This window comes from Curtobacterium sp. MCBD17_003 (assembly GCF_003234885.2).
Taxonomy (GTDB): domain Bacteria; phylum Actinomycetota; class Actinomycetes; order Actinomycetales; family Microbacteriaceae; genus Curtobacterium.
This window is the reverse complement of the sequence record NZ_CP126275.1, coordinates 3,240,340-3,297,056: the sequence shown is the minus strand read 5'-3', so window position 1 is coordinate 3,297,056 and position 56,717 is coordinate 3,240,340. Positions and strand designations below refer to the sequence as shown.

Annotated in this window: 56 protein-coding genes (2 of these 56 only partly in view); 47 read left to right on the top strand and 9 right to left on the bottom strand. The window is 72.3% G+C overall.

From position 1 onward, the window contains the following. The 4 genes from DEI88_RS15675 to DEI88_RS15660 form a co-directional block, all read left to right on the top strand. A protein-coding gene (locus DEI88_RS15675) for an ABC transporter ATP-binding protein (protein ID WP_111037402.1) crosses the window boundary here: on the top strand, window positions 1–829 show its 3' portion. 56 nt of this gene lie to the left of the window's left edge; the window shows 829 of its 885 coding nt (coding positions 57–885); the start codon falls outside the window, past its left edge; it ends in the stop codon at window positions 827–829. Continuing rightward, entirely contained in the window at window positions 826–1,578 is a 753-nt protein-coding gene (locus DEI88_RS15670; protein WP_111037401.1) for an ABC transporter ATP-binding protein, read from the top strand. Before DEI88_RS15675 ends, DEI88_RS15670 begins: the two co-directional genes overlap by 4 nt. Before the next feature lie 144 nt (window positions 1,579–1,722). Beyond that, window positions 1,723–3,195: a CLIPPER-2 domain-containing protein gene (locus DEI88_RS15665; protein WP_111071923.1), complete on the top strand. Its 1,473-nt coding sequence runs from the start codon at window positions 1,723–1,725 to the stop codon at window positions 3,193–3,195. Then, on the top strand, window positions 3,192–3,920 hold the full coding sequence (locus tag DEI88_RS15660; protein WP_258375020.1) for a class F sortase: 729 nt from the start codon (window positions 3,192–3,194) through the stop codon (window positions 3,918–3,920). Before DEI88_RS15665 ends, DEI88_RS15660 begins: the two co-directional genes overlap by 4 nt. A 6-nt stretch (window positions 3,921–3,926) precedes the next feature. On the opposite strand, the gene DEI88_RS15655 is transcribed toward DEI88_RS15660, so the two are convergent. Then, window positions 3,927–4,808: a glycosyltransferase family protein gene (locus tag DEI88_RS15655; RefSeq protein WP_181435237.1), complete on the bottom strand. Its 882-nt coding sequence runs from the start codon at window positions 4,806–4,808 to the stop codon at window positions 3,927–3,929. 133 nt (window positions 4,809–4,941) lie between these two features. Next, the gene (locus DEI88_RS15650; protein WP_258368775.1) at window positions 4,942–5,958 is read right to left on the bottom strand and encodes a LacI family DNA-binding transcriptional regulator; all 1,017 of its coding nucleotides are present in this window, start codon (window positions 5,956–5,958) and stop codon (window positions 4,942–4,944) included. A 264-nt stretch (window positions 5,959–6,222) separates the two neighbouring features. Here DEI88_RS15650 and DEI88_RS15645 point away from each other — a divergent pair, with 264 nt between their 5' ends. From DEI88_RS15645 to DEI88_RS15615, 7 genes are all read left to right on the top strand, one after another. After that, window positions 6,223–8,184 (top strand): glycoside hydrolase family 127 protein, encoded by a 1,962-nt coding sequence (locus tag DEI88_RS15645; protein ID WP_111049809.1) that lies wholly within the window; start codon window positions 6,223–6,225, stop codon window positions 8,182–8,184. A 3-nt stretch (window positions 8,185–8,187) separates the two neighbouring features. After that, on the top strand, window positions 8,188–9,495 hold the full coding sequence (locus DEI88_RS15640; RefSeq protein WP_111011487.1) for an ABC transporter substrate-binding protein: 1,308 nt from the start codon (window positions 8,188–8,190) through the stop codon (window positions 9,493–9,495). Window positions 9,496–9,596: 101 nt separating this feature from the next. Then, complete coding sequence (locus DEI88_RS15635) at window positions 9,597–10,538, top strand: carbohydrate ABC transporter permease (protein ID WP_111037397.1); 942 nt, start codon at window positions 9,597–9,599, stop codon at window positions 10,536–10,538. 12 nt (window positions 10,539–10,550) lie between these two features. Beyond that, window positions 10,551–11,504: a carbohydrate ABC transporter permease gene (locus tag DEI88_RS15630; RefSeq protein WP_111011489.1), complete on the top strand. Its 954-nt coding sequence runs from the start codon at window positions 10,551–10,553 to the stop codon at window positions 11,502–11,504. Window positions 11,505–11,639: 135 nt separating this feature from the next. Continuing rightward, window positions 11,640–13,856, top strand: coding sequence for an NADP-dependent isocitrate dehydrogenase (locus DEI88_RS15625; protein ID WP_111071921.1), 2,217 nt, complete (start codon window positions 11,640–11,642; stop codon window positions 13,854–13,856). 34 nt (window positions 13,857–13,890) lie between these two features. Continuing rightward, the gene (locus DEI88_RS15620; RefSeq protein ID WP_111071920.1) at window positions 13,891–14,523 is read left to right on the top strand and encodes a UdgX family uracil-DNA binding protein; all 633 of its coding nucleotides are present in this window, start codon (window positions 13,891–13,893) and stop codon (window positions 14,521–14,523) included. Window positions 14,524–14,551: 28 nt separating this feature from the next. After that, a complete protein-coding gene (locus tag DEI88_RS15615; protein WP_111071919.1) occupies window positions 14,552–15,670 on the top strand; it encodes an NAD(P)/FAD-dependent oxidoreductase in 1,119 nt (372 codons plus the stop codon). 121 nt (window positions 15,671–15,791) lie between these two features. On the opposite strand, the gene DEI88_RS15610 is transcribed toward DEI88_RS15615, so the two are convergent. Next, on the bottom strand, window positions 15,792–16,223 hold the full coding sequence (locus tag DEI88_RS15610) for a hypothetical protein (protein ID WP_111014208.1): 432 nt from the start codon (window positions 16,221–16,223) through the stop codon (window positions 15,792–15,794). Between the two features lie 115 nt (window positions 16,224–16,338). Between DEI88_RS15610 and DEI88_RS15605 the strand changes: the two genes are divergently transcribed. From DEI88_RS15605 to DEI88_RS15585, 5 genes are all read left to right on the top strand, one after another. Next, window positions 16,339–17,208: an aminoglycoside phosphotransferase family protein gene (locus DEI88_RS15605; RefSeq protein WP_111071917.1), complete on the top strand. Its 870-nt coding sequence runs from the start codon at window positions 16,339–16,341 to the stop codon at window positions 17,206–17,208. Window positions 17,209–17,353: 145 nt separating this feature from the next. Beyond that, window positions 17,354–17,977 carry a DUF6197 family protein gene (locus DEI88_RS15600; RefSeq protein ID WP_111027749.1) on the top strand — a complete coding sequence of 208 codons (624 nt, stop codon included), beginning with the start codon at window positions 17,354–17,356 and terminating at the stop codon, window positions 17,975–17,977. A 92-nt stretch (window positions 17,978–18,069) separates the two neighbouring features. Beyond that, a complete protein-coding gene (locus tag DEI88_RS15595; RefSeq protein WP_111014205.1) occupies window positions 18,070–18,765 on the top strand; it encodes an ABC transporter ATP-binding protein in 696 nt (231 codons plus the stop codon). Next, window positions 18,762–20,039 carry an ABC transporter permease gene (locus DEI88_RS15590; protein ID WP_111011497.1) on the top strand — a complete coding sequence of 426 codons (1,278 nt, stop codon included), beginning with the start codon at window positions 18,762–18,764 and terminating at the stop codon, window positions 20,037–20,039. Before DEI88_RS15595 ends, DEI88_RS15590 begins: the two co-directional genes overlap by 4 nt. Before the next feature lie 132 nt (window positions 20,040–20,171). Continuing rightward, entirely contained in the window at window positions 20,172–20,726 is a 555-nt protein-coding gene (locus tag DEI88_RS15585) for a hypothetical protein (protein ID WP_146242934.1), read from the top strand. Between the two features lie 90 nt (window positions 20,727–20,816). Here DEI88_RS15585 and DEI88_RS15580 read toward each other — a convergent pair whose 3' ends face one another. Beyond that, window positions 20,817–21,059, bottom strand: coding sequence for a DUF6458 family protein (locus tag DEI88_RS15580; protein ID WP_111011499.1), 243 nt, complete (start codon window positions 21,057–21,059; stop codon window positions 20,817–20,819). A 210-nt stretch (window positions 21,060–21,269) separates the two neighbouring features. On the opposite strand from DEI88_RS15580, the gene DEI88_RS15575 reads away from it, so the two are divergent. From DEI88_RS15575 to DEI88_RS15560, 4 genes are read left to right on the top strand one after another with little or no spacing between them, the layout of a single operon-like run. Further along, window positions 21,270–22,745 (top strand): phytoene desaturase family protein, encoded by a 1,476-nt coding sequence (locus DEI88_RS15575; RefSeq protein ID WP_258368776.1) that lies wholly within the window; start codon window positions 21,270–21,272, stop codon window positions 22,743–22,745. Between the two features lie 13 nt (window positions 22,746–22,758). Next, the gene (locus DEI88_RS15570) at window positions 22,759–23,223 is read left to right on the top strand and encodes an SRPBCC family protein (RefSeq protein WP_111011501.1); all 465 of its coding nucleotides are present in this window, start codon (window positions 22,759–22,761) and stop codon (window positions 23,221–23,223) included. Between the two features lie 53 nt (window positions 23,224–23,276). Continuing rightward, window positions 23,277–24,062, top strand: a complete 786-nt coding sequence (locus DEI88_RS15565; protein WP_181435445.1) for a helix-turn-helix transcriptional regulator — start codon at window positions 23,277–23,279, stop codon at window positions 24,060–24,062. Next, on the top strand, window positions 24,059–24,769 hold the full coding sequence (locus DEI88_RS15560; protein ID WP_111071916.1) for a GAF and ANTAR domain-containing protein: 711 nt from the start codon (window positions 24,059–24,061) through the stop codon (window positions 24,767–24,769). Before DEI88_RS15565 ends, DEI88_RS15560 begins: the two co-directional genes overlap by 4 nt. 90 nt (window positions 24,770–24,859) lie before the next feature. On the opposite strand, the gene DEI88_RS15555 is transcribed toward DEI88_RS15560, so the two are convergent. Both DEI88_RS15555 and DEI88_RS15550 read right to left on the bottom strand, forming a co-directional pair. Next, a complete protein-coding gene (locus DEI88_RS15555) occupies window positions 24,860–25,678 on the bottom strand; it encodes a shikimate 5-dehydrogenase (protein ID WP_111071915.1) in 819 nt (272 codons plus the stop codon). 42 nt (window positions 25,679–25,720) lie between these two features. Further along, the gene (locus tag DEI88_RS15550; RefSeq protein ID WP_181441215.1) at window positions 25,721–26,212 is read right to left on the bottom strand and encodes a GNAT family N-acetyltransferase; all 492 of its coding nucleotides are present in this window, start codon (window positions 26,210–26,212) and stop codon (window positions 25,721–25,723) included. Between the two features lie 159 nt (window positions 26,213–26,371). On the opposite strand from DEI88_RS15550, the gene DEI88_RS15545 reads away from it, so the two are divergent. From DEI88_RS15545 to DEI88_RS15495, 11 genes are all read left to right on the top strand, one after another. After that, window positions 26,372–27,922, top strand: a complete 1,551-nt coding sequence (locus DEI88_RS15545) for an ABC transporter substrate-binding protein (RefSeq protein ID WP_111027743.1) — start codon at window positions 26,372–26,374, stop codon at window positions 27,920–27,922. 86 nt (window positions 27,923–28,008) lie between these two features. After that, on the top strand, window positions 28,009–28,968 hold the full coding sequence (locus DEI88_RS15540; protein ID WP_111011506.1) for an ABC transporter permease: 960 nt from the start codon (window positions 28,009–28,011) through the stop codon (window positions 28,966–28,968). After that, window positions 28,965–29,849: an ABC transporter permease gene (locus DEI88_RS15535; RefSeq protein ID WP_111011507.1), complete on the top strand. Its 885-nt coding sequence runs from the start codon at window positions 28,965–28,967 to the stop codon at window positions 29,847–29,849. The genes DEI88_RS15540 and DEI88_RS15535 overlap by 4 nt, the downstream gene beginning before the upstream one ends. Window position 29,850: 1 nt before the next feature. Continuing rightward, window positions 29,851–30,906: an ABC transporter ATP-binding protein gene (locus tag DEI88_RS15530; protein WP_111071913.1), complete on the top strand. Its 1,056-nt coding sequence runs from the start codon at window positions 29,851–29,853 to the stop codon at window positions 30,904–30,906. Beyond that, the gene (locus DEI88_RS15525) at window positions 30,903–32,183 is read left to right on the top strand and encodes an ABC transporter ATP-binding protein (protein WP_220038144.1); all 1,281 of its coding nucleotides are present in this window, start codon (window positions 30,903–30,905) and stop codon (window positions 32,181–32,183) included. Before DEI88_RS15530 ends, DEI88_RS15525 begins: the two co-directional genes overlap by 4 nt. Beyond that, complete coding sequence (locus DEI88_RS15520) at window positions 32,180–33,019, top strand: M55 family metallopeptidase (RefSeq protein WP_111071912.1); 840 nt, start codon at window positions 32,180–32,182, stop codon at window positions 33,017–33,019. The genes DEI88_RS15525 and DEI88_RS15520 overlap by 4 nt, the downstream gene beginning before the upstream one ends. Further along, a complete protein-coding gene (locus DEI88_RS15515) occupies window positions 33,016–33,996 on the top strand; it encodes an isoaspartyl peptidase/L-asparaginase family protein (protein WP_111037546.1) in 981 nt (326 codons plus the stop codon). Before DEI88_RS15520 ends, DEI88_RS15515 begins: the two co-directional genes overlap by 4 nt. Before the next feature lie 36 nt (window positions 33,997–34,032). Beyond that, on the top strand, window positions 34,033–34,950 hold the full coding sequence (locus DEI88_RS15510) for a MurR/RpiR family transcriptional regulator (protein WP_111012902.1): 918 nt from the start codon (window positions 34,033–34,035) through the stop codon (window positions 34,948–34,950). After that, window positions 34,947–35,762: an SDR family NAD(P)-dependent oxidoreductase gene (locus tag DEI88_RS15505; protein ID WP_111027854.1), complete on the top strand. Its 816-nt coding sequence runs from the start codon at window positions 34,947–34,949 to the stop codon at window positions 35,760–35,762. Before DEI88_RS15510 ends, DEI88_RS15505 begins: the two co-directional genes overlap by 4 nt. A 24-nt stretch (window positions 35,763–35,786) precedes the next feature. Next, on the top strand, window positions 35,787–37,484 hold the full coding sequence (locus DEI88_RS15500; protein ID WP_111012904.1) for a DUF885 domain-containing protein: 1,698 nt from the start codon (window positions 35,787–35,789) through the stop codon (window positions 37,482–37,484). Then, window positions 37,481–38,428 (top strand): ketopantoate reductase family protein, encoded by a 948-nt coding sequence (locus tag DEI88_RS15495; protein WP_111012905.1) that lies wholly within the window; start codon window positions 37,481–37,483, stop codon window positions 38,426–38,428. Before DEI88_RS15500 ends, DEI88_RS15495 begins: the two co-directional genes overlap by 4 nt. 151 nt (window positions 38,429–38,579) lie before the next feature. On the opposite strand, the gene DEI88_RS15490 is transcribed toward DEI88_RS15495, so the two are convergent. Beyond that, on the bottom strand, window positions 38,580–39,479 hold the full coding sequence (locus DEI88_RS15490) for an NAD-dependent epimerase/dehydratase family protein (RefSeq protein ID WP_111027852.1): 900 nt from the start codon (window positions 39,477–39,479) through the stop codon (window positions 38,580–38,582). A 222-nt stretch (window positions 39,480–39,701) separates the two neighbouring features. Then, window positions 39,702–40,475: an SGNH/GDSL hydrolase family protein gene (locus DEI88_RS15485; protein ID WP_258375018.1), complete on the bottom strand. Its 774-nt coding sequence runs from the start codon at window positions 40,473–40,475 to the stop codon at window positions 39,702–39,704. A gap of 48 nt (window positions 40,476–40,523) precedes the next feature. Here DEI88_RS15485 and DEI88_RS15480 point away from each other — a divergent pair, with 48 nt between their 5' ends. Next, window positions 40,524–41,084 carry a hypothetical protein gene (locus DEI88_RS15480; RefSeq protein ID WP_111071911.1) on the top strand — a complete coding sequence of 187 codons (561 nt, stop codon included), beginning with the start codon at window positions 40,524–40,526 and terminating at the stop codon, window positions 41,082–41,084. A gap of 232 nt (window positions 41,085–41,316) precedes the next feature. After that, complete coding sequence (locus DEI88_RS15475; RefSeq protein ID WP_111071910.1) at window positions 41,317–42,006, top strand: hypothetical protein; 690 nt, start codon at window positions 41,317–41,319, stop codon at window positions 42,004–42,006. A 48-nt stretch (window positions 42,007–42,054) separates the two neighbouring features. Here DEI88_RS15475 and DEI88_RS15470 read toward each other — a convergent pair whose 3' ends face one another. Beyond that, window positions 42,055–42,222 (bottom strand): hypothetical protein, encoded by a 168-nt coding sequence (locus tag DEI88_RS15470; RefSeq protein ID WP_181441214.1) that lies wholly within the window; start codon window positions 42,220–42,222, stop codon window positions 42,055–42,057. Window positions 42,223–42,458: 236 nt separating this feature from the next. Between DEI88_RS15470 and DEI88_RS15465 the strand changes: the two genes are divergently transcribed. The 14 genes from DEI88_RS15465 to DEI88_RS15400 all read left to right on the top strand — a co-directional run. Continuing rightward, window positions 42,459–44,351: a glycoside hydrolase family 43 protein gene (locus tag DEI88_RS15465; protein WP_111071909.1), complete on the top strand. Its 1,893-nt coding sequence runs from the start codon at window positions 42,459–42,461 to the stop codon at window positions 44,349–44,351. Window positions 44,352–44,498: 147 nt separating this feature from the next. Continuing rightward, window positions 44,499–45,482 carry an NADP-dependent oxidoreductase gene (locus DEI88_RS15460; RefSeq protein WP_258375016.1) on the top strand — a complete coding sequence of 328 codons (984 nt, stop codon included), beginning with the start codon at window positions 44,499–44,501 and terminating at the stop codon, window positions 45,480–45,482. A gap of 269 nt (window positions 45,483–45,751) precedes the next feature. Then, a complete protein-coding gene (locus tag DEI88_RS15455; protein ID WP_111071908.1) occupies window positions 45,752–46,816 on the top strand; it encodes a LacI family DNA-binding transcriptional regulator in 1,065 nt (354 codons plus the stop codon). A gap of 1 nt (window position 46,817) precedes the next feature. Then, window positions 46,818–48,320: a sugar ABC transporter ATP-binding protein gene (locus DEI88_RS15450; protein ID WP_111012921.1), complete on the top strand. Its 1,503-nt coding sequence runs from the start codon at window positions 46,818–46,820 to the stop codon at window positions 48,318–48,320. Between the two features lie 106 nt (window positions 48,321–48,426). Continuing rightward, window positions 48,427–49,398 carry an ABC transporter permease gene (locus DEI88_RS15445; RefSeq protein ID WP_111011670.1) on the top strand — a complete coding sequence of 324 codons (972 nt, stop codon included), beginning with the start codon at window positions 48,427–48,429 and terminating at the stop codon, window positions 49,396–49,398. 139 nt (window positions 49,399–49,537) lie between these two features. Beyond that, a complete protein-coding gene (locus DEI88_RS15440) occupies window positions 49,538–50,479 on the top strand; it encodes a substrate-binding domain-containing protein (RefSeq protein ID WP_111011669.1) in 942 nt (313 codons plus the stop codon). Continuing rightward, window positions 50,476–51,399 (top strand): ribokinase, encoded by a 924-nt coding sequence (locus tag DEI88_RS15435; protein ID WP_111071907.1) that lies wholly within the window; start codon window positions 50,476–50,478, stop codon window positions 51,397–51,399. The genes DEI88_RS15440 and DEI88_RS15435 overlap by 4 nt, the downstream gene beginning before the upstream one ends. Further along, window positions 51,396–51,779, top strand: a complete 384-nt coding sequence (gene rbsD / locus DEI88_RS15430; RefSeq protein WP_111027864.1) for a D-ribose pyranase — start codon at window positions 51,396–51,398, stop codon at window positions 51,777–51,779. Before DEI88_RS15435 ends, rbsD begins: the two co-directional genes overlap by 4 nt. Window positions 51,780–51,894: 115 nt before the next feature. Continuing rightward, the gene (locus DEI88_RS15425) at window positions 51,895–52,368 is read left to right on the top strand and encodes a GNAT family N-acetyltransferase (RefSeq protein WP_181434723.1); all 474 of its coding nucleotides are present in this window, start codon (window positions 51,895–51,897) and stop codon (window positions 52,366–52,368) included. Between the two features lie 163 nt (window positions 52,369–52,531). Continuing rightward, window positions 52,532–52,666 (top strand): hypothetical protein, encoded by a 135-nt coding sequence (locus DEI88_RS15420; protein ID WP_258368802.1) that lies wholly within the window; start codon window positions 52,532–52,534, stop codon window positions 52,664–52,666. Continuing rightward, window positions 52,666–52,866, top strand: a complete 201-nt coding sequence (locus DEI88_RS15415) for a hypothetical protein (RefSeq protein ID WP_111011666.1) — start codon at window positions 52,666–52,668, stop codon at window positions 52,864–52,866. The genes DEI88_RS15420 and DEI88_RS15415 overlap by 1 nt, the downstream gene beginning before the upstream one ends. A 45-nt stretch (window positions 52,867–52,911) precedes the next feature. After that, window positions 52,912–53,496 carry a MarR family transcriptional regulator gene (locus tag DEI88_RS15410; RefSeq protein WP_111011665.1) on the top strand — a complete coding sequence of 195 codons (585 nt, stop codon included), beginning with the start codon at window positions 52,912–52,914 and terminating at the stop codon, window positions 53,494–53,496. Window positions 53,497–53,568: 72 nt separating this feature from the next. Then, complete coding sequence (locus tag DEI88_RS15405; RefSeq protein WP_284183576.1) at window positions 53,569–55,092, top strand: sugar porter family MFS transporter; 1,524 nt, start codon at window positions 53,569–53,571, stop codon at window positions 55,090–55,092. Between the two features lie 192 nt (window positions 55,093–55,284). Next, window positions 55,285–56,717, top strand: the 5' portion of a protein-coding gene (locus DEI88_RS15400) for a protease pro-enzyme activation domain-containing protein (RefSeq protein ID WP_111071905.1). 934 nt of this gene lie beyond the right edge of the window; 1,433 of the gene's 2,367 nt are visible here — the first part of the coding sequence; it begins with the start codon at window positions 55,285–55,287; the stop codon falls past the right edge of the window.

Genomic DNA, 56,717 nt, shown 5'->3' with positions numbered 1-56,717 from the left:
GCAGGCGCTGCAGGGCCTCGACCTCGACGTCGCGAGCGGGGAGCTCGTCGCACTCGTCGGTGCCTCGGGGTCGGGCAAGTCGACCCTGCTCGGGATCCTGTCCGGGCACGACCGACCGACCGCCGGCAGCGTCACGGTCGCCGGCACGGACCTCACGACGATGCGCGCCCGGGACCACCTGCACTACCGGCGTCGTGTCGTCGGGTTCGTGTGGCAGCAGACCGAGCGGAACCTCGTGCCGTACCTCACGGTCCGCGAGAACGTGTTCCTCGCGATGCAGCTCGGTGGGTCCCGGCAGCGCGAGCGCCGCGCGGCCGAGCTGCTCGAGCTGCTCGGCATCGGTGACCTGACGGAGCGGCTGCCGGCCGAGGTCTCGGGCGGACAGCGGCAGCGCGCGGCGATCGCGGTCGGACTGGCGAACGCACCCGCCGTGCTGCTCGCCGACGAGCCGACGGGCGAGCTCGACGAGGCCACGAGCGCCGACGTGCTCGAGACGATCCGCACGGTGAACCGGGAGCTCGGCACGACGACGCTCATCGTGACGCACGACCCGGCGGTGGCGGACCACGTCGAGCGCACCGTGCGCATCCGCGACGGGAGGACCGCGACCGAGGTCCTGCGCGGCGACCGGCTCATCGGGGCGGCGGGCGCGTCCGGTGCGCAGGAGTACACGGTGGTCGACGCGGTGGGGCGCCTGCAGCTGCCGCAGGAGTACGTCGAGACGCTGGGCCTCCGCGACCGCGTCCGGGTGCTCCTGCGCCCCGACCACGTGGGCGTCTACCGCGCCGAGGGCCCCGACGACATGACGGACGAGGGGACCCGCGCATGACGGACACGACGAGCGGGCGCCGCGCGGCGGCGACGCGGACCGAGACCCCGGTCGTCCGCGCTCGGGGTCTCACCCGCCTGTACCGCGACGGCCGGCAGCGCGTGCGGGGCTGCGAGGACGTCTCGCTCGACGTGGCGCCCGGCGAACTCGTCGTCCTGCGCGGGCGGTCGGGGGCGGGCAAGTCGACGCTCCTCCGGCTCCTCGGCGGTCTCGACCGCCCGACGTCGGGGACCGTCACGGTCGCCGGGCGCGAGCTCACCACGGCGACCGAGGACGAGCTCGTCGAGGTGCGGCGACGGGACGTCGCGTTCGTGTTCCAGGACTTCGGGCTGCTGCCGACGCTCTCGGCCGCCGAGAACGTCGAGATCCCGCTCCGGATCGACCGCACGCCCGTCGCGGAGCGCACCGCACGGGTCGCCGCGACCCTCGAGGCCGTCGGTCTCAGCCGTCACGGGCACCAGCGCCCGACGGAGCTGTCCGGTGGACAGCAGCAGCGCGTCGCGATCGCCCGCGCGATCGTGACGCCGCACCGGGTCCTGTTCGCGGACGAGCCGACCGGTCAGCTCGACAGCGTCACGGCCGACCAGGTGATGCGGCTGCTCGTGACGCTCGCCCACGAGCGCGACGTCGCGGTCGTCGTGTCGACGCACGACCCGCTCATCATGGCCCAGGCGGACCGGGTCGTGGAACTCCGGGACGGCCGGGTGGTGGGCGAGCACGCGGGCGGCGCCACCGGTGTGGAGGCCTGATTCCGGATCCCGCGTCGGCGGCGGAGTACGACATCCCGGGAATGCGACCGCCCGCGCTGCCCCGCGGTACCGTTCCGGCGCTCGGGGCGGTGAGCCCCCGGTCCGGGAGCGCACGTGGTCCCGGCACCACGACGTGGAGGGCAGATGGGGCGCCAGGCACAGCGACGACACCGGACGGTACGACGACGGACCCGGGGACGCCGACGCAGCGCGGTCGGCGCCGCGCTGCTCGTGGGCGCGATGGCCGCGATCGCGGTGCCGGACGTCGCCGCCGCAGCACCCGTGCCGCTGACACCCGCGGTCGGGATCGACGACCCGCCGCCCGTGCTGACCGCCGACGGCGTGGTCGGCGCTCGGCTGCTCACGCAGGACGGCGCCGCGGTCCCCGACCGACCGACCAGTGCGATGCCGTCGGGCCACTCCGTGTCCGAGTTCGCGTTCCGGGAGCCCGCCGCGGACCGTCGTGCGGTGCTGCCGAGCGCGGCGACCGGACGGTTCACGATGACGACCGACGGCGCTCCCGACGGGTGGAGCGCGGTCCACACCCCGGCGTCCGGCGGCGTGTTCGACGGCGGCGAGGAACAGCCGCCGACCGGGAGGGTCCACTCGGACCTCTGGGTCAGCGCCGCGAACCCGGGCACCTGGACCTGGACGCTCGACTTCTCGTCGCTGCGCGGCGGTGCCCTGCCGACCGGCACGGTGCTGTTCGTCCACGACGTCGACATCTGCGGGAGCGCTGACCGCGAGTCCGTGCGGTTCGCCGGGCCGACGGGGCGGTGGCTCCGCTACGAGGCCGACACCGGTGCGGGCGGTCCGGCGGCGGTCACCGAGGACACCGCGGCCGGCCGGTACGACGTCACGGCGACCTGCCCGACATGGCACACCGGCGTGACGCAGACGTTCCGCACGACGACCCCGGTGGACCACCTGACGGTCACGGCGACGGGTGCGGAGCCCGGCACGACCCCGAACTCGGGGCTGTTCTGGGGCATGCAGCTCCCGGTGGACGGGGCTCGGCCGGCGCTCGACGTCACGACACGCACCGAGGGGCGGGACGTCGACGCGGCGCCGGGCCCGCGGGTGCCCGAAGGGCAGCGACTCCGGCGCGAGACCGTCGTGCGGAACACCGGGAACACGGTGCTGACGGACGTCCGGGTCACGGACGAACACGTCGACCGGCAGGGGCTGGCATGCGCGGGTGGGGCGGCCACCGTCCCCGTGCTCGAACCCGGGGCGTCGGTGGCCTGCACCGGCACCGTCCGGGCCGCCGCGGGGACGACGGCGAGCGGGGTGTCGGCCACGGGGACGCCCGCCCGGACCGACCGGACGCCACTCGTCGGGGTGCTCGCGCCGACCGCCTCCGACCGGACGTGGTGGACCGGGACGACCACGGGCTCCGGCGGTGGTGACGGCGACGGCGGGTCGGGTGCCAGCACCGGCCAGGGCACGGACCCCCGGCCTCTGCCGGCCACGCGCATCGAGACGGGCGGCGCGGTCGCGGGTCAGCCCGGACGGGACCGGGTGAGCACGGCTGGCACGGCGGCGGGTGCCATGGGTCTCGCTGCCGTCCTCGTCGCGGTGACCATCGCCACCTCGGCCGTTCGACGCCGCGGATGACCGCCGGCACGGACGGGCCGCCGCCACCGCCGGTCCCGCCTCGACCGCGGACGATCCTGCCCCTCCGCGTCGTCCTGCCGACGGCATCCGTCATCGTGGCCGGTGGGTGCCTCGCGGCCCTCTTCGGGTCACCCGGCGCGGGTGCCGCAGGTCCGTCCGCATCGAGCTCGGCCTCGGATCCGGCCTCGACCGGGTCGGTCAGCGGGCGGGACCTCGACGGACGGCCGGTCCGCGTGGACCCCGGGGCCTCGCCGCTCCCGGCCGCGTCGGCCGAGGCCTCGATCGGCGTGCGGCTCCGGGTCCCCTCGGTCGGCCTCGACGTGCCCGTCGGCGCCGTGAGCGCGGTGGACGGCGTGGTCGTGCCTCCCGGCTTCCGGTCCGCCTACTGGGTGCGGGACCGGGGGAGGCCCGTCGAGGACGCCGAACGAGGGACGGTCGTGCTCGTCATGCACGCGCTCGGCGGCGGGGGTCGCGCGCCGGGCAACGCGATCGTCCGCGAGGACGGCACCGTGCGCGTGCGCGCCGGTGACGAGGTCCGTGTGGGCGACCACCGGTACCGGGTGGAGGCCTCGCGCACGGTGCGGAAGTCGGGACTCGCCGCCGATGCACTGTGGAGCGACGAGCCCGGGCGGTTGCTCGTCGTCACATGCCTGCCGAGCCCGGACGGGAGCGCCGCGACCCGCAACGTCGTCGTGGCGGCGCGGCTCGTGCCGGACGGCTCCTGACGACGCTCACACGGCGGCGATCCGTCGGAGGACCGGTCGAGACGCCCACAGCCAGCCGCGGAGCAGCAGGCGGAGGGTCCGGCGTCGGAGCCCACCGCGCACGCGAGGCGCCCGGCGGGCGTGCGGGGGCAACGCCTCCGACAGCGTCAGCTGCGCGACGGGGACCACGTGGGCGGCGCGCAGATCGGTCCGCGCCGGCGGCGTCAGGCCCCGGGTCCGGTACCAGGCGTCGTCGTCCTCTCCTTCGTGCCCGAAGACCGCCGGGTCCACGCCCGTCGAGCGGACCATCGCCCGGTGCCCGGCCTGGTGCAGCGACCGGTACTGGTAGTGGTGCAGGCGGATCCGCGCGCGTGCCGGTCGTCGGAGGTCGAGCGGCCACTCCGACCCGGCGGGCCAGGTCGTGATGGGGGTGTGCCGGACGAACCGCACCTCGGAGTGGTTGCACGTGAACCACCGGACGTCCCGCCAGGACGCCCGGGCATCGCCGTCGCGGAGGAGCCGCGCGTGGTCGTCCTCGGTCAGGTAGTGCTGGAACGACGCGCTCATCACGTGGTCGGCGGTGGGCTCGACGGCACGGAGGAACGTCCGCGGGTCGTCGACGTAGAACTCGTCGGCGTCGAGCCGGCACCACCAGTCGCCCGGCTCGGCGCGCGCCACGGCCTCGGTGTAGAGCCACTGCCGGAGCCAGTCACGGTAGGTGCCGAGGAACCGCCCCCACACGACGACGGGCTCGAGCTCGTCCGCCAGGGCGAGCACGGCCTCCCAGGTGCCGTCCGTGCTGCCGTTGTCCATGACGTGGATCGCGTCGGCCCACGTGGCTGCGGCGCGGAGGACGTCGCCGACGATGTCGACCTCGTCCTTGACGGTCATGAGGGCGATGATCTGCATGGTTCCTCCGGTGGCGCCGGGCGTCGGCCCGGTCATCCCACCGGCACCGCGGCCCGCCCGGGTCCACGCGACCACGGGCGGTGCGCCTCCTGCCGCCTCCGGTTCACCTCCGTCATCGCCCGCAGCGACGGGGTCAGCCGCCGACGGTCGACTCGCGGATCACCAGGGTCGGCTGCACGGCGAGCCGCCGTTCCGGTGTGTCACCGTCGATGAGCGCGAGGAGCGCGCGGCCGGCCTGCCGACCGAGCTCCTCGAGCCGCAGGTTGACGGTGGTCAGGGGCGGGCGGCTCGCGAGGGCCATGACGTCCCAGTCGTCGAAGCCGGTCACCGCGACATCGTGCGGCACCGAGCGTCCGAGTTCCCGGAGGCGGTCGCACACGCCGCGGGCGATCTGGTCGCTCCCGCAGGCGATCGCGTCGAGGTCGGCGCCACCGTGCACGAGCAGGTCGACGGCCTGACGGCCCCAGCGCTCGGACCACTCGCCGTAGAGCGGTTGCCCGACGAGGCGGTCCCCGAGCCGGGCCTGCGCGGACTCCGCGCGTCGGTGGGCCGCCGAGTGGTGCTGCGGGCCGGTGACGTACGCGACGCGACGGCGGCCGATCGCGACGAGGTGGTCCGCGAGCAGTGCCGCACCCGCGGCGTCGTCGAGGGTGATCGAGACGTCGTCCGGACTGGTCGAGGGCGTGAACGCGTAGACGACGGGCATGTCGACGCGGATCGGGGGTCTGGCCTCGGCGCTCCGTCCGGTGACGATGACACCGTCGACGCGGCGGGACGACAGGGACCGCACGTAGTGGTTCTCGCGGACGATGTCGTCCCGGGTGTCGCACATGAGCACGGCCATCTGCCCGGCGCTCAGGACGTCCTCGGCGCCGAGCATCACCGGGATGCTGAAGCGGCCGAACGAGTCCGTCGTGATCATGCCGACCGTGTAACTCCGGCCCGACGACAGGGCACGGCCGCGGGCGTCGACGACGAACCCGAGTTTCGCGGCGGCGGCTCGCACGCGCTCGCGGGTCTCCTGTCGGAGCTGACCGGTGTCGTTGAGCGCCTTCGAGGCCGTCCCGATCGACACCCCGGCCAGCGCGGCCACGTCGGTGATGCGCACGGTGCCGGCTCCGCTCGCGCGGCTGGTCGTCTCGCTCGTCACGGCGTCGTCCTCTCCGTCCGCACGCCGGGGTCGTCCGGTCCCCGGTCGGTCGGAGCGCTCGGCCCCGACCGGATCCTCGTCATCATAGAACCCTCACGGAAACAGGCTTGCGCAGCGCGGCACAACGGTCCTACTGTGACCGCAGAAACCGTTTTCTGGTTTTGCCGAGGCACGATCGCCGCGGTGACACCGGGAAGTTGCCCGGGGCAGCGTCGCCCTCCACGTCGGCGTCGCCTGTCCCTCCACATCGGGGAGTCACGCACCATGACCGCAACCGCACCGTCCGCCGTCGGCACCGCCGGCCAGCCGCGGACCGCCGAACCCGTCCGCCCCTCCGGGGACGCCCGGGTCGCGCTCCGCCCCCTCGCGCCCGACGCGGCGCGGATCACCGGGGGCTTCTGGGCCCTCCGCCAGGACCGCAACGGACGCGACGCGATCCGCTCCGGGTACGAGCAGCTCGAGACCGCCGGGAACTTCCGCAACCTCCGCATCGCCGCCGGCGTCGAGGAGGGCGAGGCCGTCGGACCGATCTTCATGGACTCCGACGTCTACAAGTGGCTCGAGGCCGTCGCCTGGGAGTACGGCCGGCAGCCCGCCGACGACCTCCTCGAGCTCCAGCGGCAGGTGACCGACCTGGTCGCCCGCGCGCAGGCGGAGGACGGCTACATCGACTCGGTCCAGCAGGTCCGGTACCACGACCAGGGTCGCTACCACGACCTCCCGTGGAGCCACGAGATGTACTGCGCGGGCCACCTGTTCCAGGCCGCCGTGGCGCAGTCGCGGGCGACCGGTGACACCGCCCTGCTCGACGTCGCGATCAAGCTCGCCGACCACCTCGTCCGCACGTTCGGCGAGGACAAGCGCCACGACGTCGACGGCCACCCGGTCGTCGAGATGGGCCTCGTCGAGCTCTACCGCGAGACGGGCCGCCGTGAGTACCTCGACCTGGCCCACTACTTCGTCGACGCCCGCGGCCACGGCCTCATCGAGCGCTACGGCAAGGAGCCGACGTACTTCTCGGACCGGGTGCCGGTGCGCGAGGCCGAGACGGTCGAGGGCCACGCGGTCCGCGCCGTGTACCTGGCGTCGGGTGCCGTCGACGTCGCGATCGAGACCGGTGACACCGAGCTCATCGAGGCGAGCGAGCGGCAGTTCGCCTCGATGATGGCGACGAAGGCGTACATCACGGGCGGCCTCGGGTCCCGCTGGGACATGGAGGCGTTCGGCGACCCGTACGAGCTCCCCACCGACCGCGGGTACTCCGAGACCTGCGCGGCCATCGGCGGTGTCCAGTGGGCGTGGCGGCTGCTGCTCGCGACCGGCAAGCCCGTGTACGCGGACGCCATCGAGCGCCTCCTGTACAACGCGTTCATCGCCGGGGTCTCGCTCGCCGGGACCGAGTACTTCTACGTCAACCCGCTCCAGCTCCGCGACCGGGCACACCAGGACGAGAACCGGTCCCCGGCGCACGGCCGCCGCGGCTGGTTCGACTGCGCGTGCTGCCCGCCGAACATCATGCGGACGTTCGCGAGCCTGGACGGCTACGTCGCCACCCAGAGCGGTGAGGGCCTCCAGCTGCACCAGTACGCCACGGGCGACTACGCGGGGGAGCGCGGTGCCGTCCACGTCGAGACCACCTCCCCGTGGGACGGCACGGTGACCGTCACGGTGACCGAGAGCACGGGCGAGTGGTCCCTCGACCTGCGCGTGCCGGACTGGTCCGACGCGACGACGGTCACGGTCGGCGGCGAAGCGGTCGAGGGCGTGCAGGCCGGTCAGCCGGTCCGCGTCACCCGGGAGTTCGCGGTCGGCGACGAGGTCACGGTCACGTTCGACATGTCCGTGCACCTCTACGAGGCCGACGCCCGCATCGACGCGAGCCGCGGGCAGGTCGCGATCGAGCGCGGTCCGCTCGTGTTCGCGGTCGAGCAGGCCGACCAGGACGGGTTCCGCGTGGACGACGTGCTCGTCGACGTCGATGCCGCGATCGACGCCGAGTACCGCGCCGACCTCCTCGACGGCATCACCGTCCTGCACCTGCAGGGGCAGGCCCCGGCCGAGCACGCCGAAGCCGCGTGGCCGTACCGGCGGATCGGTGGAGGCGCGACGACCGTGGCGGAGCCGGCCCCGGCCCTCCAAGCCGTCACCATCACCGCGATCCCGTACTACGCCTGGGCCAACCGCGGCGTCGACGCGATGCGCGTCTGGCTCCCCCAGGCCCGGTGACCCATGGACCGCAGGACGTTCCTGGCGGGGTCGGTGCTCGGCGGCGCGGCGTTCGCGCTCGCCGGGTGCTCCGGATCACTCCCCGCGATCAGCTCCTCGGACGCCGGCTTCGGCGGCAAGGCGACCGGCACCGTGCAGGTGTGGTGCCGTGCCGCCACCCAGGCCGGGCTCACGGCCACGGTCGCCGACTTCAACCGTGACCACCCGGACCTCCACGTCGACCTGACGCCCGTCCCCGACGCGCAGTACGTCACGAAGCTCGCCACCGCCATCCGTGGTGGCGAGCCGCCGGACGTGGTCGACGTGGACGACATCAACTCGATGCTGTTCATCTTCCGCGACGCGTTCGCCGACCTCACCTCGGCGGTCAAGGGGCTCGACTACTTCGACCAGCTCTCGACCGGGCACCTGCACCTGCTCGAGCGCGGCGGCAGGTACTACGGCCTGCCGTACCTGGCGGACAACTCGATGCTGTACCTCAACACCGAGCTGTTCGACCGGGCCGGCCTCGACCCGACCGAGAGCACGAAGGACTTCGACGGGCTCCTCGACGCGGCGAAGAAGATCCGGGCACTCGGTGACGACGTCTACGGGTGGTCGATCGCCGGGAACTCCCCGGGCATCCTCGGCTTCGTCGTCCAGCCGCACATCTGGGCGACGGGCACCGACATGATGCTCGGCGCGGTCGGCAAGCAGCACGGCCACATCACCGGGAACGACGGGCTCGAACAGACGCTCGAGTTCTACCGTCAGCTGTGGAAGGACGGCCTCATGTCCCGCAACGCGTTCTCGGACGCGGGCACGACCTGGGGTGCGGACTTCCGCGCGGGGACCGTGGGCATCATGCCGACGAACTACGGCAGCACCTGGAACGCCTCGACGAAGAGCATGCAGAAGAAGATGGCGACCGCGCTCATCCCCGGGCCGACCGGTGGCCGCGCGTTCTTCGACGGCGGTGACAACATGTGCATCCCGAACGGTGCGTCGAACCCGAACGGCGGGTGGGCGTTCATGCAGTACGCCAACTCGCTCAAGCCGCAGCAGAACCTGCCCACCGGCGGGTACTTCCCCACCCGGGGGGACGCGGCGACCGCCGAGTACCGGCGGAAGTTCCCGCTCGCCTCGCGCCCGCTCGACAACCTCGACAAGGGCTACGCGCCGCAGACCCTGGCGTACAACCTGCTCGTGAACCAGCCCTCGGCACCGTTCTTCACGATGTTCCGCACCGCGGTGTTCGGCGCCGGGGTGCAGCAGGCACTGCGGGCCGCGGCGCCCGAGTACGACCGGATCCTCGACCAGGCCCAGGCCTGACCCCGCACGCAGACACCATCCGTGACCGCCGAGCGGTCGACCCAGGACCGTACAGCGGTCGTCCGACCGCGCCGCGGTCACCAGCACAGAGAGGTGCAACGATGTCGTCACTGACAGGGACCCGACGGGTCCCGGTGTCGCAGCGGACGGAGCGACGGAGTCCCCGTCCCCGGAACTCGCTCACCCATCCACCGGCCGCCGGGCTCGCGCTCGTCACGCCCGCGATGCTGTTCGTCGGCGTGTTCGTGCTCGTCCCGCTCGTCTTCGCGGTCTACATCTCGTTGACGAACTGGCCGCTCATCGGCGCCTACCGGTTCATCGGGCTCGAGAACTACGCCAACCTGTTCCAGGACCCGGCGTTCGTCCACGCGATCGGCTACACGCTGCTGTACACCGCGATCGTGACGGTGCCGATCCTGGCGCTCGGGTACTTCCTCGCGGTGCTCATCCGGGCGCGGCGCAAGGGGTCCACCGTGCTCCGGACGATCTTCTTCCTGCCGTACGTCGTGGGCCTGACCACCCTGAGCTTCATGCTCGTCCTCGAGGCGCAGCCGAACTCGGGCGCCGTCAACCTGGTCCTCAAGGCGCTCCACGTCACCGACGGGACGACCGCCTGGCTCGTCAACGCGCCGCTCGCCACGTTGCTCATCTGCGTGCTCGTCGTCTGGGCCGTGTCCGGGCTGACGATGGTGCTCATCATGTCGGCCATGCAGGGCATCCCCGACGAGGTCTACGAGTCGGCCGCCCTCGAGGGGGCGTCCTGGTGGCAGCAGGAGCGGCTCATCACCATGCCGATGATCCGGTCCACGCTCGCGCTCAGCGTCATCATCTCGGTGATCGGCTCGCTGCTCGCGTTCAACCAGTTCTTCATCCTGACCCAGGGCGGGCCGGGCACCGCGACGACCACGATCGTCAACTACATCTACGACCGCGGGTTCGTGAACCTCCAGCTCGGCGCGGCGACCGCGGAGTCCATCGCGCTCGTCGTCGTGACGGGTGCGGTGACCGCATTCCAGTTCTGGGCGCTCCGCGAGCGCGACTGAGGAGACGACGACATGAGCACGACGAGCACCAGCCGAGCCGCGGGCCTCGCCCTCGCACCCGAGATCGCCCCGGACGTCGTCCCCGGACGCCGCGGCGGTCGACACCACCAGGGGAGCGTCGCCCACCCCCGCGACACCCGGGTGAAGCGCACGCTGTACGTCATCGCCGGGGTCGGGTCCGCCCTGGTCTTCGGGGTCCCCCTGCTGTGGGCGATCCTCCGGGCGTTCCAACCGGAGACGGTGATCACGGCCCCGCCGACGTGGTCGACCTTCTTCCACCTCGAGATGGCGAACTTCCGGACGATCCTCGGGCCGGGGTCGCACCTGCTCCAGGGCCTCGTGAACTCGCTCGTCGTCGCGATCTCGGCGTCGGTCCTGACGGCCGTGATCGCGACCCTCGCCGGCTACGGCTTCGCGCGGTTCCGGTTCCCCGGCGCCAAGTGGGTGTTCGGCCTCATCCTGCTGACGATGATGGTGCCGTTCCAGGCGATCCTCACCCCGCTGTACCTCGAGCTCAACGCCATGAAGCTCACGAACTCGCTGTTCGGGCTCGTGCTCTTCTACGTCACGGTGAACCTGCCGTTCGGCGTGTTCGTGATGCGCAACGCGTTCGAGGCGATCCCCACCGAGCTCGAGGACTCGGCGTTCGTCGACGGCGCCTCCCGGACCCGGCTCATCCTGTCGGTGCTCCGGCCGCTCCTCATGCCCGGCGCGGCGACCGCGGCGCTGTACACGTTCCTCGTCTCGTGGACCGAGTTCCTCGGTGCACTGACGTTCCTGACCAAGGACTCGCTGTACACGCTGCCGGTCGCGCTGCTCAACCTGCAGACCGGGGCGTACGGACAGGTCGACTACGGCTCGCTCGCCGCGGGTGCCGTCGTCGCGATGATCCCCTGCATCGCCCTGTACATCGGGCTGCAGCGGTTCTACGTCGCCGGCCTGTCGTCGGGCGCGATCAAGGGGTGACGCCCCGGCCGGGAGGCACCGCTCCGGTCGCCGACGTCGGTGACCGGTGGCGTGCCTCCCGGCCGCCGGACCGGGGGTACCTTGATGTCGAGACACCGCGACAGGGCGGGCACGAACGAGGGAGTCGACGCCGGCATGGCCCAGATCATCTACACGCTGACCGACGAGTCCCCGCGGATGGCGACGGCGTCGCTGCTGCCCGTCGTCCAGGCGTTCGCCGGGGTCGCGGGCATCGACGTCACGACCCGCGACATCTCCCTCGCCGGACGCATCCTCGCCCAGTTCCCGGAGCGTCTCACCGCCGAGCAGCGGGTGCCCGACGCGCTCGCCGAGCTCGGGGCCCTGGCCGACCGCCCCGAGGCGAACATCGTCAAGCTGCCGAACATCTCGGCGTCCGTCCCACAGCTCAAGGCCGCGATCCGCGAGCTCCGCGAGCAGGGCCACGACCTGCCGGAGTACCCGGACGCACCGACGACCGACGAGGAGCGCGACGTCCGCGCCCGGTACGACAAGGTCAAGGGCAGTGCCGTGAACCCCGTGCTGCGCCAGGGGAACTCCGACCGCCGGGCACCCGCGTCCGTCAAGCAGTACGCCCGCAACCACCCGCACAGCATGGGAGCCTGGAGCCCCGAGTCCGCCACCGAGGTCGCGACGATGTCCAGCGGGGACTTCCGGTCGAACGAGCAGAGCGTCGTCGTGCCCGCGGCCGACAGCCTCCGCATCGTGTTCACCGGGGACGACGGCTCCGAGCAGGTCCTGCGGGACGCCGTGCGCGTCACCCCGGGCGAGGTCGTCGACGCCACGGTCATGCACGTCGCGGACCTCCGGGCGTTCCTCGCCGACCAGGTGGCCCGAGCGCAGGAGGCAGGGGTCCTGTTCTCCGTGCACCTCAAGGCGACCATGATGAAGGTCTCGGACCCCATCGTCTTCGGCGAGGTCGTCCGGGTGTTCTTCGCCGACGTGTTCGACCGGTACGGCGACGCGCTCGCGGCCGCGGGCCTCCGCGCCGACGACGGCCTGGCGGCGCTGTTCGCCGGGCTCGAGCAGCTGTCGGACGGCGCGGAGATCCGCGCCGCGTTCGACGCCGCGCTCGCCGCGGGGCCGGCGCTCGCCATGGTCGACAGCGCCAAGGGCGTCACGAACCTGCACGTGCCGAGCGACGTCATCGTCGACGCCTCGATGCCTGCGATGATCCGTGCGTCGGGCCACATGTGGGGTCCGGACGGCGAGCCCCACGACACCCTCGCGGTGATCCCCGACTCGAGCTACGCGGGTGTCTACGCGGCGACCATCGAGGACTGCAAGACGAACGGCGCGCTCGACCCCGCGATCATGGGGTCGGTGCCGAACGTCGGGCTCATGGCGATGGCGGCCGAGGAGTACGGGTCCCACGACAAGACGTTCCGGATCCCGACCCACGGTGTCGTGCGGGTCCTCGACGGCTCGGGCGCGACGCTGCTCGAACACCCGGTCGGGGCCGGGGACATCTGGCGGGCCTGCCAGACGAAGGACGCCGCGATCCGTGACTGGGTCGGTCTCGCCGTCACCCGCGCGCGAGCGACCGGCACCCCGGCGGTCTTCTGGCTCGACGACACCCGCGCGCACGACCGCGTCCTCATCGACCTCGTCCACCGGTACCTCGCCGACCACGACACCGAGGGGCTGCGGATCGAGGTGATGTCCCCGGTCGACGCCACCCGGTTCTCGCTCGAGCGCATCCGCCGCGGCGAGGACACGATCTCGGTCACCGGCAACGTGCTCCGCGACTACCTGACGGACCTGTTCCCGATCCTCGAGGTCGGCACCTCCGCCAAGATGCTGTCGGTCGTGCCCCTGCTCGCGGGTGGTGGCCTGTTCGAGACGGGTGCCGGCGGCTCCGCCCCCAAGCTCCTGCAGCAGCTCCTGACCGAGGGGTTCCTGAGCTGGGACAGCCTCGGCGAGTTCCTGGCGCTCGCGGTCGCCTTCGAGCAGTTCGCAGCCGTCGCCCAGGAGCCCCGCGCGCAGGTCCTCGCGGACACGCTCGACCGCGCCACCGGCCGGTTCCTCGAGGAGAACCGATCGCCCGGACAGGTCGTGGGCGAGCTCGACACCCGGGGCAGCCACTTCTACCTCGCGGCGTACTGGGCGGACGAGCTCGCGCGGCAGACCGACGATCCCGCCCTCGCCGAGGCGTTCACCGCCCTCGCCGCGACCCTCCGGGACCAGGAGTCCGTGATCGTGGCGGAGCTCGCCGCGGTGCAGGGCCGACCGTCGGACCTCGGCGGGTACTACCGGCCCGACCCGGACGCCGCCGCCGCGGTCATGCGCCCGTCGGCGACGTTCACCGCCGCCGTCGACGCGCTCGTCGGCTGACCGACACGCTGCGCGGCGGGTGCAGGCTCGGACCATGACCGACGTCGAACGTCCCGGCGCCCAGGAGTGGGTGCCCGAGCACCCCGACCTGACCGCGCTCCGTGCGGCCGCCCCCGCATGCCACGGATGTGAGCTCCATCGGGAGGGCACACAGGTGGTGTTCTCCGCAGGGAGTGCGGAAGCCCGGATCATGCTGGTCGGGGAGCAGCCCGGCGACCAGGAGGACCGCGCGGGGGAACCGTTCGTCGGGCCGGCCGGGCGCTTGCTCGCGAGTGCGGTCGAGCGCGCCGGGATCGACCGGAGCACCGTGTACGTCACGAACGCGGTGAAGCACTTCCACCACGAGCAGCGGGGGAAGCGCCGGATCCACCAGAAGCCGTCGGTGGCGCACGTCGTCGCGTGTCACCCGTGGCTCGAGGCCGAACTCGCCGTGGTGCGCCCCGAGGTCGTCGTCGCACTCGGGGCGACCGCTGCGCGATCCGTGCTCGGCCGCAGCGTGACCATCGGACGCGAGCGCGGACGCCTCCAGGAACTCGACGACGGCTCGCGCCTCCTCGTGACCACCCATCCGTCGGCCCTGCTCCGCATGCCCGACGAGGACGCCCGCCACGCTGCGTTCGACGAGCTCGTCGCCGACCTCCGGACCGCTGCAGGGGCGCTGCGGTGAGCGCGCCGTCGCTCCCCGGGATGCCGTGATGCGTGCCACGTCCGTGGTCGTGGTCGGCGGCGGGGTGCTCGGCGCCTCGACGGCCGCGCACCTCGTCCGCCTCGGCGCCGCCGTCACGCTCGTCACGGAGGCCGGTCCCGCGTCCGGCGCGTCCGGTCGCTCCCTGTCCTGGCTCAACTCGGCGGGAGCGCGGAGCGACGCGTACCACCGGCTGCGCACGATCGGGATCGACCGCTACCGCACCGTCCAGCAGCGGCTGGACCGCCACGACGTCGTGCGGTTCGACGGCGGCCTGACCTGGGCCGCTCCCGGAGAGTCGTACCGGGAGCGTCACGAGCACGAGCTCCGCATCGGTTACGACTCCGTGTGGATGTCGCGCGAGGACGTCGCCCGGCACGTGCCCGGAGTTGATCCGGCGGCCGTGCATCCGGAAGGCGCCGTCCTCAACCCCGGCGAGGGGTGGGTCGACCTCGCGCTCCTCGTCGACCACCTGCTCGCCGAGGTCGTGGCCGCGGGCGGAACGGTGCGCACCGGAGCCGGACGGAGCCTCCCGACCGTCCGCGACGGCCGGGTGACCGGCGTCACCACGGCGAGTGGAGAGCACCTCCCGACCGACGCCGTCGTGCTCGCGACCGGTCCCTCCGTGCCGCGGGACCTCGCCACGCTCGGCGTCACCATGCCCGACCAGACCCCGATCGCACTCCTCGTCCGGAGCGAACCCGTCGCGACGCCGCTCCGCGTGGTGCTCAACACACCCCGGGTCGCGGTGCGCCCGGCACCCGGCGGCTCCCTCGTGTTCGACGCCGGCTGGAGTGAGCGCGAGGTCCGCGTGCTCGATGACGGCCGGTACGACGTGCGGGACTCGACCGTCGCGGGGTTGGTGGCCGAGGCGCGCGCCGTCCTGGCCGGGCATCCCGTGCTCACCGTCGCTGGCGTCGGGGTGGGCCCCAAGCCGATCCCTGCCGACGGCGACCCGGTGGCTGGTGCCGTCGACGGCATCACGGGCCTGCACGTGCTCTTCACCCACAGCGGCGCCACGCTCGGCCTCGTGCTCGGTGAACTCACCGCCTGGGAGGTCGTGCACGACGCCGCGCATCCGTTGCTCGCGGACTTCCGCCCCTCGCGGTTCGTGACCGCTGGGGGATGACGGGCGTCGGTGCCGTGGGTGTCATCGGTGGCGGTGGCGGTGGCGGTGGCGGTGGCGGTGGCGGTGGCGGTGGCGGCGAGGCCCGCGTGGCCGCCGGCGACGAGTTCTGCGTGGCCGCGGGTCAGCGGCGCGGGCGGGGCGTCCCCAGCAGCGCCGTGAGGAGCAGCCACACGAGCAGGCCCGCGCCCGTGAGCACCGCGCCGAGGGCCACGAGCGTCCAGTAGCCGCTGAGCACCGTCTGCGGCTGCGTGATCGCCGACGGCCACCAGTCGCTCAGACCCGCGATCTGCGCGGGGAACGGGTCGAGGCCGAACAGCGCCAGACCGGCGAGCAGCAGCAGCACGCCGACCAGGGCGACGGCACCCCGTCGGTACGTCCGGAAGCCCCGGATCGTGGCGGCGACCACCCCGAGGATCCCGACGACGGCGAGCCCGAACGCGATCTGCGGGACGGGCGTCACGGCGAGGGTGAACCATGCGACGACGGCGTACGGCACGACGAGCAGCCCGCCCGCACGCGCCCACTGCTTCGGACGGCGCCATTCCTCGTACACCCGGGGCACCGTAGCGGGCGTGCCAGGACGGTCGCTGGGACCGTGCCCGCAGGGTGCTGCCGGTGCTGCCGGTGCTCCCGATGCCCGGGAACCGGAGCGCGGCTAGCATCGTCCGGTGCACGTGCCAGACGCCGAGATCGACGTCGACGAGGCACTGGTGCGACGACTCCTGCTCGACCAGCACCCCGATCTCGCCGGCCTGCCGCTGCGACCCCTCGCCGAGGGTTGGGACAACGTCGTGCTGCGGCTCGGCGACGAGCTGCTCGTCCGGGTGCCGCGGCGCGAGGCCGCCGCGCACCTCGTCGAGCACGAGCAGCGGTGGCTCCCCGGCATCGCCGCGCGCGTCCGACACGTCGTCGCCGTGCCCGAGCCCGTGCGCATCGGTCGGCCGTCCGCGGTGTTCCCCTGGTCGTGGACGGTCACCCGGTGGGTCGCCGGTCGCCCGGCTGGAGCATCGACGGACCTCCCCCGCGACGCACCGGAGACGCTCGCCGCGTTCCTCCGAGCCCTGCACGTCACCGCGCCGGAGGACGCGCTGCACAACCCAGTGCGCGGTGGCCCGCTCAACGGACGCACGACGGCGGTGGCGCGACGACTGCGGTCGGGACGCATCCCGCGCACCGCCGACCTGGAGCGCTCGTGGACGCAGGTCGCCGCCGCCCCCGCCTGGCAGGGGCCGGCGCTCTGGCTCCACGGCGATCTGCACCCGTTCAACATCGTGGTCGACGACCATGCGCTCGTCGCGGTGGTGGACTTCGGTGACCTGACCGCAGGGGATCCGGCCACCGACCTCGCGACGGCATGGCTCACGTTCGGCCGGGAGGCCCGGCAGCGATTCCGCGCTGCCCTCGCGCCCGACGACGACACGTGGACGCGCGCCCGCGGGTGGGCGATGTCGATCGCGACCGCGCTCGCCGCCTCGCCCGACGGCTCGGACCAACGGGCCGCAGGGCTCCGTGCGCTCGAGGCCGTGCTCGACGACTGACGCCGTGCCGGACCCTCGCGAGCCCGGGCCGGACCGACCCGGAGCCGTGCCGGAGCACCGCGGGAAACGGGGGTATCGCCCTCCGAGGAGAACGGGACTACCGTGACCCCACACCGTTCCGTGCCACCGATCCGGAGGGACCGTCATGACCCTCGAGTTCCGCGTCCAGCACGACGTCGACAGCGACGCCTCTCCTGTCCGGGAGACCACCACGCCCCGCCGCTCGGGACTCTTCGGTTGGGTCGATCGACACCACGAACGGCGTGCGGCCGCCCGGGGCCGTCGCGTGGCCGCCCAGCTCGCGGAACTCGCGTCGCTCGAGCACCTGTTGTCCGACGCTCGTGACGTCGTGGACCACGGCTGGATCCAGCATGCGTGGTTCGCGTACCTGGACGACCGGGGCCGCACGCGCAAGGCGTCGAGCGCCGCGGCGCTCGACGTCGCCGGTCGACCGCTCGTCGGGGCGTGCCTCGTGGGCGCGGTCGTGTACGCCGCCGGCGGGCCGCACGCCGTCCACTCGCAGCCGGTCCAACGTGCGCTCGACCTCGTCTGGCACGCGCTCGCCGTCGAGGAGGGCGCCCCCGTCATGTGGTGCCCCGCCCCCGACGTCCGGATGGGCCGCGTCCGCGACCTGACGAGCTGGAACGACGCGCCGTCACGCACTGCCACCGATGTCGCCTCCTTGCTGTTGACCGCCGAGCGGGTCGCCGTCCATGAGTCCGATCGGATCGTGGCACGGGCCGCAGCGCGCGAGGCGGTCCCGGCCTGACGCTGGGGAGGACAGCGCGCGTCCACATGCCGTTGACATCGCACCCAGCAGGTTCGCACCAGGGCCGGGCAGGGCGCCGCTAGCGTTGCGGCATGCCCACTCCCGTGCTCGAGGCCCGCGGCCTCACCCGCACCTACGGCCGCGGTGACGCCCGCTTCGACGCGCTCAAGGGGGTGTCGCTCGCGGTGGACCGGGGTGAGAGCCTCGCGATCGTCGGCAAGAGCGGCTCCGGCAAGTCGACCCTCATGCACCTGCTCGCCCTGCTCGACCGGCCGACGAGCGGTCAGGTGCTCCTCGACGGTCAGGACGCGGCGCGCCTGTCCGCGCGCCAGGTGAACCGGACGCGCAACGACACCTTCGGGTTCGTGTTCCAGCAGTTCTTCCTGACACCCCGGACGAGCGTCCTCGACAACGTCGTGCTGCCGCTGACGATCGCCGGGGTGTCGTCGCGCGATCGCCGCCGCCGCGGGATGGAGGCGCTCGACGCGCTGGGTCTCGCCGACAAGGCACGGAACGACGCCAACGACCTGTCGGGCGGGCAGAAGCAGCGGGTCGTCATCGCCCGCGCGCTGGTCAACGAACCCGCGGTGATCTTCGCGGACGAGCCCACGGGCAACCTCGACACCACGACCGGTGAGCTCGTCGAGGCCATGCTGTTCGGACTGCAGCGGGAACGGGGGATCACGCTCGTCGTCGTCACCCACGACCCCGAACTCGCCGCGCGGTGCGATCGCAGCGTGAACGTCCGCGACGGTCTGATCGTCGACACCACGGAGGCCGCCGCGTGAACCTCGTCGACCTCCTGCGCACCGCGATCGGGAACACGTTCCGGTCCAAGCTCCGCACCACCCTCACGGTGATCGCGATCTTCATCGGCGCGTTCACGATCACCCTGACCTCGGCGATCGGCACGGGGGTGTCGTCCTACATCGACACGCAGGTCGCATCGATCGGCACCACCGACTCGCTCACCGTCACCAAGGCCGCGACGACGTCGAGCTCGGACGACGGGCCGGCCAAGTACGACCCGTCCGAGTCGGGACAGACCTCGCAGCGCGGCCCGGCGTCCGTGTCGTACCTCAGCCCGACGGACATCAGCGCGATCCGGCGGACCACGGGCATCGCGTCGGTGCAGCCGGCCGTGGCGCTGTCACCGAAGTGGCTCGAGTACGGCGACCACGGCAAGTACGTCGTCGGCATCGCCGGCGACGCGGACGCGATCCACGCCGACCTCGCCGCAGGACGCCAGCTGTCGTCGACGTCGTCCGAGCGTCAGCTCCTGCTCCCGACGAACGACCTCAAGGCCCTCGGCCTGGGGAGCGCGCGCAACGCGGTCGGCACGACCGTCACGATCGGCATCGACGACTACCTCGGGCAGGAGCACCAGGTCCGGGCGACGGTCGTCGGTGTGCAGAACGAGTCGCTCTTCGGCGGTGGTGCGGGTGCGAACGCGGCGTTGACCGAGGCGCTCCGCACCGCCCAGGAGACCGCGAAGCCGACCGCGGTCTCGACGGGCTACGCCTCCGCCACGGCGACGGTGGCGTCGGGCGCCGATGTCGCGAAGGTCAAGTCCCGCCTGTCGGCGGCGGGCTACACGGGACAGACCATCGCCGACCAGCTCGGGCAGTTCGAGACGGTCATCAACGGCATCGTCGGCGTCCTCAACGCCTTCGCCGTGATCGCGCTCATCGCCGCCGGGTTCGGGATCATCAACACGCTGCTCATGAGCGTGCAGGAGCGCACCCGCGAGATCGGCCTCATGAAGGCCATGGGCATGGGTGGCGGTCGGGTGTACACGCTGTTCAGCCTCGAGGCCGTGTTCATCGGGTTCCTCGGCAGCGCGATCGGCGCGGGGGTCGCGATCCTGCTCGGCACCGGGATCTCGAACCTCCTGGCCCGCACGGTGCTCAAGGACCTCCCCGGCCTGCACCTGTTGCAGTTCGCGCCCGGCTCGGTCGCGACGATCATCATCGTCGTGATGCTCATCGCGTTCCTCGCGGGCACGTTGCCGGCCCGTCGGGCTGCTCGGCAGAATCCCATCGAGGCCCTGCGATACGAGTGACGAGCAGCCGCGGTCGAGCGCCCTCCCGACCGCGGCTCGGTATCGTCGAGGACGGTCGCTCCGCGCGGGCGACTACGACGGGGCGGGAGGACGATGGTGGCGGTCTTCGGGAAGCGACCGAAGCACGAGGACGTGCGTGAACGGCCGGTCGACCCCGACGAGCTGCGCCGGTCGGTCGACGAGGGCATGCTCATCGCCCGGTCCGCGATCGTCATCGCCGTCGCGAACCGCATCATCCTCAGCGCACTGCAGCAACACGAGTCGTTCGACGCCCGCGTGGTCGCCGAGGCCGCGCGCGAGGAACTCCGTCGGTTCGCCGCGGAGCAGCGCGAGGACGCCGAGCGGATGCGCGAGATCCGAGCGGTCGCGCAGAACGCGCGGGGGCGGTCCCGCCACCAACACGACTACAAGCGCGGGGACGACCTGAAACTCCGCACACGCGAGGCGACCTACACCGAGCTGGCGGAGCGGCTCGAGGCGAGCAGCGAGGATCCGTCCTTCGTGGACGCCATCGTCATCGCCGCGCGGCAGCGGGCCTGGGACGACATCGGTTCGACCGTCGTCGGGCGGCTCGGATGGGCGGCGGGTCCTGCTGACGACTACGAGGTCGGGCTCGAGGACCGCCTGCAGGAGCTCGCGGCGGACATCGATGCACTCCGGCCCGGACACCCGCCCGCGTCGGACTGACCGGGCCCGGGCCGATCCGGCGACGCGGTTGGACCGATCCGGTGGCGCGGTTCGACGGCGGACCGCTGCCGCGCTTCCGGTGCCCCGGCGTCAGGCGCGGTAGTCGTCCCGGCGCTCGATGCGGTTGCCGTCGGCGTCGTAGCCGGTGCGGGTCGTCGAGGTCGAGCTCGATCCGCGCAGGCCGACGACCAGACTGATCACGAGCAGGATCACGCCGGCCACCATGAGGATGTAACCGATCATGCTCAGGTTGAACCAGGCGACCTGCACGTTGACGGCGAACGCGAGGATCGCGCCGATCACGAGCAGTGCGATGGCGGTGCCGATGCGCATGGGGTGCTCTGCCTTCCTCGAGGGGCGCCGACGGTTCCGGCCGGCTCCCGGGACGCTACACCGATGGCTCCCGTGCCGCCCGCGACCGGCAGGGCCGGCCGACCAGCCGTCGAGTCGACACAGGTCGAGTCGACGCAGTTCGACCTGTGGAGGGGGACGCCATCCACGACGTCGCCTCGCTGTGGGCGCGCGACGAGCCGGACCCGTAGCGTGGGGGTCCAGACGAAGGGAGCGCTCGTGGTCGATGCGGTCGTGGTCGGTGCCGGACCGAACGGGCTGGCCGCAGCCGTGACCCTCGCGCGCGCCGGACTCGCCGTCACCGTGTACGAGCGGAACGACACGATCGGCGGGGGTGCGCGGACCAAGGAGCTCACCGAGCCGGGGTTCCTCCACGACGTCTGCTCGGCCGTGCACCCGATGGCGCTCCAGTCCGAGTTCTTCCGTCGATTCGGCATGGAGGACCGGATCGAGCTCCGCCTGCCCGAGGTCCAGTTCGGACATCCCCTCGACGCCGGTCGTGCCGGGCTCGCGTACCGGGACATCGACCGGACGGCTGACGGACTCGGGATCGACGGCCGCGCGTACCGCGACCTCATGGGTCCGCTCGCGCGTCACGCCGACGAGGTCTCCGACTTCGCGACCAACGCGCTGCTGCACGTGCCGCGCCACCCGGTGACGGTCCTGCGCTTCGGGCTGCGTGCCCTCGAGCAGGGCACTGCACTGTGGAACCGCCGGTTCCAGGACATCGTGGCGCCCGCGATGATCACCGGCGTCGCCTCGCACTCGATCCAGCGGATGCCGTCGCTCGCCACGGCCGCGGCCGCGTTGTCGCTCGGTGTCTACGCGCACGCCAGGGGGTGGCCGGTACCGATCGGGGGGAGCCAGGCGATCGTGGACGCGCTGGCGGCCGACCTCGTCGCGCATGGCGGGACGATCGAGGTCGACACCGAGGTCCAGCGCATCGAGGACCTCCCCGACGCCCGCGCGGTGCTGTTCGACACGAGCGCGCAGGGCATGCGTCGGATCGCCGGGTCGCGCCTCCCGTCCTCCTACCAGCGAGCGCTGCGGCGCTTCCGGTTCGGCAACGCGGCCGCCAAGGTCGACTTCGCACTGTCCGACCCCGTGCCGTGGACGAACCCCGGCCTCCGGAAGGCGGGCACCGTCCACATCGGCGGAACCCGCGCCGAGATCGCCGCCGCCGAGCGCGCGGTGTCCCAAGGCCGCCGCCACGACCACCCGTACGTGCTCGGGTCGGAACCGACGGTGGTCGACCCGAGTCGCGCGCCCGAGGGCAAGCACGTGTTCTGGGCCTACGCGCACGTGCCGGCGGGTTCCCAGCACGACGAGACCGAGGCCATCATCCGGCAGATCGAGCGCTTCGCCCCGGGGTTCCGGGACACGATCATCGCCAGCTCCAGCCGGACGGCGGTCGAGATGGAGCAGTACAACCCGAACTACGTCGGCGGCGACATCGCCGCGGGTGCGGCCACCTTCGGGCAACTCGTCCGGCGCCCCACGCTGTCGCCCGATCCCTGGCGCACACCGGCCGACGGCGTGTACCTGTGTTCCGAGTCCGCCGCTCCCGGTCCCGGCGTCCACGGCATGGCCGGCTGGCACGCCGCACGGAGCGCCCTGCGGCACACGTTCCACCTGTCCGAGGACGTCGATCTGTCCCCTCGGCCCTGAGAAGGAGGTCCCCATGGCCCGCAACGTCCGAGTCTTCGAATGCCCGCCGGAGGCCGTGTTCGACGTGTTCCGCGACGGCTGGTTGTTCCCCGTCTGGGTGGTGGGGGCCTCCCGGATGCGTGCGCTCGACCGCAGCTGGCCGGCGGAGGGTGCCCGGATCCACCACTCGTTCGGCTCCTGGCCGTTCCTCATCGACGACACGACGTCCATGCTCGAGTGGGATCCGCCGTACCGCATGCGCATCCAGGCGCGCGGTTGGCCGCTCGGGGAGGCCCAGGTCGAATTGACCGTCGAACCGCACCGCCGCGGGTGCAAGGTGACGATCCGCGAGAACCCGAGCAAGGGTCCCGGCACCCTCGTACCGGGCTTCGTGATGCAGCCGATGCTGTTCCTCCGGAACATCGAGACCCTGCGTCGGCTCGGTCTCGTGGCGGTCGGCCGATGGGCGCTTCGGACCGGCGCTGAGCCCGGGGCCTGAGTGCGGCGGCCAACCCGAGTGTCCGCACCGGACGCACGCAATACGGTTGCACGATGGGGTCGAACAGCGAGGATCTCGGATCGGGATCCGGTTCGGTCGTGCTGTCGCGCCCGGTCCGTGCAGCGATCCGGTTCATCCGCGAGAACGCGCGCTCGCACATCCGCCTGCAGGACATCGCCGCAGCGTCGGTCCTGACCCCGCGCGGCCTGCAGGCAGCGTTCCAGCGCGAGGTCGACGTGTCGCCGATGGAGTACCTGCGCAGCGTCCGGCTCGAGGGCGTGCACCGTGACCTCCGGAACGCCGAGCCGGGTCAGCGGTTGACCGTCGCCGAGGTCGCCCGGCGCTGGCGGTTCAGCAACGTGGGCCGCATGGCGACCGCGTACCGCTCGGTGTACGGCATCGCGCCGAGCACGACGCTCCGCTTCCTGTCCGGCGAGGACATGGACGGCCGTACCGCTCCCGTGGACGTGGCCGGTGTCGCGCGTGAGGACCGACCCCATTTCCGTCTCGTGCTCGACTGCGAGGTCGAGATCGACGACGCCGACGTGATGCGCGCCAGCATCGACGAACAGGTCGACCAGGGCCAGCGCGCATGGCCGGGCTACCGGCCCTCGGGCGGCGTCGACGACCTGGTCGCGTTCGTGCTCGGCCGTGCGCTCCGCCGAGCGGCCTCCGACGTCGAGGGCATCACGTTACGTTCCGTGAACCCCATGGTCCGTGTTCCCGACCCGCAGGGTGACTACCCGTCGGCGGAGCTCCCCTCGTGGGCCGGCGCGGCTCCCGACGAGCACCTCGACGGCGACCACGAGGCGAGCGACCCGCTGGAGGAGACCGCATGAGTGGCGAGTTCGAGCGAACCCTCAGCGCACTCCGGTCCGGGCGTGTACGGGACGCGGACCTCAGCGTCCCGTTCGTGCGGCTGCTCCCCGTCCGAGGGTGCTCCGTCTCGTCGTTCGGGGTCCCGTTCGGCAACGAGACCATCTCGGCGTCGGACATCACGGCGTCCCGGATCGACGAGATCCAGTTCGACCTGCACGAGGGCCCCTGCTGGGAGGCGATCCGGCGTGCGCAGCCGGTCCTCGAGGACGACATCCGACACCGCGCCTCGCGGTCGTGGCCAGCGTTCACCGAAGCAGTCCGGCACGAGGCCGTCGGCGCGCTGTTCGCGTTCCCCGTCATGTTCGGACCGCTCCGACTCGGTGCGGTGGACCTGTACGCGCCGGAGCCGACCCCCCTCGAGCCGGAGCAGGTCGAGCAGGCGAGCCTGCTCTCCACCGCGGTGGGCCGGCGGATCCTCCAGCGGTCCATCGCGTCGATCGGCGTCGGCGGGGCGGTGCTCGACCGCGCGCCGTCCTCGCGCCGGATGGTCCACCAGGCGACGGGCGTCGTGCTGGCGCAGCTCGACATCACCGCGGAGGACGCCTACCTGCTCCTCCAGGGGCACGCCTTCGCGCGACGCCGACCGACGCGCGAGATCGCCGAGGACGTCCTCAGCGGGAAACTCCGCTTCGAGCGCCGCGGCGGACTCATCGAGCAGTCGGAGTGAACGCGGATCAGCGCCGGGGCGTGGCGGACTCCGCGCGGCACCGCGCGGTGGCGTCGCCCCGCGTCCGCTGGGACGGGCCTCCGCCGGCGGTCACTCCGCGCGGCTGAAGGCCGACGCGCGCGCCACCTGGTCCGCGGTCACGGCGACGCCCGTGTACCGCTCGAACTGCCGGGCGGCCTGGAGCGCGATCACCTCGGCGCCCGTGATGAGGTGCCTCCCGGCGACACGGGCGGCGGTGACGAGTGGTGTCTCCGCCGGGAAGGCCACGACGTCGACCACCGTGTGCGCGTCGGCGATGCGCTCCTCGGGGAACGCGAGCTCGCCGGCGGCGTCGCCGTGCATGCCGATCGGCGTGACGTTCACGAGGACGTCGGCGTGTCCGGCCCCGGCGCCGTCGGCGAGCCATCGGTAGCCGTACCGCTCCGCCAGTGCGGTGCCCGTGTCCCGGTTCCGTGCCACGACGGTGAGGTCGTCGAACCCCCTGCCGCGGAACGCCGCGACGACCGCCTTCGCCATCCCACCGGACCCGCGGAGCAGGACCGAGGAGCGGGGGTCCACGCCGTGGTCGGCGAGCAGGGCGGCGACCGCCTCGTGGTCGGTGTTCGACGCCGTCAGCACGCCGTCGTCGTTGACGACGGTGTTGACGGAGTCGATCGCGGCCGCGGACGGTTCGAGCGTGTCGACGAGCGGGATGATCGCCTCCTTGTACGGCATGGACACCGAGCACCCGCGGATGCCGAGCGCGCGGATGCCGCGGACCGCGCCCTCGAGATCGGTCGTCGTGAACGCCTTGTACACGAAGTCGAGGCCGAGCTCGTCGTAGAGGAAGTTGTGGAAGCGGGTCCCGATGTTGCTCGGGCGACCGGCGAGCGACATGCACACCTGCATGTCCTTGTGGAGGATCGGCATGGCCCCAGCATGCCCGGCGCGGAACGAGGGCGCGGGGACCGGTCAGGAAGCCAGGGTGCGGGCCAGGCGCAGGTACTCCGGGTGCTCCGGATCGCGCTCGGTGGGGCGGAAGCCGACGCGCGCGTAGGCCCGCAGCGCGGGTTCGTTGCCCGGGACGACGAACAGGGCGACCTCCTCCATGCCGATCGACCGGGCCGCGTCGAGGGCGAGCTCGAGCATCGGGGTCGACAGGCCCCGGCCGCGCTGCCCGGGTGCCAGAGCGATCCGAGTCAGGCGCCCCGTGGTCGGGGTGACGAGCGCGGTCTCGACGTGGCCGAGCACGGCGTCGGGGGCCTCGACGGCGGTGACGGTCCATGCCTGGCGACTCGGATCGTCGATCGACGCGAGCAGCGCAGCCGCGGTGTACGGCCAGGGCGCACCCGTCCCGGCGAACGCGCAGGCCTGCTCCGGGGTCGTGAACCAGGTCACGACGACGGCGGCGTCGGCGGGCGTGAACGGGCGGAGCGCGAGGACGGGTTGCGGCGGTGCGGTCATCTCGGACATCGTCTTACAAACGTAACAAATCGGAAAAGAACTGCCCTTACTGTAATCATCACTACGGATCGCGCCGCCTCCGGACGGCACCGGTCCTCCCCGCACCGCTCCCGAGTCCGAAGACCGGCGTCGTCCGACGTCGGGGAAGTGAAGAGGCACATGAAGCAACGCACCCGCGTCGCGGTCGCCGCCGTCGCCGCCGCAGCGGCGGTCGTCGTCGCCGTCGGCACCGGCGGCGCCACCGCGTCCGCAGCCACCACGAAGGGCGGCACGCTGACGATCGCCCGGTCCGCCGACATCATCTCGATGGACAACACGACCACGTTCGACAACAACTCCATCCACGTGCAGCAGCAGATCATGGAGCCGCTGTTCAACGTCAGCGCGAACGGCAAGAAGCTCACCCCGTGGCTCGCCAAGAGCTACTCGATCTCGTCGGACAAGCTCGACTACACGATCCACCTCCGCAAGGGCGTCGAGTTCTCGAACGGTGACCCGGTCACGGCCAAGGACGTCAAGTTCTCGCTCGACGCGGACACCGCCACGGGCTCGAGCGGCTGGGGGTACATCAACGCCGCGATCGACAACGTCACGGCCGTCGACGACGCGACCATCGACATCCACCTCAAGCACGCATGGGCCCCGCTCATCGCCGACCTGTCGCTGTTCAGCAACGCGATCGTCCCCGACAACTACGGCGGCGAGACGAAGGCGGAGTTCTACACGCACCCGGTCGGCACCGGCCCGTACAAGTGGAGCTCGTGGAAGAAGGGCCAGTCGCTGACCCTCGTCAAGAACACGCACTACTGGCAGAAGGGCAAGCCGCACCTGAACAAGATCGTGTTCACGGTGGTCCCCGACGCGAACACCCGGAAGCTGCAGCTGCAGGGCGGTCAGATCGACATCGACGACACGCCGGACTGGTCGAGCCTGTCCTCGCTCGCGAGCGCGTCGGGCGTGACCGCCAAGACGTTCAAGTCGACGCAGATCGACTACATCGCCTTCAACGAGAAGCGCAAGCCGTTCGACGACGTGCACATCCGGCGCGCCATCGCCTACGCCATCGACCGCAAGGCCATGGTCAAGGCGATCCTGTTCGGGCACGGGTCGGTCGCGAACTCGCTGCTCTCCCCGGGGACGCCGTACTACGACAAGAACGCCCACGGCCCGACGTACAACGTGAAGAAGGCCAAGGCCGAGCTCAAGCAGTCGTCGCAGCCGAGTGGCTTCACGACGACGCTGCTCATCCGCTCCGGTGACCCGAACGAGACGTCGATCGCGCAGATCATGCAGTCCGAGCTCAAGAAGATCGGCATCACCATGAAGATCAAGCAGCTCGACCCGACCGCGAACAAGCAGGCTCGGCTCGCGGGCGACTTCGACATGGCGTGGTCCGCGTGGACGATGGACATCCCGGACCCCGACGAGTGGACCTCGTTCGCGGTCGACCCCAACGGTGGCTCGAACTCGGCGTTCACGAACTACGACAACGCCGCGGTGGTCAAGCTCAACAGCCAGGCCCAGCAGTCGGTCGTGTCGAGCAAGCGCAAGGCGCTGTACGCCCAGCTGCAGCAGCAGACCGGCGACGACGCGTTCCTCGCGTACCTGTACTACTCGCCGTACGTCTACGGGATCTCGGACAAGGTGTCCGGATTCCACGTGACGCCCCTCGGGAACTTCCAGCTCGAGAACGTCAAGAAGCAGTCCTGACGGACTGACCGACGGCCGGGAGGGACGGGTCGTGCCCGACCCGTCCCTCCCATCCATCACCACCCGCCCCCTGCGGAAGGCACCCCATGCTCCACCGCCTGCGCTTCATCCCCGGACGCCTCATCCAGGCGATCCCGGTCGCGTTCGGCGTGACGATCATCGTCTTCTTCCTGTCGCACCTCCTGCCCGGGAACGCCGCACTCGCGCTCCTCGGCGAGCGCGCGACGAAGGCGAGCGTCGCCGCCCTGACCCAGCAGCTCGGCCTCGACCAGCCGCTGTGGAAGCAGTACTTCCTGTTCCTCGGGCAGATCCTGCACGGGAACCTCGGCTCGAGCCTCACCTACCAGCTCCCCGTCACGCAGCTCGTCATGCAGGCCGTGCCCGTGACGCTCTCGCTGCTCGGCCTCGCACTCCTCATGGCGCTCGCGATCAGCATCCCGCTCGCGTCGCTGGCGGCCTCGCGGCCCAACGGCGGCCGTGACCTCGCCGCCCGCGCGGTCACCCTGCTCGGGCAGGGCATGCCGCAGTTCTGGGTCGGCATCATGCTCATCCTGCTGCTCGCGGTCGACGTCAAGGCGTTCCCGGTGGGTGGCTACGGCAACGGCGCCGGCGGTCACCTGTACTCCCTGTTCCTCCCCGCGCTGACGCTCGCGATCGCGATGTCGCCGACGATCATCCGGAGCCTCCGCTCGTCGATGATCGGCGTGCTCGAGTCGGAGTACGTCGGCACCGCCAAGTCGAAGGGCGCGTACGGGGTCCCGCTCTTCCGCGACCACGTGATCCGCAACGCGGCGATCCCGACGGTGTCGATCATCGGCGTCAACCTCGGGTACCTCGTCGGCGGGTCGCTCGTCATCGAGAAGGTGTTCGCGCTCCCCGGCCTCGGGTCGCTCATGGTGAACGCGATCTTCGCCCGTGACTTCCCGACGATCCAGGGCGTCACGCTCTTCGTCGCCATCTTCGTCGTCGTGGTCGGGATCCTGACCGACGTCGTCTACACGATGCTCGACCCGCGGGTCGACCTGGCCGGAGGGAACGCCGCATGACCACCCCCACGGCGACGTTGGTCGGCTTCAAGAACCGGCGCCGCGCCTCCCGGACACGCTCGCTCAAGGCCTGGTACCGGAACGGCTCGCTCATGGCGGGCATCGTCATCGTCGGGCTGCTCGTGGTGGTGGCGGTCGCCGCGCCCGTCATCGCGCCCTACGACCCCGTCAAGCAGCACCTGGAGGCGGCGCTCGAGTCGCCGAGTTCGGCGCACTGGCTCGGGACCGACAAGTACGGCCGCGACGTCCTGTCCCGCCTCATCTGGGGCGCGCGGGTCGACCTGCGGGTCGGGTTCCTCGCGGTGCTCATCCCGTTCGTCGTCGGCAGCGTCGTCGGCGCGATCGCCGGGTACGTGGGCGGCATCGTCGACACGATCCTCATGCGCATCGTCGACGTGTTCTTCGCGTTCCCCTTCTACGTCATGGTCATCGTGCTGGTGTTCGTCCTCGGGGCGGGCGAGGCGAGCATCTACCTGGCGATCGCCGCCGTGTCGTGGGTGTCCTACGCCAAGATCGTCCGCGGCGAGGTCCTGGTGGCCAAGCAGCAGGACTACGTCGTCGCGGCCCGACTCGGGGGCATGTCCCACGTGCGGCTGCTCGTCCGGCACATCGCCCCGAACGTCATGACGCAGGCGATCATCTACGCGATGAGCGACATCGTCATGGACATCATGGCGATCGTCACGCTCGGGTACCTCGGCCTCGGCATCGAACCGCCGACCGCCGAGTGGGGCTCGATGATCGTCGACGGCCAGGAGTTCATCACGACCCAGTGGCAGCAGACGACGATCCCCGGGCTCGTCGTGGTCGTCACGAGCCTCGGCCTGTCCTGGCTCGGCGACGGCATCAGCGACCTGCTCAGCCCGGACCGGAGGCGCTGACATGGAGGGACGACACGACATGCCGACGACGGCCACCACCGCGGCGACGACCGCGAGCGCCACGACGACCGCGCCGCTGCTCGAGGTCGAGGGCCTCACCATCGGCATCCGACGCCGGGGGCGCCCCGACGTCCGGATCGTCGAGGACCTGGGGTTCAGCATCGCCGAGGGCGAGCGGTTCGGGATCGTCGGCGAGTCCGGCTCGGGCAAGTCCCTGACGCTCCGGGCGATCGCCGGGCTGCTGCCGAAGGGCGTCACGGTCCTCTCGGGTGCGATCCGCTACCGCGGGCGAGACCTCGCGGGCCTCGGCGCGAAGGAACGCCGCCGCCTCATGGGCCCCGAGATCGCCATGGTGTTCCAGGAGCCGATGACCGCGCTCAACCCGGTGCTCCGCGTGGGCGACCAGATCGCCGAGGGGCCGCGTCGGTACCTCGGGCTCTCGCGCGCCGCAGCCCACGACCTGGCCGTCGAGATGATGCGCCGGACGGGCATCCCGGATCCCGAGCGCCGCGCCGCGGCCTACCCGCACGAGCTGTCGGGCGGGCTCCGGCAGCGCGTCATGATCGCGATGGCGCTGTCGTGCTCACCGAAGCTCGTGCTCTGCGACGAGCCGACCACCGCGCTCGACGTGACGGTCCAGCACCAGGTGCTCCAGCTGCTCGAGGAGCTCTGCGACGCCACGGGTGCCGCGCTCGCGTTCGTCACGCACGACCTCGCCGTCGTCAACCAGACGTGCAGCCGGGTCGCGGTGATGTACGCCGGCCACCGGGTGGAGACGGGCCCGGTCAAGGCCGTGTTCGCCGACCCGCGGCACCCGTACACGAAGGGTCTGCTCGACTCGGCGCCGGACTTCGACGACCCCGACCGAGCACTCGTGCCGATCCCCGGGTTCCCGCCGAACCTGGCCGCCCGGCCGTCCGGCTGCCCGTTCGCGCCGCGCTGCCCGTTCGTCGTCGAGGCGTGCACGACCGCCATGCCGCCGCAGGAGGACGTCGGGCCCGGCCGCACCGCCGCCTGCATCCGCACGCACGAGGTGTTCGAGGGAGTCCCCGCATGACCACGATCGCACCCACGGCGCCCGACACCGGCGCCGTCCTCAGCGCCACGGGCGTCACGAAGCGGTACGCCCTGCCCGTGACCGTCGTCGACCGCGTCCGACGCACCGAGCGTCCGGCGCTCAAGGCCCTCGACGGCATCGACCTCGACCTCCGGCGCGGCGAGGTCCTCGCGCTCGTCGGCGAGTCCGGATCGGGCAAGTCGACGCTCGCCAAGATCCTCGTCGGCAGCGTCACCGCGACGACGGGTCGGGTCGACGCCGACGGTGCCCCGCTGCCGGTCCACCGCGACCGCGAGGCCTCACGCCGCATCCAGATGGTGTTCCAGGACCCGTACTCGTCGCTCAACCCGCGGATGAGCGTCGGCTCGATGCTCCGCGAGCTCCTGCTCCTGCACCGCATCGTGCCGCGGAACGAGGTGCGGGCCGAGAGCATCCGGGTCCTCGGGCTCGTCGGCCTGGACGAGGACGCGCTCGACGCCTACCCGAGCCAGTTCTCGGGCGGCCAGCGGCAGCGCATCGCGATCGCCCGCGCCATCGCCGTGCGGCCGGACGTGCTCATCGCCGACGAGCCGGTGTCAGCGCTCGACGTGTCGGTGCAGGCGACGATCCTCGAACTGTTCGCCCGCCTCCAGCGCGAGCTCGGCCTGAGCATCCTGTTCGTCGCCCACAACCTCGCGGTCGTGCAGCACCTGAGCCAGCGCGTCGCGGTCATGTACCTCGGCCGCATCGTCGAGGTCGCCGACACCGCCGAGCTGTTCCGGAACCCCCGGCACCCGTACACGCGGGCGCTCATCGACTCGATCCCGCGCATGGGCACCGAGGACGCCATGAGCCGCCTCGCGCTGCAGGGCGACCCGCCCAGCCCGTTCGACGTCCCGAGCGGCTGCCGGTTCCACCCCCGCTGCCCGTACGCGGTCGACGCCTGCCGCACCGTCGACCCCGCGCTCGAGCCGGTGCCGGTCGTCATCGGCGCACGTCCGACGTCCGCCGGCGGCCTGCCGGGAGGCGACGCAACGTCCGCCGCGCACGTCGCCGCCTGCATCCGGTCGGCCGAGCTCGGCGACGTCGACCCGCTCCGCGAACCGGCGATCGAACTCGACGACCCCGCACTCACGGAACCCGAGGTCCTGCTCGACCCCGACGCGCTCGTCGAGGGCGATCCCGTCGACCGCCGCCAGACGGCCACCCCGGCCCACCCCGCCCAGCACCGCACCGCACCGCACCACCCGGCCGAGCCCCACCAGCCGACCGCGCCCCATGAAGGAAGGCCCGCATGAAGATCTGGATCTCGTACGACATGGAGGGCGTCGCCGGCATCGTCGACTGGGACCAGTGCCGTCCCGGTGCGCCCGGCTACGCCCTGGGATGCGACCTCCTGCTGGCCGAGGTGAACGCCGCGATCGAGGGCGCGGTCGCCGGCGGCGCCACCGAGGTGCTCCTCAACGACTCGCACAGCCGCATGGCGAACCTCGACCCGCGGGCGATCGCGCAGCCCGAGGTGGTCCGGATGATCACGGGCCGCCACAAGCCGATGTACATGGTGCAGGGGCTCGATGCCTCGGTCGACGCGGCGTTCCTCGTCGGCTACCACGGCAGCATCTCCGGCGCGCCGTCCACGCTGTCCCACACGTACAACCCCGAGGTGTTCACCGGGGCCCGGGTGAACGGCGCCTGGGTCGGCGAGAGCGGCATCAACGCCCTCGTCGCGGCGCACCACGACGTCCCGATCGCGCTCGTCACCGGCGACGAGGTCACCTGGACCGAGACGGTGCCGTTCGCTCCCGACGCCGAGCACGTCGTCACGAAGACGTCGATCACCCGCGCGAGCGCCGACGCCCTGCACCCCGCCGTGTCGTGCGCACGGATCCGGGCCGCCGCGACCGCGGCCGTCGCGAAGGTGACCGCGGGCGGCATGCGCGCCCCGGACCTCCCGGCCGACACGACGCTGGAGCTCGACGTGCTGACGTCCGACATGGCGGACGTCGCCACCTGGGTCGGCGGCGTCGACCGGGTGTCCGAGCGCACCATCGCGATCAGCGGCGGCGACCTGCTGTCGGTGTTCACGCGCTTCGTCGCCGTCAACTACATCACCCGGCAGGCGGGCGGCCGATGACCGGGGCTGCGGCTGAGCAGGCGGGCCGTCGCGACGAGGAGGCCATCGCGCGCCCGCAGGGCACCCGGATCTGGGACATCGCGCCGACGCGCGGCTGGTCCCTCGCCCTGCACGGCGGCGCGGGCGGTCGGATCGCGGAACTCGCCGACGAGGACCGGCAGCGGTTCGAGGCCGGGCTCGCGGCCGCGTACGCGGCCGGGTCGGCGGTCCTGGGCGCCGGTGGTCCCGCGCTCGACGCCGTGTGTGCGGCCGTCGAGCAGCTCGAGGACGATCCCCTGTTCAACGCCGGACGCGGGGCAGCGCTCACCGCCGAGGGCGAGGCACAGCTCGACGCGTCCGTCATGGACGGCGCGACCGGCCTGGCGGGCGCGGTCGCGGCCTCCCGGCACGCACGGAATCCGGTGCTGCTCGCCCGCGCCGTCATGGAGCGGTCCGCGCACCTGTTCATCGTCGACCCCTCCGAGGACCTCGTCGCCGGCTGGGGGCTCGAGACGGCCGCGCAGGAGTACTTCATCACCGAGGCGCGCCAGCAGCAGCTCGCCCGGATCCTCGCCGACCGGCTCGTCGCACCGCGGCACGGCACGGTCGGTGCGGTCGCCCGGGACACCTCGGGCACGGTCGCCGCAGCGACCTCGACCGGGGGCATGTCGGCACAGGAGGACGGCCGCGTCGGCGACTCGCCCGTCATCGGCGCCGGCACCTACGCGCGGAACGGCCAGGCCGCGGTGTCCTGCACCGGCGAGGGTGAGGCGTTCATCCGCGGAGTCGTGTCCCACGACATCGTCGCCCGCATGCGGTACGGCGGGGCCAGCCTGCCCGACGCGGTCCGTGCCACGATCGACGAGGAACTCACCGCGCGCCACGCCAGCGGCGGCCTCGTGTCCGTCGACGCGGACGGCCGGGTCGTCGTGGCGCACAACTCGCCGACGATGTTCGCGGCGTTCCACGACGGCGATCGGCTCGTGCTCCGCACCTGAGGCCGTCGGCCCGGGACCGGACACACCAGGAGGGACATGCCGATCAACGACGAGATCTTCGCCCGGATGGACGAACTCAGCCCCGCCGAGAAGAAGGTGGCGCGCACCCTGCTCGCCGCGTGGCCGAGTGCGGGACTCGACAGCGCGGCGAGCCTCGCGCGCTCCGCCGGCACGAGCACGCCGACGGTGCTCCGGCTGGTCGCGCGGCTCGGGTTCGGCACGTACCCCGCGTTCCAGGCGAAGCTCCGCGACGAGGTCGCCCACCACATGGGCAGCCCCGTCCAGCGCACCCAGGAGGGCATCGCCCACGACGGCGGCAGCGGGACCTTCGCCCGGGCCATCGCCGAGCGGGTCGGGCTCATCGAGGCGCTCCGGACGTGCGTGCCGCCGAGCGAGTTCGACCGCGCCGTCGCCGTGCTCGGGGAGCGGCCGAAGCACGTGGCCGTCATCGGGGGGTACTTCAGCCGCTACTTCGGCATGGTGTTCGCCGCGCAGCTCGACCAGATCCTGCCCGACGTCGCGTTCCTCGCCGAGCCGCTCGGGCACGATGTCGGGCGCTTCCTGCGGCTGCGCCGGGGTGCGGTCGTCGTCGTCATCGACTTCCGGCGCCACGAACTCGCCGCGCAGGAGGCCGCCGCCGCCGCGAAGGAGCAGGGCGCCACGGTCGTCGTCATCACCGACACCACGCTGTCCCCGGCAGTCGAGAGCGCCGACGTCGTGCTGCCGGTCACGGTGGACGGGATCCCGTTCGACTCGATGGCACCGCTGCTCGTGCTCATCGAGGCGCTCGTCGAGGGCGTGCTCCGCGCGAGCGGTCGCCGCGGCCTCGCACGCATGAAGGAGTGGGAGGACTCGGTCCGGATCTCCCGCGCACACCGAGGGGAGCCGACGACCGGCCCCCGGGCCGTCGGCGCCGGCAACCTCGGCGCCATCGAACTCGAGGAGGAACGATGAGCGACGAGTTGTCCACCACGACCGGACAGTGGCCCCTGGCCGCCTCGGCGCGTACCGCCGCGCGGAGGCCGGACGGCACGCCCGCCCCGGCGCCGGAGCCCGTGCCGTCGGCCACGGGACCGCTCGCCGGCCAGGTGGCCGTGGTCACCGGGACCGCGCAGGGCATCGGACGGCGCACGGCTGACGACCTCGAGGCCGCCGGCGCCGTCGTCCACCGGCTCGACCGCGACGACCTCGACCTCGCCGACAGCGCCGCGGTCGACGCCTGGTTCGCCGCGCTCGACCGCTGCGACGTGCTCGTCAACGTCGCGGGCGGCGTCGTGGGCCAGACCCACACACCCATCGAGGACCTCACCGACGCCGCCTGGGACGCCGTCTGGGCGGCGAACGTCCTGACCGCCCGCAACTGCACCCGCGCCGCCGCCCGCCTCATGAAGCCCGCCGGCTACGGGCGGATCGTCATCGTGTCGTCCGGTGCCGGCCGCAGCGTGAGCCTCACCGGCATCCAGGCGTACACGACGTCGAAGGCCGCGCAGATCGGGTTCACCCGACAGATGGCGCACGAGCTCGGCCCGCACGGCATCACCGTCAACTGCATCGCGCCCGGGTTCGTCCTGTCGAACCCGACGACCCAGGCGCAGTGGGACTCCTACGGCCCCGACGGGCAGCGCGCCCTCGTCGAGCGGATCGCGGTCCGCCGCACCGGCACCCCCGAGGACATCGCCCGCGGGGTCGCGTTCTTCGTCGCACCCGACGCCGGATGGGTCAGCGGCCAGACGCTGTCCATCGACGGCGGACACCAGCTCTTCTGAGCCACCCGTTCCCGAGAGGACAGCATGACCACCACCCCACCGGACACCGACGTCCACGCGCAGCTCGCCGACCTCGGCGAACGGTACTTCGCCACCGAGCACACCTACGACCCCTACAACGCGACCCTCCTCGGCATCGCGGAGTTCGACCACCTGCCCGGTGACCCGAGCGAGGACGCGAGCGAGCGTGCCGCCGCGGACCTGGCGGCGATCGCGGAGGCCGCCGCGGGCCTCCCGGTCGACCGGCTCGACGACGCGGGCCGGGTCGACCACGGCGTGCTCACCGCACTCGTCCGTGGTGCGCAGCAGGACGCCGAGCACAGCCTGTGGGCGGCGAACGCGAGCGCCAAGGGGTACGTCAGTCGGCAGGGCCTCGTGTTCCAGGCCGTCCCCGCGATGACCGTCGCCGACCAGGCCGCTGCGGACCGGTACCTGGCCCGGATCGGCGGCCTCGGCGGGACCTTCGCCGCGCTCGCCGACCGGTACCTGCTCGAGGCGTCGCGCGGGCGCGTGCCCACCGCCATGGGCGTGCGCCACTCGATCGAGCAGCTCGAGGGCTACCTCGCGCTCCCGCTCGACGACGACGCCCTGCTCACCGCTGTGCGCGGGACGCCGTGGTTCGACGCCGCCCGGGCACTCGTCGACGAGCGGGTGCGCCCCGCGATGTCGGCGCTCGCCGAACGGCTCCGGGTCGAGCTGCACCCGCTCGCGCGGCCGGACGACCGCGTCGGGATCTCGACGATCCCCGGCGGGGCCGAGGGCTACGCCGCCGCGGTCGCCCGGCACACGACGACCGCCCTGACGCCGGACGAGATCCACCGCATCGGCCTCGACGAACTCGAGCTGCTCCGGGAACAGTGGGCGACGATCGGACAGCGCGCGCTCGGGCTCACCGAGCCGGTCGAGATCGCCGCGCGACTGCGCACGGACCCGGCGCTGCGGTTCCGGACCACGGACGAGATCATCGGGTACGCGCAGGCCGCGCTCGACCGGGCGGAGGCAGCGCGCCCCGCGGCCTTCCCCGCGTACGACATCACCGCGTGCACCCTCGAGCCGATCAACCCGATCGACGCGGGCAGCAGCGCCCTCGGCTACTACCGGCCCCCGGCGGTCGACGGCAGCCGCCCCGGCGCCTTCTGCCTGCTCGCCGACGAGCCCGAGCAGCGCTACCGGTACGAGTACGAGGCCCTGACGTTCCACGAGTCGGTGCCCGGCCATCACATGCAGCTCGCGATGGCGCAGCAGCTCGACGTGCCCCGCTACCGCCGGTACCTCGACGTCGAGGCGTGCAGCTTCAACGAGGGATGGGGCCTGTACTCCGAGGAGCTCGCCGACGAACTCGGGCTGTACTCGGACGACGTCGCCCGCCTCGGGATGCTCTCGATGCGCGCGCTCCGGGCCTGCCGACTCGTCGTCGACACGGGCATCCACCACCTCGGGTGGTCCCGGGAGCAGGCCGTGCAGTTCATGCTCGCGAACACCGCCGCCACCGAGGAGCACGTCCGCAGCGAGGTCGACCGCTACATCGCCTGGCCCGGGCAGGCCCTGGCCTACATGATCGGACGCCGCGAGATCCTCCGGCTCCGGGCAGCCGCGCAGGGTGCGCTCGGGGACCGGTTCGACCTGATCGGGTTCCACGACACGGTGCTCGGCAACGGCGCGGTGCCGCTCACCGTGCTCGGCGGAGTCGTCACGCAGTGGCAAGAGAGGACAGCAGCATGAAGGTCACCATCATCGGCGCCGGCGCGATCGGCGGCACCATCGGGGCTCGGATGCACCGCGCCGGACACGACGTCCTGCTCTGCGACGCCGACGCGGCACACGTCGCCGCGATCAACGACGACGGCCTGCACATCGAGGGGCCGGTCGAGGAGTTCACCGCGCACGTTCCGGCCGTCACACCCGACGACCTGCCCGACACGATCGAGCACGCGATCGTCGCGGTGAAGAGCCTGCACACGGCGTCCGCCGCGGCGCTCCTGGAGGGACGGCTCGCCTCCGACGGGTTCGTCCTGACCGTGCAGAACGGCCTGACCGCCGACACCCTGCAGGCCGCCGTCGGCGCGGACCGGGTCGTGTCGAGCTTCGTCAACTTCGGTGCCGACTACCTCGGCCCGGGCCGCATCCTGCAGGGCAACGTCGCGACGTTCCGGATCGGCGAGATCGGCGGCGGACCGATCACGCCACGGGTCGGCCTGCTCGCGGACAGCCTGCCGTACGCACTGCCGACCGAGAACGTGCTCGGTTACCTGTGGGGCAAGGAGGCCTACGGCGCGATGCTCTGGGCCGGCGCGGTGTCCGACCTGACGATCGCGGACTCCCTGTCGCTGCCGCCGTACCGGGCGCTCATGACGGCCGTGGCGCAGGAGGCCATCGACCAGGCACCCGTCCCCGTCGAGTCGTTCGACGGCTTCGTGCCCGACGACCTCGACGGGTCGCTCGACCGGCTCGCCGCGTTCAACCGCAAGAGCGCCAAGGCCCGCAGCGGCATCTACCGCGACCTCATGGTGCGCAAGCGCAAGACCGAGGTCGACGAGGTGCACAAGGACATCCAGGGGCCGGTGTTCGACCGGATCGTCGCGATGATCCACGACATCGAGGAGGGCCGCCGCACGTGCGAGGTCGCGAACCTGGAGGAGTTGGCGGAGTTCGCGGCCTCCCGCTGACCACGGCGGCGGGATCGAACCGCTCTCGTCCGTTCGCACCGCGCGCTCCGGGTGTTCCACCGGAAGCGCGCGGTGTGACCGCGGACGAGCACGCGGCCCTGCCGCAGCGCGCGCGGTGCCGTCTCCGCTCAGACGGAACCGCTGAGGGAGGTCAGGGTCGCGACGTCGGCATTGCTCGCGCGTGCCCCTGCTCGTCGAGGTGGTCGCGCCACGAGCGCTTCGGGCTCCAGCCGAGGAGCCGCCGCGCCTTCTCGATCGAGATCCCCGACGCGTCGACGCGGTCGAGTTCGCGGAGCTCGATCGCGTCGCCGTGGTGCTCGCGCACGACGGCGGCGAAGTCGTGCCCCCCGGCGTTGTCGGCCGCAGCGATGTAGAACACCTCGTGCCCGGGCAGGTCGGACTCGGCCGCGAGCACCAGGGCGTCGGCCAGGTCCTCGGCGTCGATGTAGCTGCCGAAGTTCGCGCTCGTCCGGGACGGCTCGCGCACCTGCGGACCGAGGTTCGACTCGTAGTTGTCCTCGTTGTGGACGGTGCTCGGCCGGATCGAGATCGCACGGATGTCGGAACGACGCACCGCGGCGTCCATGAGCTGCTCGCCGAACGCCTTCGACAGCGCGTACGGGTCCTGCGGGTACTGCGGGTGGTCCTCGTCGACCGGCAGGTAGTCGGGCAGGAACGGCCGTTCGGGGAAGAAGTTCCCCACGATGCTCTCGCTCGACACGTTGACGAACCGGCGGACGCCGAACTGCACCGCGGCCTCGATCAGGTTGAACGTCGACATCAGGTTCGTCTGGAACACCACGTGTGGCGGGTTGCCGGTCGGCTGCGGGATCGCGGCGACGTGCACGACGACGTCCGCACCGGCGACCACGGCGTACGCGGAGCCCGCGTCGGTGAGGTCGGCCTGCACGTACCGTCCGGGGACGACGACCCCGGCGTCGAACACCGGGCGGACGAGGTCGACGCCGAGCACCTCGTGCCCCGCGTCGACGAACGCCTGGACGGTGGGGCGTCCGACCTTGCCCCGGGAACCAGTGACGACGACCTTCATGGTGTGTTCCTCCTGCGCGGGCGGCCCGCGGTCCGTCCGACCGGGAGGGCCGGAACCAGTCCGAACGTACGCGGTGCGTGGTCGTGGCCTGACCCCCGGCCCCGGCCCCGGCCCCGGCCCCCGGCCTCCCCTTCCGCGAGATCGCACTCGTTGCCGTTCTGGGCGCCTCCACAACGGCGACGAGTGCGATCTGGAGCGACCGCCCGACGCAGCCGTGCTCCGTCACGGCGTGCGGGAGCTCCAGGGGAGGTCCACCGGCTGGAGGGTCGCCCGCTTGGGCTCCCGGCCGTCGCCCGACGAGCGGCCGGTGAGACGACGGCCGATCCAGGGCAGCACGTGTTCGCGCCAGTAGGCGGCGCGCGACTGCCGGACCACCTCCGGTGGGAGCTCCTCCGGGAACGGGGGGAGGGGAACCTCCAGTGCGGCCAGCACGTTGCCCGCCACCCGCCGGTGCCCGAGGGCGTTGAGGTGCAGTTTGTCCGGTGACCAGTAGCGCGGCTCCATCAGTTCCTCGTCCGACCAGTTGTCCACCACGGTCACGTGGTCCTTGCTGGCCCACTGCCGGATCGCGCTCGCGAACTGGTTGCCGCGCCCCTCGACGAGGCGCCCGGCCGGCAGGTTCCGCGTCATGTTCGCCACCGTGACGAACACGACCTCGGCGCCGGAGGCCACCGCACGGTCGATCGCGGCCTCGAGCCGGGCGGTGACCGCAGCAACCGAGACGCGGGCGCGGATGAGGTCGTTGTTCCCGCCGCTGATGCTCAGCAGGTCGGGACGGAGTGCGATGGCCGGCTCGAGCTGCTCGTCGAGCAGGGGCGCGAGCAGCCGGCCGCGGATGGCGAGGTTGGCGTACGTGGCAGGACCGGCCGCCGCCGCCGCGATCCCCTGGGCGACGAGGTCCGCCCACCCGCGAGGAGTGCCGTCCGGCCGTTCGTCACCCATCCCCTCGGCGAAACTGTCACCGATGGCCGCGTAGCTGCTCAACGATCTCTGCACGGGTCGATCCTGCTCCTGCGGTGACGCGCCCGTCCGTAAGCTGCCGCCATGACCGCCCCGGGCTCGACCGCGCGACGGGTCCCTCCGCGGGTCCTGCTGCTCAACGGCACGGTCGGCGCGGGCAAGACGACCACGGCCGACGCGATCGGCGCACTGCTCCGCGAGCGGGGGCTACCGCATGCGGTGGTGGATCTCGACGCCCTCCGTCGTGTGTGGCCCGCACCGCCCGAGGACCGGTTCAACGGAGCGCTCCTCGCGCGGAACCTCGCGGCGGTGGCGCGGAACGCGTGGGACGCCGGTGCCGAGCGGCTCGTGCTCGCGGGCGTCGCGGAGACCGTGGAGGACCGGAGCGCGCTCGAGGAGGCCGTCGCCGAGACGATCGTCACCTGTCGGCTGGTGGTGACGGCCGGCGAACTCCGACGGCGACTGCTCGTGCGGCACGCGCCCGGAGCGGAGCGCGACTGGCACCTCGACCGCGCGGAGGAGCTCGACGCGGTCCTCGACGGTGCTGACGTCCACGATCACGCGGTGTCGGTCGACGGCGACGACCCCGGGAGGGTCGCCACCGCGGTGCTCGATGCGGTCGGGTGGGGGCCTCCAGTGCGCTGAGCGTCGGGCAGCCCATCCGCTCGCAGGGTCGTCGTCGCGGTCAGATGCCCAGGACGAGCCGGATGCCCGCCGCGACATGCGTCATCAAGTTGCGCCGCAACGCGCTCGAAGTGATCGAAGTCGCTGTCCGGAACCGAGATCGCGGTCTTCATGGGGTGAGTACAACCGGTCGTACCGGTCTCGCCGCATGCGGCCCGCACGTCACGTCAGTGAACAGGCCAGGATCGTGTGCATGGCCGACGCTCCGTTCCGCACCGGGTGGGTGATCGTCCGCGCGCGGTACCCCGAGCTCGTGAGCGTCGAGGTCCGTCGACGGCGCACGATCATCGCCGGCAGCGTGGCCACGGCGGTCGGGACGGCAGCCTCGCTGACCGAGATCGTCTGGCACTGGGCGACGACGCCGGCCCCGCTGGTGGCCGTCGGCTTGGTGCTCATCGCGGCCGCGTTCGGTTCGGGCGCCGCCGCGTTCCACCGCCTGTCGCTCGCGTCGCCACCGCTCTGGGCGTTCATCCCATCGGGCAACTGGCGCCGCCAGGAACGCATCGCCCGACAGTTCGCCCCGCGGCCACCGGCGATGGCCCCGGAGGACCGCGACCTGGTGATCGCCGCCGCCGAGCGTGCGCGCGACGGGCTCGTCCTGAGCGCTGCCCGGACACTGTGGCTCCCGGCCGCATGGGCACTCGTGTGGCTCGGCGTGGCCGCCGTTGGTCTCGAGGGGCGGTTCGCCTTCTCCTTGTTCACACCGCTCGGTCTCGGGCTGCTCCAGTCCTCGACGTTCATCGCCGCGGTGACCGGACTCGGCCGCATGGAGCTCGCCCGACGCCGCGCCGAGGCCCTGCCGCCGCTGCCGGAGGTCGCACCACCGCGTCGGCCCACCGGTCGTGGTCCGAGCGGATCGAAGCTGTCGCTCCCCGGCGAGTGACCGTCCCGCTCCCGCGAGTGACCGTCCCGGCCCCGCCGACCCGCGCCCTCAGGCCGCGTTCCGCCGCCGCATCGGGGATCCGTCGCGGAAGAAGTCCTCGTACCGGACGGTGTCCTCGGTCGTACCGGTGGGCCGTCGCCGCGGCATGGTCGCCGCCTTGCGGAAGAAGCGGATCTGAGCGGGTGCCACCCCGGGTTGCATCTCGTACCGGCTCATGTCGTTCCTCGGGTCCCTGGCCGATGCGGCGCTGACGCCCTGTCGTCAGCTGACGCCGCATTCGTGCGAGTGATGCTCAAACAATAGGGGCGATCCTGGCCCGCGAACAGGGGTGGACACCATGCGGTTTCCGTGCAAGTCCTGCGTCCACCGTCCTGCTCCGCGACGGTGGACGGCGAGCGGGGTCGTGGGTAGCGTGAACGCCACCACTCCTCAACGACGAGAGAGAAGCAACCGTGCGCCGAATCCTGGCGACCGTGATCGCGGCCGCAACGCTCATCGGGGCCCCGGCCCTGTCCCTCCCGGCCATGGCGGCACCGGCCGCGGCCCCACCGCGGACCGCCGCCGTCCCCGCGCATCGCGGCCCGACGACGCCCGCGAGCTACCAGAACCCGATGGCCCTGCGCCTCCCGGACGGCCAGACGGCCGCGAGCTGCGCCGACCCGACCGCCATCCACGGCGCCGGGCGCGACCGGAACTGGTACCTGTACTGCACGTCGGACGCGCTCACGGCGACCGAGACGAACGCAGACGGCTCGCTCGTACAGCACACCGTCCCGACCTACCGCTCCACGGACCTGACGCACTGGACGTACGTCGGAGACGCGTTCACGACGAAGCCGGCCTGGGTCGGTGCGGCGAACGGGATCTGGGCCCCCGATGTCGTGTACCGCGCGGGCGCCCACGGGCGTCCCGGCACGTACTTCATGTACTACGCCGCGTCGGACACGCCGACCGCGACCGCGGCAACCGGCGGCGGGTCGGCCGTCGGCGTCGCGACGAGCACGAGCCCGACCGGACCGTGGACCGATTCAGGAGGCCCGGTGGTCGCCCCGCAGGAGGCCGCGAACGGTCAGGGGAAGCGCTGGGAGTTCGACCCCGAGGTGGTCACCGCCAACCGCGCGACGTACCTGTACTTCGGCAGTTACTACGGCGGCGTCAACGTCCGGCAGCTGACGGCTGACGGCCTCCGGTCACTGCCCGCAACCGAACAGCCGATCGCGATCGACAACCGGTACGAGGGCACCTACATCACCCAGCACGACGGCTGGTGGTACTTCATGGGCTCCGCCACGAACTGCTGCAACGGTGCCCTCACCGGGTACGGCGTGTTCGTCGCGCGGTCCCGCAGTCCGCTCGGCCCGTTCCTCGACCAGGACGGCGTCTCGATCCTCAGCACCCGGGTTGGAGGCACGCCCCTCCTCGCGCAGAACGGCAACCGCTGGGTGGGCACCGGGCACAACACGGTCGTCACGGACTTCGCCGGGCAGGACTGGATCATCTACCACGCGGTCGACCAGGACGACCCGTACTACGCGGGCCAGCCGACGTACACGAAGCGACCGGCGCTCATCGACCCGCTCGACTGGGTGAACGGCTGGCCGACCGTCCGCGGGGGTGCCGGACCGTCCGATCAGCGTGAGCCCGGGCCCGTAGCGCAGCCGGGGGAGCGGCCCACCTACCGGCCGACCCGCGCACCGGTCACCGTGCCCGGCCGTCCCGTCCGGGCGGCCTCGACCGACTTCGCCGGGACGAGCCTCCCGTCGTCGCTCGCGTGGACGCGGCAGCCGGACCCGTCGACGTACTCGGTGAGCGGCGGTGCGTTCCGCTGGCAGACGCAGGCCGCGGACCTGCACCCGCCGGCGACGCCGCTCGCCTCGGTGCTCACGGAGCCCGCGCCGGCCGGTGACTACGTGCTCGAGACGAAGGTGTCGGTGGACACGCCCGCGACCGGCGATGGCGTGAACTACGCGCAGGGCGGTCTCATCGTGTACGGGGACGACGGCAACTACATCCGCCTCGTGTCCAACTCGATCTACGACACCCGGCAGACCGAGTTCGGCAAGGAGGTCACCCCGCAGCCGGCGGGCGCCCCGAACTACGGGAACATGGTGGTCGGTCCGGTCGGCGACTGGACGACGCTCCGGATCGTGCACCACACGGTCGAGGGGAAGAGCGCCTACACCGCGTACACGAGCGTCGACGGGCGGCACTTCGTCAAGGGCGGCACGTGGACGGCCGATCTCGGGGCGCACCCGCGGATCGGGCTCATCTCGCTCGGGGCCTCCGGGTTCACGAGCACGTTCGACTACCTGCACGTCAGCGGGGCGGTGACGCTCGGGCGCTGACCCCCCGCACCCGCACCCGCACCCGCGACACTTGCGAGATCGCAGCTGTTGTCGTTCTGGCACCACCCAGAACGGCAACGACTGCGATCTCGCGGAGAAGCGGAGAAGCGGAGCAGCGGTGAGGGGGCGCGGGGTAGCGTCCCCCGCGTGACCGACTCCACGCCAGACAACCACACCCCCACCACAGCCCGCGACGCCGACCTGCCCACGACCATGCGGGCGGTGCGCTTCGACGCGTACGGCGAACGCTCGGTCCTCCGGGTCGACGAGGTCCCGGTGCCCGAGGCCACGGGTGACCGCGTCCTCGTCCGCGTCCGCGCCGCGGGCACGAACCCCGGCGAGGCAGCGATCCGGCAGGGCGCGATGGCGGAGCAGTTCCCGGCGACGTTCCCGTCCGGACAGGGCACCGACCTGGCGGGCGTGGTCGCGGCGATCGGCGAGGACGTCACGCAGTGGACCGTCGGGGACGAGGTCCTCGGGTGGTCGTGGGAGCGGTCGAGCCAGGCCGAGTTCGTCAGCGTCCCCGAGGGGCAGCTCGTCGCCAAGCCGCGGCGCCTGTCGTGGGAGATCGCGGGCGCGCTCGACGTCGCCGCGACGACCGCGTACGCCGCCGTGCGGGCCGTCGACCCCCGCCCGGGCGAGACCGTCGTCGTCTCGTCCGCGGCGGGTGGCGTCGGCGGCATCGTGACGCAGCTCCTCGTGGCGAAGGGCGTCGACGTCATCGCCGTTGCGTCCGAGGCGAACCACGAGTGGCTCCGCTCGGTCGGCGCGCGTCCGGTGGCGTACGGGGACGGCCTGGAGGACCGGGTGCGGCAGGCGGGTACGAACGGGATCGACGCGCTCATCGACACGCACGGGCCGGAGTACGTGCGGCTGGGCATCGCGCTCGGGGTCCCCGCGGCGCGCATCGAGACGATCATCGCGTACGAGGCCGCGGCCGAGGTCGGTGCGAAGACCGACGGGAGCGTCGACGCCGCGTCCCAGGAGGTCCTCGCCGAACTCGCGGGCCAGGCCGCCGACGGCACGATCACGGTGCCGATCATCGCCACGTACCCGCTCGACGCGGTGCAGGACGCCTACGCGGAGCTCGAGCAGGGTCACGCGCGCGGCAAGATCGTGCTCGTGCCGTAGCCGATCGCGCTCCGGCGCGGCGCGGCGCGGCGCGGCCCGGTTGGCCCGGTCCGGTCCGGCCGACCCGGGCGGCGCTGGGCCGCACGGGGGCGGGGCGGGGCCGGCCTGGCCTGATCGGGCCGGTCTGAACGGGGCGGAGCGCCAGGCCCTCGCGCGCGTCGAGGTCCATCCGCGCCGACTCATTTGACATCCCCGTGGCGCTCCCCGTACAGTCGTGGAATCGATCCCATGGAATCGATTCCACGACTCGCCCAACGGAGTGCTCACCGATGAACACCGTCACCATCAAGGACGTCGCCGCGCGCGCCGGCGTCTCGGCGGCGACCGCGTCGCGGGTGCTCTCGGGCAACCCGGCGACGTCCGAGGACTCCCGTCGGCTCGTGGAACAGGCCGCGCGCGACCTCGACTTCCGGCCGAACCTGCAGGCCCGGGCGCTCCGCTCGACCCGCACGGACACCATCGGCCTCCTCGTCTCGGACGTGCGGAACCCGTTCTTCGCGGACCTCGCGCACACCGTCGAGCAGGCCGCGCTCGAGACCGGGTACGTGACCATGCTCGGCAACGCGAACGAGCGTGCCGAGCAGCAGAACCGGTACCTCGACACCCTCATCGCCCGGCGGGTGGACGGCGTCATCGTGGCGCCGCAGGGCGACGACACCGAGACGGTCCAGCAGCTGGTCGACCGGGGCATCCCGACGGTGTTCGTCGACCGCGTCGTCCCCGGCATCGACGTGCCGACCGTCACGACGGACAGCAGCACGGGCATCCGCCAGACGGTCGAGCACCTGGCCGCCCTCGGGCACACCCGCATCGGCTACATCGCCGGCCCGCAGAGCGTCTCGACCGGTCGCGAGCGGTTCGAGGCCTACCAGGACGCGATCGTCACGGCAGGGGTGAGCGCCGACCCGGACCTCGTCGTGTTCGGTGACTTCCAGGCCGCGTCCGGGTCGGCCGGGGTGAGCGCGCTGCTCGCCCTCGACGAACCGCCCACCGCGATCTTCGCCGCGGACAGCCTCATGGCGGTGGGTGCGATCGCGATCCTGAACCGGCTCGGCCTCCGCATCGGCGTCGACATCGCCCTCGTCGCGTTCGACGACATCGAGTGGTTCTCGCTGCTCGAACCGGCGCTCAGCGTCGTCGCCCACAGCGTCGAGGACATGGGCCGCGTCGCCGTCGAACTCCTGCTCGACGTCATCGCCGGCAACCACCCCGCCTCCGTCCGCCTGCCGAGCGAGCTCATCGTCCGGGCCTCGTCGGCCGACCCCATCGCCACCGATCGGCAGACCGCATCGTCGCGCTCCGCCGCCGAACCGTCCCGTCCCGGGAGGAACTGACATGTCCCCGCAGCCACTCATGACGCTCGATCGCGTCAGCAAGTCGTTCGGACCGGTCCAGGTCATCACCGACGTCACCCTCGAGGTGCACGCCGGGAAGGTGCAGGTGCTGCTCGGCGAGAACGGCGCCGGCAAGTCGACGCTCATCAAGATGATGTCCGGCATCCACCAGCCCGACGGCGGTCGCATCCTCGTCGACGGCCGCGAGGTCACGATCCCGTCCGTGACCGCGGCCGAGGAGCTCGGCATCGCCACGATCCACCAGGAGCTCAACCTGGTCGGGTCGCTCAGCGTCGCGGAGAACGTGATGATGGGCCGGATCCCGACCCGGTTCGGCCTGGTCGACCGGAAGGCACTCCGTCGTCAGGCCGAGGCGGCGCTCGCCACCATCGGTCTCGACGTCGACGTCATGACGCCGGTGTCGAGCCTGGGGATCGCGCGGCAGCAGCTGGTCGAGATCGCGAAGGCGCTCAGCCAGGAGGCCCGGATCCTGATCCTCGACGAACCCACCGCCGCGCTGACCCGCCACGAGACCGAGGCGCTCTTCCGCGTCGTGGCGGACCTCCGCGCCCGCGGCGTCGGCATGCTGTTCATCAGCCACCACCTCGACGAGATCGCCGAGATCGGGGACACGGTCGCCGTGCTCCGGGACGGACACTTCGTCGCCGAGGTGCCGGCCACCACGCCCGAGCAGGAACTCGTCGGGCTCATGGTCGGCCGGAGCATCGAGGAGCAGTACCCCTCGGGCACCGCGGTGGTCGACACCGCGTCCGAGGTGCTCCAGGTCGAGCACCTGACCTCGGCCGGTCGCTTCGAGGACGTCAGCTTCTCCGTGCGCGCCGGCGAGATCGTCGGCGTCGCGGGCCTCGTCGGCGCCGGGCGCACCGAGCTCGTCCGTGCCATCGCGGGTGCCGACGGCTACGACTCGGGAACGGTCCGCGTCCGCGGTCAGGTGCTGCCGAAGAAGAGCATCGCGGCAGCGGTCCGCGCGGGCATCGGACACGTCCCCGAGGACCGCAAGGCACAGGGCCTCGTCCTCGGTGCGTCCGTCAACGACAACCTCGGGTACGCGACCCTCGCCTCCACCGCGCGCGGTGGCCTCGTCGACTTCGCCGGGCAGAAGCGCCGGGCCGAGGAGGTCGCGAACCGGCTGCGGATCCGGATGCACGACATCGGCCAGCCGATCGGCTCGCTGTCCGGCGGGAACCAGCAGAAGGCCGTGTTCGGTCGGTGGATCCTCGCCGGGTCGAGCGTGCTGTTGCTCGACGAACCCACCCGCGGCGTCGACGTCGGCGCGAAGGTCGAGATCTACGAGCTCATCAACACGATCACGGCGGCGGGCGGTGCGGTCGTCATGGTGTCGAGCGAGCTGCCCGAGGTGCTCGGCATGAGCGACCGCGTGCTCGTCATGCGGGACGGCCGCATCGCCGGCGAGATCCCCGGGTCCGAAGCGACCGAGGACCGCGTCATGACCCTGGCCGCCCGCGACGTCGAGACCGTCTGAGTCCCGGGGCACCGCCCCCACCCCGCCACGTCACGACCGCCCCGAGCGGACGGTCGTTCCTCCCCCCACGCGTACAGCGCAGTACCCATCAGAAAGCACCCGTCGCATGTCAACGACCACCGTGAAGGCCCCCGCGCGGTCCTTCTCCTTCAAGAAGTTCCTCGCCGACAACGGGGCGCTGGTCGGCCTCGTCGTCCTCTGCATCGCCCTGTTCATCGCGACACCGGACTTCCTCACCGGCCGCAACATCATCAACATCGGCATCCAGGTCTCGACCGTCGCGGTGCTCGCGTTCGGCGTCACGTTCGTCATCGTGGCCGGCGGGATCGACCTCTCGGTCGGCTCGGTGGCCGCACTGTCCGCGATGGTGTCCGGCTGGTTCTTCAGCACCGCGGGCCTCCCGGGCTGGCTCGCGCTGCTCGGCGGCCTCGTCGCCGGCCTGCTCGCCGGGGTCGTGAACGGCCTCGCCGGCGCCTACGGCAAGCTGCCCTCGTTCATCGCCACCCTCGCGATGCTCAGCGTCGCCCGCGGCCTGACCCTCGTGATCTCCGACGGCAACCCCGTGCCGACCTCGCCGCAGGTGTCGTTCCTCGGCGGCGACATCGGGCCCGTCCCCGTGCCGATCATCGTGCTCGTCCTCGCGGCGCTCGTCGCCTCGTTCATCCTCAACCGCACCGTCCTCGGCCGCTCGATGTACGCCGTCGGCGGGAACGCGGAGGCCGCGCGCCTGTCAGGTCTGCCGGTCAAGCGCATCGTCGTCATCGTGTTCGGCCTGTCCGGGCTGTTCGCCGCGCTCGCCGGGCTGCTGCTCGCAGGGCGCCTCGACTCCGCCCAGCCGCAGGCGGCCAGCGGGTACGAGCTCGACGCGATCGCCTCGGTCGTGATCGGCGGCGCCTCGCTCGCGGGCGGTGTCGGTCGGATCTCGGGAACCTTCATCGGCGCGCTCGTGCTCGTCGTGATCCGCAACGGCCTCAACCTGCTCAACGTCAGCTCGTTCTGGCAGCAGGTCGTCATCGGCCTCGTCATCGCGCTCGCCGTCGGTGTCGACGTGCTCCGCCGCAAGACGCGCAGCAGCTGACCGCGAACCGCCCCGGCGGGCGCCGGCGGGCCGGTGGCCGCCAGCCGGTCGGGAGGCGACCCTCCCGGCATACCGACCCCCCACCAGTACGACTCCCTCATCCCCCACCAGCACCACAGACAGACCAAGGACCCCAACGATGCAGTTCTCCTCCTTCCAGAAGGTCGCCACCGTCGGCACCGTCGCCGCCCTCGTCATGCTCGGCGCCTCGGGCTGCAGCCGCTTCGGCGGCGGCTCCGGCGGCGACCAGAAGGTCGTGCTCGCGCTCTCGACCCTCAACAACCCGTTCTTCGTCGAGGTGCGCGACGGCGCGAAGGCCGAAGCGAAGAAGAAGGGTGTCGACCTCGAGGTCGTCGACGCGCAGAACGACTCCGCGCAGCAGGCCAACCAGCTGCAGACCGCGTCCTCCGGCAGCGCCAAGGCCATCATCGTCAACCCCGTCGACTCCGACGCCGCCGGCCCGTCGGTCAAGGCGCTCAACAAGGCGGACATCCCCGTCGTCGCCGTCGACCGCACGGTCAACGGTGCGGACGTCGACTCGTTCATCGCGAGCGACAACGTCGCCGGCGGCAAGCAGGCGGCGGACGACCTGGCCAAGGCGATCGGCAAGAAGGGCGACATCCTCGTCCTCGAGGGCCAGGCGGGCACGTCGGCCGCCCGTGACCGCGGCAAGGGCTTCACCGAGGGGATCAAGCAGTACCCCGGCATCCACGTCGTCGGCGAGCAGACGGCGAACTTCGACCGCGCCACCGCGCTCGACGTCACCACGAACCTGCTGCAGGCCCACCCCGACATCGTCGGCATCTTCGCGCAGAACGACGAGATGGCCCTCGGGGCGATCAAGGCACTCGGGTCGAAGGCGGGCTCGAGCGTCGAGGTCGCGAGCTTCGACGGCGAGGACGACGGCCTCGCCGCGATCAAGGACGGCACGCTGAGCAGCACCATCGCCCAGCAGCCGGCGAAGCTCGGCTCGCTCGCGATCGACCAGGCGCTCAAGGCGATCGACGGCAAGGCCACGAAGACCGTGTCGGTCCCGGTGCTGTCGGTCACCAAGAGCAACGTCGACACCTTCAGCAAGTGAGCACGGCCGCCGGAACCGTGGTCGTCGTCGGATCGCTCAACGTCGACCAGGTCGTCACCGTCGACCGGCACCCGTCCCCGGGTGAGACGCTGATCGCCACCTCGATGACCCTCCTGCCCGGCGGCAAGGGCGCGAACCAGGCCGTGGCGGCCGCCCGTCGGGGCGCCGCCACGGTCATGGTGGGGCTCGTCGGGGATGACGGATCCGCGGAGGTCGCCACGGTCCTCCTGGCCGAGAGCGGGGTGGACGTCGCGCACGTCGGCGTCGTCGACCAGCCCACCGGGCTCGCGACGGTCACGGTCGACGCGACGGGGGAGAACACCATCGTCGTCGTGCCGGGGGCCAACGCCGCGATGACCGCGGAGGCCGTCGATCGCGTCGCGTCCGTCGTGGCCGAGGCGGCCATCGTCGTCATGCAGGGCGAGATCCCGGCCGCCGGGATCGCCGCCGCGGCCCGTCACGCCCGTGGTCGCGTCGTGCTCAACCTCGCACCCGTCATCGACATCGACGCCGCGGTCGTCCGTCTCGCCGATCCGCTCGTCGTGAACGAGCACGAGGCGGCCCTCGTCCTCGCGCGACTCGTGCCGGGAGGCGCGGTGCCGGCGGACGAGGAGGCGCTCGCGGCCGCGCTGCTCGCGCAGGGCATCCGCACGGTCGTCATCACCCTCGGCGCGCGCGGCGCGGTCGTCGCGGACGCGACCGGCACCACCGCGGTACCGTCACCCCGGGTCGACGCGATCGACACGTCCGGCGCGGGCGACGCGTTCGTCGGCGCCCTCAGCGCGAGCCTCGCGGCCGGGGAGTCCCTGCTCGACGGCGTCCGGCACGCGGTGCGGGTCGGTGCGTTCGCCGTGCAGGGGGCCGGGACGCAGCCGTCGTACCCGACGCTCGACGACACCCTGCCGGAGGTGACCGCGTGAAGCGCGCCGGCATCCTCAACGCCGAGCTCAACGCCGGTCTGAGCCGCCTGGGACACGGGGACCTCGTCGTCGTCGCTGACTGCGGTCTGCCGATCCCGCCGGGCGTCCCGCTCGTCGACCTGGCCGTCGTCCACGGGGTGCCGCGGTTCGAGGACGTCCTCGACGCGCTCCTCGGCGACGCCGTGTTCCAGGACTGCATCGCGGCGGAGGAGGTCGTGGGCACCGAGGCCGAGGGGTGGATCACCGCACGGTTCGACGGCGTCCGGCACGTGGACCACGAGGCGCTGAAGCGGATGTCCGCGGGCGCCAAGCTGTTCGTCCGCACCGGTGAGGCGACGCCGTTCGCGAACGTCGTGCTCGTGTGCGGCGTGCCGTTCTGACGCGCTCGGGCTGGTGCCGGGCGGACGCGCCGGGCGTGCCGACGCGCCCGGTGGACCCGTCGCCGCTAGCGTGAGCACACTCCCGAACCGTGCGCATGGAACGAGGCGATCCCCGGTGCCCTACCTCAAGCCCGAGCCCTGGTCGTTCACCATCGCGCCCGAGCCGTACGACGCCGAGAGCGCGATCCGCCTCCGTGCCGCTGCCCGGATCGAGCTCAACAGCGTCAACGCCGGACCGGACCTCGGTCCCGAGCTCACGGCCGACGAGGTGCCCGTGCACCTGCTCGCCCGGGACAGCGCGGGCGTCCCGATCGGGTGTGCGGGGCTCACGCCGGTCCAGGACGGGGTCCACGAGGTCCGGAAGCTCTACGTCCGGTCCGACGCGCGGAGTCTCGGCGTGGCCGATGCGCTCCTGGAGCACCTGATCGCTGCCGGCCGCGAACTGGGCGCCCCGGCCCTGGTCATGGAGACGGGATCCCAGGCGACGCAGACCGTCCGGTTCCTCGAACGATCCGGGTTCTCGCGGATCGCGCCGTTCGGCCGCTACGCCGACAACCCGAGCTCGGTCTGCTTCGCGCGGGTGCTCTGACGCGCACCGGTTCACGATTTGTCCGTTTTCCGAACGGAACGAACAGGTCGGCTACTGTTTCGTTGCGCGAGTAGTTCACGATGTGGCATTCTTTTGCCGTGCCCGACCCCCGGGCATCATCACCCCGATCGCGCCCGGCGACGCCGCCAGAAACGAGACCATGATGAGCATCGCGCAGCCCCACCCCCGGGTCTCCGGGACCTCCTTCATCGACCCGTCGAGTGCCGCGCTCGACCGGTTCCCGCCGACGCAGCCGATCGACATGCGGCCGCTGCTCGCCGATCGGGGTGTCTGCTGATGCACAGCACGTACCAGGCCTGGTCCGGCGCCGGCACGATGCGCGCGGGCGCGGGTCGACGCTACGGACTGACCGACCCGGCCGTCATCGACGCCTACGTCTCGCGTCGGGTCGAGGACCCGCGCCTGCTGTCCGGGCGGGGATCGGGCGCCGCGAGCGGCCCGAGCTACGCCGACTTCTTCGCGGCACCCACCGCGTAGCATCCACGCCACCGGAACGACCGACCAGAAGGACCACATCCGCCGATGCCGTTGACCGTCGTCCGCCGCGAAGCGCGGCACCTGTACGCACGAGAGCCGCGGAGCGCGGCCGCTCGCCAGGCCGTCGACGCGCTCCTGGGCGTGCAGAGCGCCGAGGAGCAACAGATCGAACGCGCCCGGGTCGCGAGCGGCCTGACGAAGAACGAGTTCCACGCCATCCGCTACCTGCTCCAGGCGCAGCGTGACGAGCGGGCCATGGGCCCCAAGGACCTCGTCGTCATGCTCAACGTGTCGAACGCGTCGGTCACCAAGATCGTCGACGAGCTCGAGCGCAAGGGCGACCTCCGGCGGGTGGCGCACCCGAGCGACCGGCGCGCGCAGGTCCTCGAGCCGAGCGAGCAGGCCGCCCGCAAGATCGACGCCGCGTACGAGCGGTTCCACGAGTCCGTCGTCGACGTCTTCGACCGGCTGTCCGACGAGGACAACGCCGTCGTGACCCGTGTGCTGACGACCCTGACGACCGCCATGGCCGAGCGGGCCGCCGCGGAGACGGCCTCCACACCGGCTGTCCCCGCCGACGGATCCACCGAGCAGGAGCAGCTGAGCGACCACGCGGACGCCGCTCGATAGCGTCGATTCCTCCCCCTCCGAGCGACGGCCCGACCGTCGGGTCTCCGACGGGGCGGATCACGAGGAGCGATGGTGGCGACGCGGAGCACGACAGCCGGGGGAGCCGACACGACGGGGCGACCTGCATCGGGCGGACGAGCCCTGCCACCGCTGACACCGGGTCCGTACTCGCGACGGCTCGGCTTCGTCGCGGTCGTCGCGACCTTCGGCGGTCTGCTCTTCGGGTACGACACCGGCGTCGTCAACGGCGCGCTCGACTCGCTCACCACGGATCTCGGGCTCACGCCCACGACCGAGGGGCTCGTGACGTCGGCGATCCTCGTCGGGGCGGCGCTCGGCGCGTTCACCACGGGTCGCATCTCCGACCACAACGGTCGGCGACCCACCATCCGCACGCTCGCCGTCGTCTTCTTCGTCGCCGCGCTCGCGTGCGTGCTGTCCCCGACGTGGGAGGTCCTCGTCGCGGCGCGGTTCGTCCTCGGCATCGCCGTCGGCGGGGCGTCCGTCACGGTCCCGGTGTTCCTGGCGGAGCTGTCGCCGACCGAGAAGCGCGGCGGTCTCGTGACCCGGAACGAGCTCATGATCGTGACGGGACAGCTGGCCGCATTCGCGATCAACGCCGTGATCGGGTCGATCTGGGGCTCCCACACCGACGTCTGGCGGTACATGCTCGCGGTCGCGCTGATCCCCGCCGTCGCGCTGTTCATCGGCATGCTCCGCGTGCCGGAGAGCCCGCGGTGGTTGCTCGGCAAGGGGCGCGAGGACGACGCGCTCGCCGTGCTCCGCACCATCCGCTCGGACGAGCGCGCGGTGGCCGAGATGGCCGAGCTGCACGACCTCGCCGCGGAGGAAGCGGAGGCCCGCTCCGGCCGGATCCGCGATCTGTTCCGCGAGCCGTGGCTCCGCAGGCTCGTGTACATCGGCGGCGGACTCGGCATCGCCCAGCAGGTCACCGGGATCAACTCGATCATGTACTACGGCACGCAGGTGCTGCAGGAGTCCGGGTTCAGCCAGCAGGGTGCCCTGATCGCGAACGTCGGCTCGGGGGTGATCGCGGTCCTCGCCGTCGTGATCGGCCTCCGCTTCATCAACCGACTGGGCCGGCGCACGTTCCTCATCAGCGGGTTCGCGGGCACGACCCTGTTCCATCTGCTGATCGGTCTGGCGTCGGTGGTCCTGCCGCAGGGCACCCTCCGCGCGGTGGTCGTCCTCGTGTTCATCATCTGTTTCGTCGGCATCATGCAGGGCACCATCGGGCCACTCGTGTGGCTCATGCTCTCCGAGGTGTTCCCGCTGCGCCTCCGTGGGGCCGGCATGGGGCTCACCGCACTCGTGCTCTGGCTCGCGAACTTCGGGGTCAGCCTGACGTTCCCCATCGCCGTCGCGGCCTTCGGGATCTCGACGACGTTCTTCGTGTTCGCCGTGCTCAACGCCGCCGCGCTCGTGTTCGTGCTCACGGTCGTCCCCGAGACCCGGGGGCGATCACTCGAGCAGCTCGAAGCCGACTTCGCCACGGGGGCGATCTCGATCCACGGGTCGACGAACGACGTCACGAACGCCCGGTACCAGCAGGACGGCGGGCCGTCACGCCCCTGATCACGCTCCGGCCCACGCGCCCCTGACCGCCTCCGGACGCCCACCACGCCGACACGACCCCGCCAACTGGGGGTCTGTGAGGTCGCACAGGGGCTGTTGTCGGGCCTCCGCTCGGGCTAGCGTCGTCAGGTCGGCGATCGCAACCCGAATCGGCGCCGGGCACCCCCGACCGCTCAGCCTCCGAGAGTGACCATGCGCACCGTCCGTCTGCCCCTCATCGTCGTCGCCGCCGCCGCCCTCACGGTCACCGGCTCGGCCCTCCCCGCGGTGGCGGACGAGCCGGGAGGCGCGACCACCGCCACGACGTCCGCCGCGTCGACGTCCACCCCCTCCGCCGCGGCGCCCGCGCCGTCGGCGGCCTCGCCCGCGTCCGGGGCCACCGCATCGACCGCGCCGACCGCGTCGCCGAGCCCCTCGGCCACGACGCCCGCCCCCTCCGCGACCGCGACGGCCCCGGCCCCCAGCGGTGCTCCGATCGACATGACGGTCGTGCTGCAGCCGTCCGATCGCGGTGAACTCCGCGACCTGGTCCGCCGGGCGGACACCATGACGAAGGCCCAGCGGAAGGACGCGCTCACCGACGTCGCCCCGACCACGGACACCCGGGACGACGTGGTCGACGCACTCCGTGCGGCGGGCCTCCACGTCACCGCGCAGGACACGTGGGACGTCCAGGTCTCGGGCACGGTCGCCCAGGCGGAGTCCGTGTTCGGCGTCGACCTCGCGGGCAAGGGGGACACCCTGCACCCGACGACGGCGCTGGACCTGCCGTCGGGCCTGTCCGGCGCGGTGACGACCGTGCTCGGCCTCGACCAGCGCCCGGTGTTCGAGCACCACGCACTCCCCGGCGGCAGGACCCCGGCCGACCTGGCCAGCGCCTACGGCGTGACGCGCTCCGGGAGCACCGGTGCCGGGACGACGGTCGCCACGGTGCAGTTCTCCGGCTGGTCGAAGAGCGATCTGACCACCTACGCGAACGCCGTGGGCGTCACGTTGCCGTCGATCACGCAGGTCGCGGTCGACGGCGCGTCGACCACCACGTCCGTCGACGGTGGCGGCTCCGAGGTCGCCCTGGACCAGGAGATGCTCTTCGCCACCGCGCCGAAGGCGTCCCAGCGCGTCTACGTCGCGCCGAACTCGGCCCAGGGCATCTACGACGCGTACGACCGCGTCGCGACCGACGTCACGAGCAGTGGCATCGTCGCGCTGAGCACCTCGTGGGGGATGTGCGAGTCGTCGCTGTCCTCGTCGTTCGAGAGCGCCGTCCAGGACGCCATCGATCGCGCGGTCGTCGCCGGTGCCACCACCTTCGCGGCCTCGGGTGACGACGGCGCATACGACTGCGGCGGCGGGACCTCGAGCACGCCCGACGTCGACTTCCCGGCCGTCGTGCCGTCGGTCGTCGGTGTCGGCGGGACCAGCCTCACGGGGAGCGGCACGAGCTGGCGCGAGACCGCCTGGAGCGACCGGGCCGACGCGGTCGGCAGCGGTGGTGGGTCCTCGACCCGGACCGCGCGGCCGACGTACCAGAGCGGTGTGGGCCTCCCGGGCAGCACGCGGCTGGTACCGGACATCAGCGCGGTGGCCGATCCCGACACCGGCCCCGGCGTCTACATCGGCGCGGA

Coding starts and splice junctions, on each gene's coding strand:
- DEI88_RS15530 (WP_111071913.1), top strand. CDS start 29,851: ATGGAGGGACGACACGACATGCCGACGACGGCCACCACCGCGGCGACG.
- DEI88_RS15635 (WP_111037397.1), top strand. CDS start 9,597: ATGTCGTCACTGACAGGGACCCGACGGGTCCCGGTGTCGCAGCGGACG.
- DEI88_RS15570 (WP_111011501.1), top strand. CDS start 22,759: ATGGCCCGCAACGTCCGAGTCTTCGAATGCCCGCCGGAGGCCGTGTTC.
- DEI88_RS15490 (WP_111027852.1), bottom strand. CDS start 39,479: ATGAAGGTCGTCGTCACTGGTTCCCGGGGCAAGGTCGGACGCCCCACC.
- DEI88_RS15510 (WP_111012902.1), top strand. CDS start 34,033: ATGCCGATCAACGACGAGATCTTCGCCCGGATGGACGAACTCAGCCCC.
- DEI88_RS15475 (WP_111071910.1), top strand. CDS start 41,317: ATGGCCGACGCTCCGTTCCGCACCGGGTGGGTGATCGTCCGCGCGCGG.
- DEI88_RS15645 (WP_111049809.1), top strand. CDS start 6,223: ATGACCGCAACCGCACCGTCCGCCGTCGGCACCGCCGGCCAGCCGCGG.
- DEI88_RS15540 (WP_111011506.1), top strand. CDS start 28,009: ATGCTCCACCGCCTGCGCTTCATCCCCGGACGCCTCATCCAGGCGATC.
- DEI88_RS15505 (WP_111027854.1), top strand. CDS start 34,947: ATGAGCGACGAGTTGTCCACCACGACCGGACAGTGGCCCCTGGCCGCC.
- DEI88_RS15620 (WP_111071920.1), top strand. CDS start 13,891: ATGACCGACGTCGAACGTCCCGGCGCCCAGGAGTGGGTGCCCGAGCAC.
- DEI88_RS15480 (WP_111071911.1), top strand. CDS start 40,524: ATGACCGCCCCGGGCTCGACCGCGCGACGGGTCCCTCCGCGGGTCCTG.
- DEI88_RS15535 (WP_111011507.1), top strand. CDS start 28,965: ATGACCACCCCCACGGCGACGTTGGTCGGCTTCAAGAACCGGCGCCGC.
- DEI88_RS15665 (WP_111071923.1), top strand. CDS start 1,723: ATGGGGCGCCAGGCACAGCGACGACACCGGACGGTACGACGACGGACC.
- DEI88_RS15500 (WP_111012904.1), top strand. CDS start 35,787: ATGACCACCACCCCACCGGACACCGACGTCCACGCGCAGCTCGCCGAC.
- DEI88_RS15515 (WP_111037546.1), top strand. CDS start 33,016: ATGACCGGGGCTGCGGCTGAGCAGGCGGGCCGTCGCGACGAGGAGGCC.
- DEI88_RS15625 (WP_111071921.1), top strand. CDS start 11,640: ATGGCCCAGATCATCTACACGCTGACCGACGAGTCCCCGCGGATGGCG.
- DEI88_RS15615 (WP_111071919.1), top strand. CDS start 14,552: ATGCGTGCCACGTCCGTGGTCGTGGTCGGCGGCGGGGTGCTCGGCGCC.
- DEI88_RS15660 (WP_258375020.1), top strand. CDS start 3,192: ATGACCGCCGGCACGGACGGGCCGCCGCCACCGCCGGTCCCGCCTCGA.
- DEI88_RS15525 (WP_220038144.1), top strand. CDS start 30,903: ATGACCACGATCGCACCCACGGCGCCCGACACCGGCGCCGTCCTCAGC.
- DEI88_RS15550 (WP_181441215.1), bottom strand. CDS start 26,212: ATGACCGCACCGCCGCAACCCGTCCTCGCGCTCCGCCCGTTCACGCCC.
- DEI88_RS15670 (WP_111037401.1), top strand. CDS start 826: ATGACGGACACGACGAGCGGGCGCCGCGCGGCGGCGACGCGGACCGAG.
- DEI88_RS15495 (WP_111012905.1), top strand. CDS start 37,481: ATGAAGGTCACCATCATCGGCGCCGGCGCGATCGGCGGCACCATCGGG.
- DEI88_RS15640 (WP_111011487.1), top strand. CDS start 8,188: ATGGACCGCAGGACGTTCCTGGCGGGGTCGGTGCTCGGCGGCGCGGCG.
- DEI88_RS15600 (WP_111027749.1), top strand. CDS start 17,354: ATGACCCTCGAGTTCCGCGTCCAGCACGACGTCGACAGCGACGCCTCT.
- DEI88_RS15555 (WP_111071915.1), bottom strand. CDS start 25,678: ATGCCGATCCTCCACAAGGACATGCAGGTGTGCATGTCGCTCGCCGGT.
- DEI88_RS15545 (WP_111027743.1), top strand. CDS start 26,372: ATGAAGCAACGCACCCGCGTCGCGGTCGCCGCCGTCGCCGCCGCAGCG.
- DEI88_RS15450 (WP_111012921.1), top strand. CDS start 46,818: ATGTCCCCGCAGCCACTCATGACGCTCGATCGCGTCAGCAAGTCGTTC.
- DEI88_RS15655 (WP_181435237.1), bottom strand. CDS start 4,808: ATGCAGATCATCGCCCTCATGACCGTCAAGGACGAGGTCGACATCGTC.
- DEI88_RS15420 (WP_258368802.1), top strand. CDS start 52,532: ATGAGCATCGCGCAGCCCCACCCCCGGGTCTCCGGGACCTCCTTCATC.
- DEI88_RS15520 (WP_111071912.1), top strand. CDS start 32,180: ATGAAGATCTGGATCTCGTACGACATGGAGGGCGTCGCCGGCATCGTC.
- DEI88_RS15445 (WP_111011670.1), top strand. CDS start 48,427: ATGTCAACGACCACCGTGAAGGCCCCCGCGCGGTCCTTCTCCTTCAAG.
- DEI88_RS15470 (WP_181441214.1), bottom strand. CDS start 42,222: ATGAGCCGGTACGAGATGCAACCCGGGGTGGCACCCGCTCAGATCCGC.
- DEI88_RS15595 (WP_111014205.1), top strand. CDS start 18,070: ATGCCCACTCCCGTGCTCGAGGCCCGCGGCCTCACCCGCACCTACGGC.
- DEI88_RS15630 (WP_111011489.1), top strand. CDS start 10,551: ATGAGCACGACGAGCACCAGCCGAGCCGCGGGCCTCGCCCTCGCACCC.
- DEI88_RS15410 (WP_111011665.1), top strand. CDS start 52,912: ATGCCGTTGACCGTCGTCCGCCGCGAAGCGCGGCACCTGTACGCACGA.
- DEI88_RS15455 (WP_111071908.1), top strand. CDS start 45,752: ATGAACACCGTCACCATCAAGGACGTCGCCGCGCGCGCCGGCGTCTCG.
- DEI88_RS15440 (WP_111011669.1), top strand. CDS start 49,538: ATGCAGTTCTCCTCCTTCCAGAAGGTCGCCACCGTCGGCACCGTCGCC.
- DEI88_RS15415 (WP_111011666.1), top strand. CDS start 52,666: ATGCACAGCACGTACCAGGCCTGGTCCGGCGCCGGCACGATGCGCGCG.
- DEI88_RS15560 (WP_111071916.1), top strand. CDS start 24,059: ATGAGTGGCGAGTTCGAGCGAACCCTCAGCGCACTCCGGTCCGGGCGT.
- DEI88_RS15580 (WP_111011499.1), bottom strand. CDS start 21,059: ATGCGCATCGGCACCGCCATCGCACTGCTCGTGATCGGCGCGATCCTC.
- DEI88_RS15565 (WP_181435445.1), top strand. CDS start 23,277: ATGGGGTCGAACAGCGAGGATCTCGGATCGGGATCCGGTTCGGTCGTG.